The sequence below is a fragment of the Ruegeria atlantica genome (assembly GCF_001458195.1).
In the GTDB taxonomy this organism is placed as follows: Bacteria; Pseudomonadota; Alphaproteobacteria; order Rhodobacterales; family Rhodobacteraceae; genus Ruegeria; species Ruegeria atlantica.
Genome location: NZ_CYPU01000039.1, coordinates 283,582 through 340,482, shown reverse-complemented (window position 1 = coordinate 340,482; position 56,901 = coordinate 283,582). Strand labels below are relative to the sequence as shown.

The 56,901-nt window shown below is 57.8% G+C and carries 56 protein-coding genes (2 of these 56 cut by a window edge); 32 read left to right on the top strand and 24 right to left on the bottom strand.

Annotated features, from left to right (window positions below; all coding sequences use genetic code 11):
- The 3 genes in view from rocF to ocd are tightly spaced (at most 6 nt apart) and all read left to right on the top strand, a layout consistent with a single transcriptional unit that may run on beyond the window.
- On the top strand, positions 1–503 hold the 3' portion of the coding sequence (gene rocF, locus RUA4292_RS11575; RefSeq protein ID WP_058277711.1) for an arginase. 418 nt of this gene lie to the left of the window's left edge; 503 of the gene's 921 nt are visible here — the last part of the coding sequence; the start codon falls outside the window, past its left edge; its stop codon occupies positions 501–503.
- Positions 503–1,423 (top strand): citrulline utilization hydrolase CtlX, encoded by a 921-nt coding sequence (gene ctlX / locus RUA4292_RS11570; RefSeq protein WP_058277710.1) that lies wholly within the window; start codon positions 503–505, stop codon positions 1,421–1,423. Before rocF ends, ctlX begins: the two co-directional genes overlap by 1 nt.
- 6 nt (positions 1,424–1,429) lie before the next feature.
- On the top strand, positions 1,430–2,473 hold the full coding sequence (ocd, locus tag RUA4292_RS11565) for an ornithine cyclodeaminase (RefSeq protein WP_058277709.1): 1,044 nt from the start codon (positions 1,430–1,432) through the stop codon (positions 2,471–2,473).
- Positions 2,474–2,525: 52 nt separating this feature from the next.
- Here ocd and RUA4292_RS11560 read toward each other — a convergent pair whose 3' ends face one another.
- The 3 genes from RUA4292_RS11560 to dctP all read right to left on the bottom strand — a co-directional run bounded on the left by RUA4292_RS11560 (position 2,526) and on the right by dctP (position 5,642).
- On the bottom strand, positions 2,526–3,929 hold the full coding sequence (locus RUA4292_RS11560; protein WP_058277708.1) for a TRAP transporter large permease: 1,404 nt from the start codon (positions 3,927–3,929) through the stop codon (positions 2,526–2,528).
- A 3-nt stretch (positions 3,930–3,932) separates the two neighbouring features.
- Complete coding sequence (locus RUA4292_RS11555; protein WP_058277707.1) at positions 3,933–4,562, bottom strand: TRAP transporter small permease; 630 nt, start codon at positions 4,560–4,562, stop codon at positions 3,933–3,935.
- A gap of 63 nt (positions 4,563–4,625) precedes the next feature.
- Complete coding sequence (dctP, locus tag RUA4292_RS11550; protein WP_058273822.1) at positions 4,626–5,642, bottom strand: TRAP transporter substrate-binding protein DctP; 1,017 nt, start codon at positions 5,640–5,642, stop codon at positions 4,626–4,628.
- A gap of 427 nt (positions 5,643–6,069) precedes the next feature.
- On the opposite strand from dctP, the gene acs reads away from it, so the two are divergent.
- The 8 genes from acs (at position 6,070) to RUA4292_RS11510 (ending at position 15,488) form a co-directional block, all read left to right on the top strand.
- Positions 6,070–8,034 (top strand): acetate--CoA ligase, encoded by a 1,965-nt coding sequence (gene acs / locus RUA4292_RS11545; protein WP_058277706.1) that lies wholly within the window; start codon positions 6,070–6,072, stop codon positions 8,032–8,034.
- Between the two features lie 7 nt (positions 8,035–8,041).
- Entirely contained in the window at positions 8,042–8,725 is a 684-nt protein-coding gene (locus tag RUA4292_RS11540; protein WP_058277705.1) for an adenylate kinase, read from the top strand.
- A gap of 184 nt (positions 8,726–8,909) precedes the next feature.
- Positions 8,910–9,194, top strand: coding sequence for a DUF4212 domain-containing protein (locus RUA4292_RS11535; RefSeq protein ID WP_058274238.1), 285 nt, complete (start codon positions 8,910–8,912; stop codon positions 9,192–9,194).
- 5 nt (positions 9,195–9,199) lie between these two features.
- Positions 9,200–10,984, top strand: coding sequence for a sodium:solute symporter family protein (locus RUA4292_RS11530; RefSeq protein WP_058273825.1), 1,785 nt, complete (start codon positions 9,200–9,202; stop codon positions 10,982–10,984).
- A 111-nt stretch (positions 10,985–11,095) separates the two neighbouring features.
- The gene (locus tag RUA4292_RS11525) at positions 11,096–12,919 is read left to right on the top strand and encodes a DUF294 nucleotidyltransferase-like domain-containing protein (protein ID WP_058277704.1); all 1,824 of its coding nucleotides are present in this window, start codon (positions 11,096–11,098) and stop codon (positions 12,917–12,919) included.
- Between the two features lie 46 nt (positions 12,920–12,965).
- The gene (locus tag RUA4292_RS11520) at positions 12,966–13,484 is read left to right on the top strand and encodes a hypothetical protein (protein ID WP_058277703.1); all 519 of its coding nucleotides are present in this window, start codon (positions 12,966–12,968) and stop codon (positions 13,482–13,484) included.
- A 1-nt stretch (position 13,485) separates the two neighbouring features.
- Positions 13,486–14,898 (top strand): 3'-5' exonuclease, encoded by a 1,413-nt coding sequence (locus tag RUA4292_RS11515; RefSeq protein ID WP_058277702.1) that lies wholly within the window; start codon positions 13,486–13,488, stop codon positions 14,896–14,898.
- 89 nt (positions 14,899–14,987) lie between these two features.
- Entirely contained in the window at positions 14,988–15,488 is a 501-nt protein-coding gene (locus RUA4292_RS11510; RefSeq protein WP_058278169.1) for a flavin reductase family protein, read from the top strand.
- Between the two features lie 3 nt (positions 15,489–15,491).
- Here the strand turns inward: RUA4292_RS11510 and RUA4292_RS11505 are convergent, their stop codons facing one another.
- From RUA4292_RS11505 to RUA4292_RS11495, 3 genes are read right to left on the bottom strand one after another with little or no spacing between them, the layout of a single operon-like run.
- On the bottom strand, positions 15,492–15,971 hold the full coding sequence (locus RUA4292_RS11505) for a DUF6505 family protein (protein WP_058278168.1): 480 nt from the start codon (positions 15,969–15,971) through the stop codon (positions 15,492–15,494).
- Entirely contained in the window at positions 15,971–16,666 is a 696-nt protein-coding gene (locus tag RUA4292_RS11500) for a biotin/lipoate--protein ligase family protein (RefSeq protein WP_058277701.1), read from the bottom strand. The genes RUA4292_RS11505 and RUA4292_RS11500 overlap by 1 nt, the downstream gene beginning before the upstream one ends.
- A complete protein-coding gene (locus RUA4292_RS11495) occupies positions 16,663–17,724 on the bottom strand; it encodes an Mrp/NBP35 family ATP-binding protein (protein ID WP_058277700.1) in 1,062 nt (353 codons plus the stop codon). The genes RUA4292_RS11500 and RUA4292_RS11495 overlap by 4 nt, the downstream gene beginning before the upstream one ends.
- Positions 17,725–17,856: 132 nt before the next feature.
- On the opposite strand from RUA4292_RS11495, the gene RUA4292_RS11490 reads away from it, so the two are divergent.
- Positions 17,857–18,585 (top strand): c-type cytochrome, encoded by a 729-nt coding sequence (locus tag RUA4292_RS11490; RefSeq protein ID WP_058277699.1) that lies wholly within the window; start codon positions 17,857–17,859, stop codon positions 18,583–18,585.
- Here RUA4292_RS11490 and RUA4292_RS11485 read toward each other — a convergent pair.
- Positions 18,579–20,531 carry a 4Fe-4S binding protein gene (locus tag RUA4292_RS11485; protein WP_058277698.1) on the bottom strand — a complete coding sequence of 651 codons (1,953 nt, stop codon included), beginning with the start codon at positions 20,529–20,531 and terminating at the stop codon, positions 18,579–18,581. The two genes, RUA4292_RS11490 and RUA4292_RS11485, sit on opposite strands and share 7 nt — an antisense overlap.
- A gap of 263 nt (positions 20,532–20,794) precedes the next feature.
- Between RUA4292_RS11485 and RUA4292_RS11480 the strand changes: the two genes are divergently transcribed.
- From RUA4292_RS11480 to RUA4292_RS11440, 10 genes are all read left to right on the top strand, one after another.
- Positions 20,795–21,349, top strand: coding sequence for a DUF3305 domain-containing protein (locus RUA4292_RS11480; protein WP_082637104.1), 555 nt, complete (start codon positions 20,795–20,797; stop codon positions 21,347–21,349).
- Positions 21,346–21,930, top strand: a complete 585-nt coding sequence (locus tag RUA4292_RS11475; RefSeq protein WP_058277697.1) for a DUF3306 domain-containing protein — start codon at positions 21,346–21,348, stop codon at positions 21,928–21,930. Before RUA4292_RS11480 ends, RUA4292_RS11475 begins: the two co-directional genes overlap by 4 nt.
- A 4-nt stretch (positions 21,931–21,934) precedes the next feature.
- A complete protein-coding gene (locus RUA4292_RS11470; RefSeq protein WP_058277696.1) occupies positions 21,935–22,546 on the top strand; it encodes a TorD/DmsD family molecular chaperone in 612 nt (203 codons plus the stop codon).
- Between the two features lie 61 nt (positions 22,547–22,607).
- Positions 22,608–22,796, top strand: a complete 189-nt coding sequence (locus RUA4292_RS11465; RefSeq protein ID WP_058273834.1) for a ubiquinol-cytochrome c reductase iron-sulfur subunit N-terminal domain-containing protein — start codon at positions 22,608–22,610, stop codon at positions 22,794–22,796.
- A gap of 128 nt (positions 22,797–22,924) precedes the next feature.
- On the top strand, positions 22,925–25,819 hold the full coding sequence (locus tag RUA4292_RS11460) for a formate dehydrogenase subunit alpha (protein ID WP_058277695.1): 2,895 nt from the start codon (positions 22,925–22,927) through the stop codon (positions 25,817–25,819).
- Between the two features lie 11 nt (positions 25,820–25,830).
- The gene (gene fdh3B, locus RUA4292_RS11455; RefSeq protein WP_058273836.1) at positions 25,831–26,424 is read left to right on the top strand and encodes a formate dehydrogenase FDH3 subunit beta; all 594 of its coding nucleotides are present in this window, start codon (positions 25,831–25,833) and stop codon (positions 26,422–26,424) included.
- A 73-nt stretch (positions 26,425–26,497) separates the two neighbouring features.
- Positions 26,498–27,703: a formate dehydrogenase subunit gamma gene (locus RUA4292_RS11450; RefSeq protein ID WP_058277694.1), complete on the top strand. Its 1,206-nt coding sequence runs from the start codon at positions 26,498–26,500 to the stop codon at positions 27,701–27,703.
- A complete protein-coding gene (locus RUA4292_RS11445; RefSeq protein WP_058277693.1) occupies positions 27,704–28,966 on the top strand; it encodes a c-type cytochrome in 1,263 nt (420 codons plus the stop codon). It abuts the gene before it with no gap.
- Positions 28,967–28,979: 13 nt separating this feature from the next.
- Positions 28,980–29,105: a hypothetical protein gene (locus RUA4292_RS25460; RefSeq protein ID WP_267885451.1), complete on the top strand. Its 126-nt coding sequence runs from the start codon at positions 28,980–28,982 to the stop codon at positions 29,103–29,105.
- Complete coding sequence (locus RUA4292_RS11440) at positions 29,106–29,978, top strand: substrate-binding domain-containing protein (protein WP_058277692.1); 873 nt, start codon at positions 29,106–29,108, stop codon at positions 29,976–29,978.
- 4 nt (positions 29,979–29,982) lie between these two features.
- On the opposite strand, the gene RUA4292_RS11435 is transcribed toward RUA4292_RS11440, so the two are convergent.
- The 9 genes from RUA4292_RS11435 to RUA4292_RS11395 all read right to left on the bottom strand — a co-directional run bounded on the left by RUA4292_RS11435 (position 29,983) and on the right by RUA4292_RS11395 (position 38,874).
- Positions 29,983–30,798 (bottom strand): ABC transporter substrate-binding protein, encoded by an 816-nt coding sequence (locus RUA4292_RS11435; RefSeq protein ID WP_058277691.1) that lies wholly within the window; start codon positions 30,796–30,798, stop codon positions 29,983–29,985.
- Between the two features lie 20 nt (positions 30,799–30,818).
- On the bottom strand, positions 30,819–31,553 hold the full coding sequence (locus RUA4292_RS11430; RefSeq protein ID WP_058277690.1) for an ATP-binding cassette domain-containing protein: 735 nt from the start codon (positions 31,551–31,553) through the stop codon (positions 30,819–30,821).
- Positions 31,546–32,259 (bottom strand): ABC transporter permease, encoded by a 714-nt coding sequence (locus RUA4292_RS11425; protein ID WP_058277689.1) that lies wholly within the window; start codon positions 32,257–32,259, stop codon positions 31,546–31,548. The genes RUA4292_RS11430 and RUA4292_RS11425 overlap by 8 nt, the downstream gene beginning before the upstream one ends.
- Before the next feature lie 153 nt (positions 32,260–32,412).
- The gene (locus RUA4292_RS11420) at positions 32,413–33,402 is read right to left on the bottom strand and encodes an ABC transporter substrate-binding protein (protein ID WP_058274243.1); all 990 of its coding nucleotides are present in this window, start codon (positions 33,400–33,402) and stop codon (positions 32,413–32,415) included.
- 56 nt (positions 33,403–33,458) lie between these two features.
- A complete protein-coding gene (locus RUA4292_RS11415) occupies positions 33,459–34,304 on the bottom strand; it encodes an ABC transporter permease (protein WP_058277688.1) in 846 nt (281 codons plus the stop codon).
- Positions 34,301–35,230, bottom strand: coding sequence for an ABC transporter permease (locus RUA4292_RS11410; RefSeq protein ID WP_058277687.1), 930 nt, complete (start codon positions 35,228–35,230; stop codon positions 34,301–34,303). Before RUA4292_RS11410 ends, RUA4292_RS11415 begins: the two co-directional genes overlap by 4 nt.
- Positions 35,223–36,020: an ABC transporter ATP-binding protein gene (locus RUA4292_RS11405; RefSeq protein WP_058278167.1), complete on the bottom strand. Its 798-nt coding sequence runs from the start codon at positions 36,018–36,020 to the stop codon at positions 35,223–35,225. The genes RUA4292_RS11410 and RUA4292_RS11405 overlap by 8 nt, the downstream gene beginning before the upstream one ends.
- Before the next feature lie 55 nt (positions 36,021–36,075).
- On the bottom strand, positions 36,076–37,530 hold the full coding sequence (gene hydA / locus RUA4292_RS11400; RefSeq protein WP_058278166.1) for a dihydropyrimidinase: 1,455 nt from the start codon (positions 37,528–37,530) through the stop codon (positions 36,076–36,078).
- Positions 37,531–37,623: 93 nt separating this feature from the next.
- Complete coding sequence (locus tag RUA4292_RS11395) at positions 37,624–38,874, bottom strand: Zn-dependent hydrolase (RefSeq protein WP_058278165.1); 1,251 nt, start codon at positions 38,872–38,874, stop codon at positions 37,624–37,626.
- 171 nt (positions 38,875–39,045) lie between these two features.
- Here RUA4292_RS11395 and RUA4292_RS11390 point away from each other — a divergent pair, with 171 nt between their 5' ends.
- Positions 39,046–39,654, top strand: coding sequence for a TetR family transcriptional regulator C-terminal domain-containing protein (locus RUA4292_RS11390; protein ID WP_058277686.1), 609 nt, complete (start codon positions 39,046–39,048; stop codon positions 39,652–39,654).
- A gap of 30 nt (positions 39,655–39,684) precedes the next feature.
- On the opposite strand, the gene RUA4292_RS11385 is transcribed toward RUA4292_RS11390, so the two are convergent.
- The 3 genes from RUA4292_RS11385 to RUA4292_RS11375 all read right to left on the bottom strand — a co-directional run bounded on the left by RUA4292_RS11385 (position 39,685) and on the right by RUA4292_RS11375 (position 42,939).
- Entirely contained in the window at positions 39,685–41,115 is a 1,431-nt protein-coding gene (locus RUA4292_RS11385) for an NAD-dependent succinate-semialdehyde dehydrogenase (protein WP_058277685.1), read from the bottom strand.
- A gap of 103 nt (positions 41,116–41,218) precedes the next feature.
- Entirely contained in the window at positions 41,219–42,163 is a 945-nt protein-coding gene (locus RUA4292_RS11380; protein ID WP_058278164.1) for a LysR substrate-binding domain-containing protein, read from the bottom strand.
- Positions 42,164–42,165: 2 nt separating this feature from the next.
- A complete protein-coding gene (locus RUA4292_RS11375) occupies positions 42,166–42,939 on the bottom strand; it encodes an aspartate dehydrogenase (protein ID WP_058277684.1) in 774 nt (257 codons plus the stop codon).
- A 158-nt stretch (positions 42,940–43,097) separates the two neighbouring features.
- Between RUA4292_RS11375 and RUA4292_RS11370 the strand changes: the two genes are divergently transcribed.
- The 5 genes from RUA4292_RS11370 (at position 43,098) to RUA4292_RS11350 (ending at position 47,541) form a co-directional block, all read left to right on the top strand.
- Entirely contained in the window at positions 43,098–44,051 is a 954-nt protein-coding gene (locus RUA4292_RS11370; protein ID WP_058277683.1) for a dihydrodipicolinate synthase family protein, read from the top strand.
- A gap of 95 nt (positions 44,052–44,146) precedes the next feature.
- Complete coding sequence (locus RUA4292_RS11365) at positions 44,147–44,689, top strand: 3-hydroxyanthranilate 3,4-dioxygenase (RefSeq protein ID WP_058273852.1); 543 nt, start codon at positions 44,147–44,149, stop codon at positions 44,687–44,689.
- A 24-nt stretch (positions 44,690–44,713) separates the two neighbouring features.
- Entirely contained in the window at positions 44,714–45,688 is a 975-nt protein-coding gene (locus tag RUA4292_RS11360; RefSeq protein WP_058277682.1) for a TRAP transporter substrate-binding protein, read from the top strand.
- A gap of 159 nt (positions 45,689–45,847) precedes the next feature.
- Positions 45,848–46,285: a TRAP transporter small permease gene (locus RUA4292_RS11355; protein WP_233493425.1), complete on the top strand. Its 438-nt coding sequence runs from the start codon at positions 45,848–45,850 to the stop codon at positions 46,283–46,285.
- Entirely contained in the window at positions 46,282–47,541 is a 1,260-nt protein-coding gene (locus RUA4292_RS11350; protein WP_058277680.1) for a TRAP transporter large permease, read from the top strand. The genes RUA4292_RS11355 and RUA4292_RS11350 overlap by 4 nt, the downstream gene beginning before the upstream one ends.
- A gap of 103 nt (positions 47,542–47,644) precedes the next feature.
- On the opposite strand, the gene preA is transcribed toward RUA4292_RS11350, so the two are convergent.
- The 4 genes from preA to RUA4292_RS11330 all read right to left on the bottom strand — a co-directional run bounded on the left by preA (position 47,645) and on the right by RUA4292_RS11330 (position 51,977).
- Complete coding sequence (preA, locus tag RUA4292_RS11345; RefSeq protein ID WP_058277679.1) at positions 47,645–48,949, bottom strand: NAD-dependent dihydropyrimidine dehydrogenase subunit PreA; 1,305 nt, start codon at positions 48,947–48,949, stop codon at positions 47,645–47,647.
- A gap of 18 nt (positions 48,950–48,967) precedes the next feature.
- On the bottom strand, positions 48,968–49,804 hold the full coding sequence (locus tag RUA4292_RS11340) for a methyltransferase domain-containing protein (protein ID WP_058277678.1): 837 nt from the start codon (positions 49,802–49,804) through the stop codon (positions 48,968–48,970).
- A gap of 46 nt (positions 49,805–49,850) precedes the next feature.
- Positions 49,851–51,185 (bottom strand): NAD(P)-dependent oxidoreductase, encoded by a 1,335-nt coding sequence (locus tag RUA4292_RS11335; RefSeq protein WP_058277677.1) that lies wholly within the window; start codon positions 51,183–51,185, stop codon positions 49,851–49,853.
- 159 nt (positions 51,186–51,344) lie between these two features.
- Positions 51,345–51,977: a cupin domain-containing protein gene (locus tag RUA4292_RS11330; RefSeq protein WP_058277676.1), complete on the bottom strand. Its 633-nt coding sequence runs from the start codon at positions 51,975–51,977 to the stop codon at positions 51,345–51,347.
- Between the two features lie 167 nt (positions 51,978–52,144).
- Here RUA4292_RS11330 and RUA4292_RS11325 point away from each other — a divergent pair, with 167 nt between their 5' ends.
- The 3 genes from RUA4292_RS11325 (at position 52,145) to RUA4292_RS11315 (ending at position 55,219) form a co-directional block, all read left to right on the top strand.
- Positions 52,145–53,140 carry a GT-B fold glycosyltransferase domain-containing protein gene (locus tag RUA4292_RS11325; protein WP_058278163.1) on the top strand — a complete coding sequence of 332 codons (996 nt, stop codon included), beginning with the start codon at positions 52,145–52,147 and terminating at the stop codon, positions 53,138–53,140.
- Positions 53,141–53,212: 72 nt separating this feature from the next.
- A complete protein-coding gene (locus RUA4292_RS11320; protein ID WP_058277675.1) occupies positions 53,213–54,505 on the top strand; it encodes an O-acetylhomoserine aminocarboxypropyltransferase/cysteine synthase family protein in 1,293 nt (430 codons plus the stop codon).
- A 3-nt stretch (positions 54,506–54,508) separates the two neighbouring features.
- On the top strand, positions 54,509–55,219 hold the full coding sequence (locus tag RUA4292_RS11315; RefSeq protein ID WP_058277674.1) for a GNAT family N-acetyltransferase: 711 nt from the start codon (positions 54,509–54,511) through the stop codon (positions 55,217–55,219).
- Between the two features lie 2 nt (positions 55,220–55,221).
- Here RUA4292_RS11315 and RUA4292_RS11310 read toward each other — a convergent pair whose 3' ends face one another.
- Positions 55,222–55,917, bottom strand: coding sequence for an SIMPL domain-containing protein (locus RUA4292_RS11310; protein WP_233493424.1), 696 nt, complete (start codon positions 55,915–55,917; stop codon positions 55,222–55,224).
- A gap of 164 nt (positions 55,918–56,081) precedes the next feature.
- Between RUA4292_RS11310 and RUA4292_RS11305 the strand changes: the two genes are divergently transcribed.
- A protein-coding gene (locus RUA4292_RS11305) for a ribonuclease E domain-containing protein (RefSeq protein WP_058277672.1) crosses the window boundary here: on the top strand, positions 56,082–56,901 show its 5' end (the start). It continues 1,337 nt past the right edge of the window; only the first 820 of its 2,157 coding nucleotides appear in the window; the start codon lies at positions 56,082–56,084; the stop codon falls past the right edge of the window.

Below are 56,901 nucleotides of genomic sequence, written 5' to 3'. Positions count from 1 at the left end.
TGCACGGCACACCGGTTGCCTATTTCACCGGGCAACCCGGGTTTGACGCCTTTCCTCCGCTGGCTGCCCCGGTCCCAACGGACCGAGTGGGTATGATCGGCCTGCGATCCGTGGACCCGGCTGAACGTGCACGATTGGAACAGGATCAGGCCATGCTGGCAGACATGCGCAGCATTGATGAACATGGCATCAAGGCGCCGTTGATCGCGCTCCTCGACCGAGTACGCGCAGCAAACGGTATCCTGCACGTCTCGCTGGACGTCGACTTTCTGGACCCTTCAATTGCGCCCGCTGTTGGCACCACTGTTCCTGGAGGCGCGACCGAACGCGAAGCCCATCTGGTGATGGAACTGCTGCACGAAAGCGGTCTGGTCTGCTCACTGGACCTGGTCGAACTGAACCCGTTTCTGGATGAGCGTGGACGAACCGCAAAACTGATGGTCGATTTGGCTGCCTCCTTGCTGGGCCGCCGCATCTTCGACCGTCCGACCCGGAGCTTCTGATGAATTCCCTTCAATCTCCTTCCGCAGTCGTCATGGTGCGCCCGCATGAGTTTATCTCGAACCCGGAAACCAGCAATGACAATGCGTTTCAGACGCTGGCACACCGGTCCGCCGAGGCAACTTCAGCAGCCGCGCGCGATGAACATGATCGCGCGGTAGAGCAACTGCGTGAAGCCGGTGTCACGGTTCATGTCTTTGACGATCACGGCCACCTGAACACGCCTGACAGTGTCTTTCCCAACAACTGGTTCTCGACACATCCCGGCGGACATGTGGCGATCTACCCGATGTTTGTTCCATCGCGTCGGAGCGAACGCCGCACCGATGTTATCGAGTTGTTGAAACAGGAAGACCGCGTTCAGGACGTAATCGACTATTCGGGACTAGAGCAGGACAATCTTGCGCTTGAAGGCACTGGCGCAATGGTTCTCGACCACGTCGGACGCATTGCCTACACGGTCAAGTCCAACCGCGCCGACCCCGTTCTATTGGAGCGGTTCTGTACCAACTTCAACTACGAACCCATCGCGTTCGAAGCCCGGGACGCCGAAGGCAGAGATGTCTATCACACCAATGTCCTGATGGGGATCGGCACACATTATGCACTGATCTGCCTCGACATGATTGCCGACCCGGAACGCCGTGCGACAGTCAAGGCGCGACTGGAGGAATCCGGTCGTACCGTCATCGACCTGTCGCATGACCAGATCGCAAATTTTGCCGGAAACACCATTGAGCTCAGTGGCCGCGACGGCCTTGTTCTGGCGCTTTCCAGCCGCGCCAAAGCTGCGCTTAAGCCCGCACAGATCGACATCATCGAAGACAGCGCGGCTTTGCTGCCATTGTCGGTTCCAACCATTGAAACAGCCGGAGGATCAGTACGTTGCATGATCGCCGGTATCCACCTTTCCCGCCGATAGGAGACCATGATGCAACCTTCTGACAAGGCGCTTGTGCCCTTTGTATCCGTCGACAACATGATGCGGCTGGTGCACCATATTGGGCTTGAAAAGATGATCACTCAAATCGCGGCTCAGATTGAATCCGACTTCAAACGCTGGGAAAGCTTTGACAAGACCCCTCGCATTCCGGCGCATTCTCCCCATGGCGTAATCGAACTGATGCCAACCTCGGATGGTGAGGCATATGGGTTTAAATACGTCAACGGGCACCCCAAGAACACGTCCGAGGGCCTGCAGACCGTGACAGCCTTTGGCCTTCTGGCCGACGTCTATACCGGCTACCCTACGCTTTTGACCGAAATGACGATGTTGACCGCCCTTCGCACGGCGGCAACCTCGGCCCTTGTCGGCAGCCATCTGGCACCAAAGTCATCGCGCGTCATGGCGATGATTGGGAATGGCGCTCAGTCCGAGTTCCAATGCCTGGCGTTCAAGGCCATGTGCGGGATCGACACTGTGCGCCTTTACGATACAGATCATGCGGCCACCGAAAAATGCGCGGCAAACCTTAAAAATTCCGGGCTGACGGTCGTGCTTTGCAAAACACCCGAGGACGCCATCGAAGGCGCTCAGATCATTACGACCTGCACCGCAGATAAGAAAAACGCAACGATCCTGACCGACAACATGGTTGGACCGGGCGTCCACATCAATGCAATTGGCGGTGATTGCCCCGGCAAGACCGAACTACACCGCGATATTCTGCTGCGCTCGGACATCTTCGTCGAATACCCGGAACAAACACGCATCGAGGGCGAGATTCAGGCCTTGGCCGAGGATCACCCAGTGACCGAATTGTGGCAGGTCATGACCGGCCAGGCCAAGGGCCGACGCGACGACCGACAGATCACTCTTTTTGATAGCGTTGGCTTCGCGATCGAGGATTTCTCGGCCTTGTGCTACGTCCAGTCCGCCATCAAAGGCACTGATTTCTTTGAACCTTTGGACATGTTGGCAGATCCGGATGATCCGCGGGATCTGTATGGAATGCTGATGCGGGCGAGCTGAAGAACCCGCACTTCACGTCGACTAGCCCCCGGTTCACCACCGGGGGCTTTTTCTATCCGGCCAGCGACGGCAGGTAGAGTACGATACCGGGAAACGCCACGAGCAGCGCGATCGTCACGCCATCGGCGATGAAGAACGGGGTTACGCCTTTGAACACGTCCTGAACGCTCAGATCCGGACGCACGCCTGCAACCACGAAACAATTTAGGCCAATAGGAGGCGTGATCAGGCAAAACTCGGCCATTTTCACCACCAGAATACCAAACCAGATCGCACACATCGGACCTGACATGCCAAAGGCGCTTTCGGCGGCACTGACCGTCTCCCCTCCGTTTAGGGCCATGACCGCCGGATAGACGACCGGTAATGTCAGCAACAGCATCCCGATGGCATCCATGAACATGCCTAAGACCGCATAGGCGAGCAGGATACAGATCAGTATCAGCATCGGTGACATTTCCAACGAAGTGATCCAGTCCGAAAACGCGCCTGGAAGATCCGCAAACCCCAGAAACCGTACGTAGATCAGCACCCCCCAGATGATCGTGAAGATCATGGCCGTCAGTTTGGCGGTTTCCAGCAGCGCCGATTTCAGCTCGGGCCACCGCATTCCGTGGAAAAGGGCGAAACAGAAGACGATGAAGGCACCGATTGCTCCGCCTTCGGTTGGAGTGCCCCAGGCCTTTTCTCCAAACGGGTTATAGACAAAGCAAATGATGATCAGGATTACAGCGACAATCGGAAAGGCGCCCGGCAGCGACGCAAAACGCTGCTTCCAGGTGAAGCCTGTTACCGGTGGACCAACGTTTTTGAACACAACCGCGATGCCGACGATCAGCAGACCGTACACAACGGCCGAAAATGCACCGGGGATAAACCCGGCAAGCAGCAGTTTGCCCACATCCTGTTCCACGATGATCGCATAGATCACAAGGATCGCGGATGGCGGGATAAGGGATGCAAGTGTACCGCCCGCTGCGACCACTCCGGCTGCGAATTGCTTGTTGTAACCGACTTTCAGCATCTCGGGGATAGCGATCCGGGCGAAAACTGCCGAGGTCGCCACCGACGCGCCAGAAACGGCCGCGAACCCGGCTGTGGCGAACACAGTCGAAACCGCGAGCCCTCCGGGCACCCACGCAACCCAACGTTTAGCGGCCTCGAACAACGCGCGCGTCAGGCCCGCATAATAGGCCAGATAACCGATCAGGATAAAGGTGGGGATCAGGCTGAGCGTATGGGCCGCAACCTTGGAATGGGGCACCTGCCCCGCCGTCTTGACCGCGACGGTTAATGCTTTGCCGAAGCGATCCGGATCGTATCCGAACTTGGCCCAGAAAATCCAAACCAACCCAAACAGCCCCGCAAGCCCCGCCGCGAAGGCCACGCGCATTCCGGTCACAACCAAAACCAGCAGGCCACCCGTGACCCACAGGCCAATCTCTATCGAGTCCATGCGCTAGTCCTGCCCTTCGAATTGTTCGGCTTCGGCAGCGGCCTGAGCAGCCGCATCCTGTATCAGTGGAACGGCTACGGGGCTTTCGGCCCCTAAGATCAGCGCGCGACCATATCCCCAAACCTGAAGTAACAGCCGTAGGCAAAGCACCGAGAACGCCACAGGTGCCAGCAGTTTGGCCGGCCAAAGCGGGATACCGATGTCGATTGAACTGTCCCGGCTCCACATCGGCGCGCCAAAGTCGAACGAGCGGTCAAAATGGGACCAACTGCCCCAGACCAAGGCCAGCATCAGCACCAGCATCAGAAGAACCGAAATAAGCTCGAACAGCCACAGCGCCCGGCCGTGCAGGCGTGAGATGACAATGTCCATCCGTATATGACCGCCATCGCGCTGAACATATGAAATGCCCAGAAAAGCAATCAGCGGCATCGCCTGTTCGATCCAGTCGACATATCCCGGCAAAGGTGCGTTAATCGCATTGCGTCCGCTGACCGAGACCACCGCCAGAACCATAAGACTGAACACGGTAAGGCCGCTGATCAGAGCCAGAAACCGCTCTAACCTCAACAACTTACGGTCCAAAGAACTCAGGAGGCTGTTGTCGTCAAGCACCGTGGCCTGTCCTGCCATTGCGGTGTTCCCCTGTATTTTTATTGGTGTCCGGATGCCCCGATGGGCATCCGGATTATGTGCTTAGTTACCGCTGCGTTGCTGTTCCAGCGTGGACTGGACCAGATCATACAGGTCCTGCGCAGGAATACCCTGAGCGGACATATCCTCAATCCACTGTGCCCGGATGGGATCGGCAGCTTTGGTGCGGAACTCTGCGATTACCGCATCATCGATCTGTACCTTTGCGACGCCCTTTTCGTCCAAAACACTGTCCCACTGATCCAGCAGCGATCCATAATTGGCCAGATAGTGATCAATCGCTTCGTCGATCGAACTGTCCAGTGCTTCGCGATGCTCAGCTGGCAGTGCCTCATAGGCATCGATATTGACCACAACCGGGCAATTCACAGTGCCAGGGTTCAGGTTGGCCGTCCACCAATCCGCTTCGTTGATCGTGCCAAAAGACAGGTGCGCGTGCTGAGCAAAGGCAACCGTGTCAACGACACCGGACTCCATTGCGTTAAAGGCCTCGGTTGCAGGAACCGAAGTCGGCACACCACCTACCGCCTCGAATGCCTTGCCCAGACCACCTGTGGCGCGGACACGCATGCCTTCGAACTCGGCAAGTTCGTCACGCGGGTCGCCGGTTCCGACGATGTTGTACTGCGGCATGGGCGAGGTCATGATGATACGCGCATTCCACTGCGCCATCTCATCCTTAACGGCAGGGTGATCGTAAACCGCGTGGCTGACAGCAACTTCCTCATCCAGGTTGTTCACGCCTAGGAACGGCAGTTCCAGAACGGTGATCGCGCGGTTTTTGTCGCGATGATATCCGGCACAGAACTGCGCCATCTCAAACGCACCAATTTCGATTCCATCCAGGTTTTCGCGCGGCTTGGACAGGCCGCCATAGCTGACATTGATGGTGAAATCGCCGTTTGTCTTTTCGCTGACCAACTCAGACAGTTTCTCAACATGCTCGGTGAACGCACGACGTTTGCCCCAGACCGAAGCATTCCATTCAGTTGCGGCTGCCTCGGACACGAACGCAACACACAAGGCGGCCACAGCAGAGCCGCTCAAAATCTTTTTCATACTGATTTCTCCCTTTGCTGCACCCCCTTACCGAGGCGCTTGCGGTCAAAGCTAGCGCCAACATCGGAATGTGCCAACCCCCGGTCAGCATTCATGGCCAGCAAGGAACGGTACCGTTGAGCGCTAACAACCGAAAGGTGAGTCTCAGGTGCAATTTAGTTGCAATCGGGCGGCTTATTTCCTCACAAATTTTCATTACATCCAAGGCTATGTAAAAAAACCACTATTCCCAATGACAGCCTCTTTCTTTACAAAATCACTCCGAGTCAAAAAAATAATTTACAAACTAATCGTGATAAATCGGTAATTTATTCCCTTGTTTTCAGCTCTCCGTATTATTGCGCATAAGGAGGAAACAGATCGACATCGCCAGTTCAGCAGGCAAAATCGGTCTGATTCAATATGATCCAGAGGGAGGAGCCTCAGAATGACAACCGCTGCCCAGGCAGAAGCCAATACCTTTCCGCCGTCCGCCGAAACCGTGGCCCGCACGCATGTTAACGCTGAAAAATACACTGAGATGTATGCGGCTTCGATCAACGATCCCGTCGCGTTCTGGGACGAACAAGGCAAGCGGATCGACTGGATCAAGCCCTACACACAGGTCAAAGACGTAAACTATGATTTCGGCTCGGTCGGAATCAACTGGTACGCAGACGGCACGCTGAACGTTTCGGCCAACTGTTTGGACCGTCACCTGAAAACCCGCGGCGATCAGACGGCGATCATCTGGGAGCCGGATGATCCAAAAGACGAAGCGCAGCACATCACCTATGCTGAGTTGCACCGCCGGACCTGCCGGATGGCAAACATTCTGGAATCGCTGGGCGTGCGTAAGGGCGACCGCGTTGTGATTTATATGCCGATGATCCCCGAGGCCGCCTATGCCATGCTGGCCTGCGCGCGCATTGGCGCGATCCATTCGATCGTCTTTGCAGGCTTCTCACCAGACGCTTTGGCGGCGCGCGTCAATGGCTGCGACGCAAAGGTTGTCATCACCGCCGACGAGGCCCCGCGAGGCGGCCGCAAGACTGCGCTGAAATCCAATGCGGATGCTGCTCTTCTGCACTGCAAAGACACAGTGAAATGCCTGGTGGTCAAGCGCACCGGTGGTCAGACCACATGGATCGACGGCCGCGACTATGATTACAACGAAATGGCGCTTGAGGCCGATGACTACTGCGCCCCTGCTGAGATGAGCGCCGAAGACCCGCTGTTCATCCTCTACACCTCCGGCTCGACCGGACAACCCAAGGGTGTGGTACATACCACTGGCGGCTATCTGGTTTTCGCATCGCTGACCCATGAGATCACCTTCGACTACCACGAGGGCGATGTGTATTGGTGCACGGCTGACGTGGGCTGGGTCACCGGCCACAGCTATATCGTCTATGGCCCGCTGGCCAACGGCGCAACTACACTGATGTTCGAAGGCGTTCCGACCTACCCCGACGCAGGCCGTTTCTGGGAGGTGTGCGCCAAGCACAAGGTCAACCAGTTCTACACCGCACCAACCGCAATCCGCGCGTTGATGGGACAAGGCAACGAGTGGGTCGAGAAGCATGATCTGAGCGACCTCAAACTACTGGGCACCGTGGGCGAACCGATCAACCCTGAAGCCTGGAACTGGTACAATGAGGTCGTCGGTAAAGGAAATTGCCCCATCGTTGACACGTGGTGGCAGACCGAGACCGGCGGTCACCTGATGACACCCCTGCCCGGTGCACACGCGATGAAGCCTGGTGCCGCGATGAAGCCTTTCTTTGGCATTCAGCCCGTGGTTCTGGACCCGCAATCAGGCATCGAGATCAACGGCAACGGCGTCGAAGGTGTTCTGTGTATCAAGGACAGCTGGCCCGGCCAAATGCGCACCGTCTGGGGTGATCATGAACGGTTCGAAAAGACCTATTTCTCGGACTACAAAGGTTACTACTTTACCGGTGACGGTTGTCGTCGTGATGAGGATGGAGATTACTGGATTACCGGTCGTGTGGATGACGTGATCAACGTCTCGGGCCACCGAATGGGGACCGCCGAGGTCGAAAGCGCGCTTGTCGCGCATGCCGCCGTCGCCGAGGCCGCTGTGGTCGGATACCCCCATGAGATCAAGGGGCAAGGCATCTATTGCTATGTCACTCTGATGAATGACCGTGAGCCGTCGGATGAATTACTGAAAGAGCTGCGCACCTGGGTCCGGACCGAGATCGGCCCGATTGCATCGCCTGACGTAATCCAGTGGGCGCCCGGCCTGCCCAAGACCCGCTCGGGCAAAATCATGCGCCGTATCCTGCGCAAGATCGCCGAGAACGACTTTGGCGCATTGGGCGACACTTCGACATTGGCTGATCCGTCGGTGGTCGAAGACCTGATCGAAAACCGTGCGAACAAGTGAGGATGTGATGGACGCTGCCACGATCACCACACCCGCTGTTCTGATCCTTCTCGGCCCTCCGGGTGCCGGGAAGGGAACACAGGCCCGTATGCTCGAGGATAAGTTCGGGTTGGTTCAACTCAGCACCGGCGACCTGCTACGCGCCGCTGTCGCAGCGGAAACCGATGCTGGGAAAGCCGCAAAGGCCGTGATGGAAGCTGGTGATCTGGTCAGCGACGACATCGTCATTGCCATCCTTCGTGATCGCCTAGCTGAGCCGGACTGCGCCAAGGGCGTCATTCTGGACGGCTTTCCGCGCACCACGGTTCAGGCCGTGGCGTTGGATGGGCTACTTTCGGAAACCGGGCAGAAGATCAACGCCGCCATCAGTCTTGAAGTCGAAGATGGCGAAATGGTTATCCGCATCTCGGGCCGCTACACCTGTGCCGGATGTGGCGAAGGGTTCCATGACACGTTCAAAATCCCAGCCATTAAAGGCAAATGCGACAAATGCGGCAGCACGGAATTCAAGCGCCGCGCTGATGATAATGCCGAAACCGTCGCCTCACGTCTGGCGGCCTATCATGCGCAAACCGCGCCGCTGATTACCTATTACCAAGACCACGGTGTTCTCAAAGGTCTGAACGCCATGGGCAATATCGACGACATCGCAGGCAATCTGGAAAGGATCGTCAGCGACGCCATGAACTAAGGGAAGACGGCCCGCCCTGAATAAGGGTTTAATTCCTAAAGGAAAACTTCAAAGTACCCGCCTTGGCGGATCGGAGAAGTTTTGCCCGATGCCGTCCGGCATTCGGCAAATCGAAAAGCGGCCCCGCGCGTTGGAGGTTTAAGACAACGGGTCGCCCATGGAAGAAGCGAAGGAGGAACCCGCAATGGCGGATCAATCAACAAACTCCGCGCAGACTGCCGAGGCCGACAAAGGCTATTGGCAGGCGAACCTGCGTCTCATCTACATCAGCCTCGTGATCTGGGCGCTGGTGTCTTTTGGATTCGGCATTCTGCTGCGTCCGCTGCTGTCTGGCATCGCCGTTGGCGGCACCGATCTGGGCTTTTGGTTCGCTCAGCAAGGATCGATCCTGGTCTTTCTGGTGCTGATCTTCAACTACGCCTGGCGCATGAACAAGTTGGACGCCGAATACGGCGTGGATGAGGAGTAAGCGGAATGGACCAGTTTACCATCAACTTGCTCTTTGTCGGCGCGTCTTTTGCGCTGTACATCGGCATCGCGATCTGGGCCCGCGCGGGTTCCACATCAGAATTCTACGCCGCCGGTCGCGGCATTCACCCGGTCACCAACGGCATGGCAACAGCGGCAGACTGGATGTCTGCGGCCTCGTTCATTTCGATGGCAGGCCTGATCGCCTTTACCGGCTATGACAATTCGACCTTCCTGATGGGTTGGACCGGTGGTTACGTGCTTCTGGCACTGCTGCTTGCGCCCTATCTGCGTAAGTTTGGCAAATACACTGTATCGGAATTCATCGGCGACCGTTTCTACAGCCAGACCGCGCGTATCGTTGCGGTGATCTGTTTGATCGTTGCATCGGTGACTTACGTGATTGGTCAGATGACCGGTGTGGGCGTGGCCTTTGGCCGCTTCCTCGAGGTATCGAACACCTCCGGTCTGCTGATCGGCGCCTGTGTCGTGTTTGCTTACGCGGTGTTCGGTGGGATGAAAGGCGTGACCTACACTCAGGTCGCTCAGTACTGCGTACTGATCACCGCCTACACTATCCCGGCGATCTTCATCTCGCTGCAGCTAACGGGTACGCCGGTTCCGGCGCTGGGTCTGTTCAGCGACACCGCAAGCGGTGAGCCTCTGCTGACCAAGCTGGATGCGATCGTGACCGAGCTGGGCTTTAACGAATACACAGCTCATCACTCGAACACGCTGAACATGGTTCTTTTCACACTGTCGCTGATGATCGGCACCGCCGGTCTGCCCCACGTGATCATGCGCTTCTTCACCGTGCCGAAAGTGTCTGACGCCCGCTGGTCCGCTGGCTGGACGCTGGTCTTCATCGCTCTGCTGTATCTAACCGCCCCTGCGGTTGGCGCAATGGCGCGTCTGAACATCACCGACATGATGTGGCCCAACGGTGGCATCGAAGGTGGCGCTGTCTCGGTCGAGGATATCGACAATGATCCGCGCTATGACTGGATGCAGACGTGGCAGAAAACCGGTCTGTTGGACTGGGAAGACAAGAACGGCGACGGCAAGATCCAGTACTACAACGACAAGAACGCCGACATGCAGGCACTTGCGGAAGAAAAAGGCTGGGTTGGAAACGAGCTGACCAAGTTCAACCGCGACATCCTGGTTCTGGCCAACCCCGAGATTGCCAACCTGCCGGGTTGGGTGATCGGTCTGGTCGCTGCCGGTGGTCTTGCGGCTGCTCTGTCGACCGCTGCGGGTCTGTTGCTGGCGATCTCGTCGGCGGTATCCCACGACCTTGTCAAAGGTGCGATCAACCCGCAAATCTCTGAAAAAGGAGAACTGCTGGCCGCTCGTATCGCAATGGCTGTGGCCATCGTCGTTGCAACCTATTTGGGTCTGAACCCACCGGGCTTTGCGGCGCAAACCGTGGCCCTGGCGTTTGGTCTGGCGGCTGCCTCGATCTTCCCGGCGCTGATGATGGGGATCTTCTCGACCCGTATCAACAACACCGGTGCTGTCGCAGGTATGCTGGCTGGTCTGACCGTAACTCTGGTCTACATCTTCCTGCACAAGGGCTGGCTGTTCATTCCGGGCACCAACTCGTTCACTGATGCTGATCCGCTTCTGGGTCCGATCAAGTCGACCTCGTTCGGCGCCATCGGTGCAATGATCAACTTTGGCGTCGCTTACGTCGTCGCCGGAATGACCAAAGAGACTCCGCCGGAGATCGTTGAATTGGTCGAAAGCGTCCGCATTCCCCGTGGCGCTGGCGCAGCTCAGAACAAGTGAGCATGATGCGGCATATGGTTAACTTCCATGTGCCGCGTCTTTCGACCGACTGTTCCCGCCCGGCACTCCACCGGGCGGGATTTTTCAAAACCGGAATCACAGGACTGTACGATGCCCCTGTCTCATGACGAAATCACCCGGTTCCTGAAATCCGTCCACCCCTATGATGCCCTGCCCCTAGAAACACTGGATCAGATCGCCAATCAGGTCGAGGTTTGGGAAGTCGAGGAAGACTTTCCCGTGTACGAACTTGGGCGCACCCTGCCCGGCGTTTTCGTGATCTATGAAGGGCACGTTGAAATCACCGATGAGAATGACGCCGTGGTATCTCATCTTGGTCTGCGCAATTCGTTTGGTGAGCGTGGGCTACTGAAAGACGGGAAAGCCGCAACCAAGGCGCGCGCGCATACGCCATCCGTTTTGCTGGTTCTGCCGCCAGATCTGGTGCGCGAGTTGATCGATGGGCATGACGTCGTTTCGAAATTCTTCAACCGGACCCGTTCGAACCGGTCCGGCCCGCAAAGCCTGGCCACCAGCGCGATTGACGTTCTTATGGCGCATAACCCTGCAACCTGCCCACCGGATACATCAGTTCAAGAAGCCGCCCGGATCATGCGTGACAAGCACATTTCATCCTTGTGCGTCACCGAAGCGGATAACCTGCTGGGCATCGCCACCTTGCGCGACATCTCGGGCAAATACGTGGCCAATGGCATGCCCGCAGAGACGCCGGTGTCAGCGATCATGACAGCGAACCCAATCACCCTGTCGCCATCTGACATTGGATCGGACGTTCTGCACGTGATGATGGAACGCGGGATCGGTCATATCCCGATCAGCGAAGGTGGACGTTTGGTCGGCATCGTAACGCAAACGGACCTAACCCATTATCAGGCGGTGAATTCGGCAGAGCTTGTCCGCCGTATTGCCCAAGCGGACTCAGCGGATCAAATGGCGGTGGTAACGGCTGAAATCCCGCAACTTCTGGTGCAACTGGTGGCTGCCGGAAACCGGCACGAGATCGTGACGCGGCTGATAACGGACATTGCAGACACGGCAACCCGCCGGTTGTTGGCCTTGGCCGAGGACAAGCTGGGCCCAGCACCCGTTCCCTATCTGTGGTTGGCCTGTGGGTCGCAAGGGCGGCAAGAACAAACCGGAGTATCCGATCAGGACAACTGTCTGATGCTGGACAACAGCGTGACCGATACCGATATGAAGTACTTCGCCGAGCTTGCCACGTACGTGTCGGATGGCCTGGACACCTGCGGATATTTCTATTGCCCGGGCGACATGATGGCGACCAACCCACGATGGTGTCAGCCTGTCCGCGTTTGGCGCGACTACTTCAACGGGTGGATCGCCAAACCGAACCCCGAGGCGCAAATGCTGGCCTCAGTCATGTTCGACCTGCGCCCTATCGGAGGGGCCTTTCACTTGTTCGACGATCTGCAGGCCGAGACACTGACAGCGGCCAACGCAAACTCGATCTTTGTGGCGCACATGATCTCGAACTCGCTTAAGCACACGCCTCCGTTGGGTCTGTTGCGCGGGTTTGCGACCATCCGGTCTGGTGAACATCGCAACACGCTGGACCTCAAACATAACGGTGTGGTCCCAGTCGTTGACCTTGCGCGGATCTACAGCCTTCAGGGCCAGTTGACCGAAGCCAATACTCGGGCGCGTTTGAAAGCAGCCGCATCTGGCGGCATCCTCAGCCCCTCGGGCGCGCGGGATTTGCTGGATGCGTATGATCTGATCGCAGAAACCCGCCTTGAGCATCAGGTCAGGCTTGTGAAGGGTGATCAAAAGCCGGACAATTTCCTGCCGCCCTCAGACCTGTCAGATTTTGAACGAAGTCATCTTCGGGATGCGTTCGTTGTGGTAAAAACCATGCAATCGGCAGTAGGTCACGGCAAGGGAATGCTGGGCTAAACCGGCAATAACTATTGGCGACTACGCAAGACATACGGAGAGTCACATGTTTCTGGAACTGATTGGCACCATATTTGCAGGCTTTGCCTTTGCCGGCATCGTAATGGTTCTGAACAAAGTGACGGGTGGCCGCCTGCCCCGCTGGATGACGCCCGTTGCGGCTGGTCTGGGTATGATCGGCATGACGATTACCAGTGAATATTCCTGGTACGACCGCACACGCGATACCCTTCCCGAAGGTATGACCGTCATTCAAGAGGTTGAAAGCCGCGCCTTCTATCGCCCCTGGACCTATGCTGTGCCCTTCGTAGACCGCTTTGCCGCCATTGATGCCGGTTCTGTTCGCACCAATGAACAGGTTCCCGAACAACGGTTGGTAGAACTGTATCTCTTTGGTCGCTGGGCTCCGGTCTCAAAATTGCCGGTCGTGGTCAACTGCAAAGAGTTCAGCCGCGCCAATCTTGCGGATGGGGCAGAATTCGCGGATGACGGCCGGCTACTGAACGCCGACTGGATCGACGTCACCGCCAGTGACCCAATCGTCGAGGCAACCTGCGGAGTGTGACATGCTGAACCGGTTAAGCCTGCGTCTGCGCATTTTCCTGTTCTTCTGCCTGTTGGCCTTTGGCGCTCTGACTGTCAGCTCGCTGGCACTGTGGATCAGCTATCGGCGCGTTGCTGATCCTGATCTGCTTGATTCCTTCATCTTTGCCGAAATCCTGATGGGTTTTGGGTTTCTGGCTTTGACTGCGGCGGTTTGGTTATTGTTCGACGACAATGTTGCAAAGCCAATCGAACGGATATCCGCCCAACTTAGGGCCCGCGCGCATGCCGGGGTCAGCACCGAATTGGACACACAGGCCGCGCGATATTTGGGTGATCTGGCACCAGCCGCGGCCGGACTAGCCGACCAATTGTCCGGTAAAGCCATGGACGTAGCGCAGGCCGTGGCCGAAGAGACGGCACATCTGGCGGCAGAAAAATACCGTCTAACGGCCTTACTGACCGAAATTCCAGTTGCGATGCTGTTGGCGAGCCCAACACACAAGATCGTTTTGTACGATGGTCAGGCGGCCGAGGTTCTGGCACAGGTTGCGCATCCCCGGCTGAATGCCTCGTTGTTTGAATACCTGCAATCTGATCCGCTGGAGGAAGCTCATGCCAAACTGGTGAAGACCGGGCTTGAGGTCGCCTGCACGCTAACCAGCGTCGATGGTACGCAGAGTTACCGCGCGCGCATAAAGCCCCTTGGCGGCGCACCCGGATACATGCTGATCTTCGAGGACAGTGCCGCGAACATCGCACCCGAAGCCGCACGGCCTTTGGTATATGACTTCGACTTGCTGAACACGTCGACGGACGAAGCCTTCGAAAATCTAGCTCTGCAGGATTTGTGTTTCGTCGTGTTTGACACCGAAACCACCGGACTGCTGCCCCACAAGGATGAAATCGTTCAGATCGGAGCAGTACGGGTTGTCAACGGGCGCATCGTGGACGGAGAGCAGCTGGACATGCTGGTTGATCCTGGCATCCCGATCCCTCCGGCCTCAACCAAGGTGCATAAGATCAGTGATCGCATGGTTCAGGGTGCGCCGGGCATCGCCGAAGCCGGGCGCGCGCTGCATCAGTTTGCCCGCGATGCAGTGATCGTGGCCCATAACGCGCCATTCGACATGGCGTTTCTGCGGCGGCATGCAAACCGCATGGAAGTCGATTGGGATCACCCCATTCTGGATACGGTTCTGTTGTCTGCCGTGCTGTTCGGGGCAAGTGATAAACACACGCTGGATGCTCTGTGTGAACGGTTGGAAATCACCATCCCCGAACAACTGCGCCATACCGCCCTGGGTGATGCGGTTGCTACCGCCGAAGCGCTGGTCAGAATGCTACCAATGCTGCAGGCGCGCGGCATGACAACCTTTGGCCTGGTCGTTGAGGCAACGCGCCAACATGGTCGTCTGTTGGAGGATCTGAACTAGTTTGGAAAATGCGCAAACCTGGCGCAGCTTTTCATGGACAAACCCTGCGTGTCGTGGCACCTGAGGCACGGCCACGGGATCAGCACGCAATGACGGAAAAACAATTCACTCCAACCCCGGATCAAAGCACCGCTTTTCGCGAAGCGTTGGGGTGTTTCGGAACCGGTGTGACGGTGATCACCACGAACACCGATCAGGGCCCTCGGGCCATTACGGTCAATTCATTCGCGTCGGTATCCCTGGACCCGCCACTTGTTTTGTGGTGCTTGGCCAAAGACTCCAACCGGTTCGACGATTTCAACACCAGCCGACATTATTCGATCCACGTGATGGGACAGGATCAACAGGAACAGGCCTTGCGCTTTGCGCGCGACGGCAAGGATTTTTCGCACGCGGAATGGGCCCACGACCCAGCGCGCCGGCCCCAATTATCCGGTTGTCTGGCGCGGTTCGATTGTCAGGTGCACGCCCAACACGATGCGGGGGATCACCTGATCATTGTTGGTGAGGTTCAAAAGGTCATGTACCGCACCGGCAAAGGTTTGATCTTTAAGCGCGGTCAATTTGGCGGCTTTGCGGATCTGATCTGACGGTTATTCGTCCAACGACCCATGTACGGCCAGAGCCTCTAGCTGAGTCTCTTGCGGCGTGATCACACGGAAAGCCTCACGCACTCCGGCGTCTGACAGCTCACGCGAGACGGTCAGCAGCGTGTTTGGGTTATGCTCATCACACAGCTCGGACATGTGGGCGATCTCGGCCCGTGCGACGTCCATGGCTGCCTCGACCGACGGTGCCCCGTAAAGCTGCACAAAGTGTTCGGCAAGGCTCTGCGCGATCTGATCCAGCTCGGCCTGTTCCACCTGCGTGACCGCGACGAATGTCACCCGCCCAAAGGTTTCCACGCCCAACCAGCCATTCGCAAAAGCCTGACGCGCCTTGCCTTCAAGATCGCCTTCGCCCCAATTTGAGAACTCGAATCCACCCGAAATGCACCATTCCCCGGTTCGCGCCGGGGAGTGAAACACATTCATGTCGCTTTCGTCGAAATGGATTGCGCGCGCTAGTTTCATCATCCGTTCTCCAACAATTCTGTCAGCGGGCGAAGCTGTGTATCTGAACCTTGCCGGATCAGCATGCCGAACCGTTCATCCGTTCCCAGAAACACACCCGCTTCACCGAAGGGCTCTCCCACTCCGCGCAGCAGGCCTATCCATTCTCCGTGCACAGGCGCGTTGCCGTCCTCTTGCCAGCGATTCAGCCATGTCATCATGTGCCGCGACCAGCTTTCGACAAGCTGCGTTGCCGAGACATCCGCGCAGCCCTCGTCGTAAAGTGCGGTGACATCCGGGTTTTCGCCCGGTGCCTGACTGGTTTGCAGCAGCGCCAAATCCCAACCGACGATCAGCCAATCCGGTTCTGCTTCTGGATCTGCATCCGAAGCTGCCACACGGAACATTCCGCATTGGGCCCCATTCACACAGATCAGCCCGTCCCAGCCCAGATGAACCGCGACCTCAGGCGGAGCTAGCGCGCCCAGCGCGTTCTGGAACCCAACAGCGCAAAGCGGCACCATTGCCATCGCATCGCGCAAGACAACCTCGGGGGCAAAAACGATGGCCACACGCAGGCGATCGGCCTGAATGTTATAAACCACGGTACCGGCATCACAGCCCAGCGCAGCCATGGCCTGCGCGCGCTCGAACGGGTCTTCCCCACCCTGCACCGGGTGGCCCGTCAGCAAAGGGGGAAAGACCGGCTCGTTCATGCGTTGCCCTTGGCAATCATGCCGCGCGCAATTTGGCGAAACGCTTCGGCTTGCGGACTGTCGGGCTTGCTGACCACGATCGGTGCACCGCCATCAGCGGCAACGCGGATATCCAGATGCAGCGGGATCTCACCCAGCAAAGGAACGCCCAGCGCCTCGGCTTCGGACTTAACGCCGCCATGGCCGAACACATGTTCTTCATGGCCGCAGTTCGAGCAGATATGCGTCGACATATTCTCAATCATCCCAAGGATGGGCGTCTTGAGCTGGTTGAACATGTCGATCCCCTTGCGGGCATCGATCAGAGCCACGTCCTGAGGGGTCGAGACAACAATGGCGCCGTCCACGTTGAACTTCTGGCTCAGCGTCAGCTGCACATCGCCCGTGCCCGGTGGCAGGTCGACGATTAGCACATCCAGCGCGCCCCATTGCACCTGACCCATCATCTGTTGCAACGCGCCCATCAGCATCGGACCACGCCAGACGACGGCCTGCCCTTCATTGGTCATCAGGCCCATCGACATCATGGTGACGCCGTGGTTGCGCAATGGCAGGATCGTTTTGCCGTCAGGACTGGCCGGACGGCCCGAAACACCCAGCATCCGCGGCTGCGACGGCCCATAAACATCCGCATCCAGCAGACCAACGCGTCGCCCTTCAGCCGCCAAGGCACAAGCCAGGTTGGCGGAAACCGTGGACTTGCCAACGCCACCCTTACCAGAAGCCACAGCAATAATCCTGTCCACACCCGGCACGGCCTGCGGTCCGGTCTGCGAAGGTTTCGGCTTAGGCTTCAGATCCGGCGGTGCTTTTTCGGAATGTGCGGTCAGCATGGCGGAAACTGTCGAAACACCATCGACCAGTTTCGCGGCCTGTTCGGCAGCGGCGCGGACGGGCTCCATACGCTCAGCCTGCTTGGGGTCGATCTCCAGCACAAAGCGCACGGTGTCGCCTTCGACGTTCAGCGCGCGAACAACTCCAGAGCTGACGATGTCCTGTCCGGAGACGGGGTCGGTAATCTTTCTCAGGTTTGCAAGAACTGCGTCACGAACACTCATGCGTCATTCTCCTTTTGGAACCCGCTGGCTAGGGCTCTGCGTATCGACAAGCTGTGGTTGCCGTTCATTGCAAGTGTCTCCGTCTCATTCAGTTCATTTGACGCATTTGGTGCCGTGCCGTTAGGCTGTGGCATGCGCTTTGTCCTCTTGTGCCTGAGCCTGACGCTCGCTGCCACCCCCTCTTGGTCGCAAGAGGCGATTGGTCTTGCCGCGCCGGACGAGGTTGCTGACTCTGGTCTGCTGCAACATATCCTTCCTCGCTTTTCTCTCAAGACCGGGATCCGGGTTATTGCAGATGATGCCGGCGTTTTGGTGCTGGAAACCGCCCCTCCGGGTGATCCTGTGTTCGCGCGCGACGGTGTGATCTATCACCTTCGGATCGAAGAGGACGCCAAACATGAGCGGTTCCGCGACTGGCTGCTGTCCGATATCGGAAAACGGACGGTTGAAAGCTATGCGCCAGAGCAAGGCGCGCCCTTCTCGGCCAGTTTCGATATCGCGGCCGTGGAAACCGAAACAGTGATCGACGGCGATACGCTGCGCGGCGAGGAATTGTCGATGACCCATTGCGGCCGGTGCCATGTGATAGGGCCCAAGAACCGGATGAATGGTCTGGGTTCGACCCCCTCTTTCGCGGTGCTGCGCGCCATGCCAGACTGGTCAGAACGGTTCGAGGCGTTCTTCGCCCTCAACCCGCACCCCTCGTTCACACAAATCGACGGGCTGACACCTCCGTTTGATCCACAGCGTCCATCGCCCATATACCCGGTCGAAATGACGCTGGACGATCTGGAAGCCATCCTTGCCTTTGTCTCGGTCATTACCGCAGCGGACTTAGGTGCACCATTACAGCTTCAGTGATCCTTTCGTTTTGAGAAATAATCCTCGGTCGTAACGACACGAGGTTTCGGGTTAGACTTGAACGGGTTGTCCTCTTGCTGGAACTGTGCGTTCACGCGGCAATTGTCACACATCTGGATCATCCGCGCCTTGTCCGAGGAGGCAAACATCGGATGTGTACCCGCAAGCTTTTCCATGATCCGTTCCACGGTGGACTTAACTCCGAACAGTGCCCCACATTCTACACAAGCAAAGGGCTCCTCTTCATTCAGCACCTGTTGAGACAGGGCTGCATCGCTCAGGTCAAGCTGCGGGACAAGAGCAATCGCATCCTCCGGGCAGATGCCTTTGCACAACCCGCATTGCAGACAAGCATCCTGCTGGAAGTTCAATTGCGGCTTGTCCGGGTTATCGATCAAAGCACCCGACGGGCACAGCGACACACAGCTGAGGCACAAGGTGCAGGCATCCGTGTTGACAGCGATCGCCCCATAGGGCGCGTTTTCCGCCAAGGGCAGCGGCGCTTCAGCGTTGGGGTTCAGTGCCTGCGCAGCCAAACGGGCGATCTGGCGGCGGTTGCCCAATGGCAATACCGGGTCGGCCAAAGGCTGAGGGACATCTTGGGCATAAAGGACATCAGACAGCGCATCCGGGTCGGCCTCATCCAACAACCCCAGGGCATTCGCCCCCGCTATTGCCTGCGCCAAGGCCAGTTCACGGTCCAACGCATCGCGCTCGGTCGTTGGGGATAGCAAGACGTCCACACGCGCGAAACCATGCGCCAAAGCAGCCAGCATCTCGGCATGGCCAAAGCCTGAAATCACACTCAGCTCAAGTGGGATCACATCGGCAGGCAAGCCACGTCCAAAACGGGCGGCCAGTCGGATCATCTCGGCCCCGTTGGCATTATGCACCAGCAAGCGTGGCGCAACTCCGCCAGCTCGCCGATAGGTGCGCGCTAAAATATGCATCCGCGACAGCAACGCGGATATCGGCGGATCCTCGTAGGTGATTGCTGTTGAGGGGCAAACTGCGGCGCATTCCCCACAGCCAGCGCAGATCATCGGGTCGATCTCGACATGCTCACCGGAAGGTTTGATCGCTCCGGTCGGGCAGATATCCAGACAGTTCGTGCAAGCGACTTGTTCGGCCCGTGAATGGGCACACAGCGTTTCTTCCATCCGCACATAAAGTGGCTTTTCGAAGGTGCCGACCAATTGGACCGCCTCAAACGCCAGCCGTTCGACGGACAATGGATCTTTGGGATCAGCCCGCAGATAGCCTTCGCGCTTGGCCGGGGCCTGAATCAAGGGTGTGTCGCCGGTCAGGTCCAGAACGATGTCACAGCCCGATTGTGCCCTGTCACGTGCCTCTGTCCACATAAAAGCTCCGCGACCGCCGGGCTCAAGCTGCTGAAACGCCTCAAGCCGCATAGTAAACCCACCCAACGCACCGTTCAGCGATTTGATGCGCCCCCGCACGACGTCGAACGAGCGCGACATAGGCTCGGCCTCATCCGTGACCAGTACCGTAACCGCCAGTGTAACGGCCAGTTTTTCAGCAAGTGCAAATGCAACCTCGCCGGGACCGATGATCAGGCATGTGCCTTCGCTATAGACGTCTACGCTGGGCGTCACCGGCTGCGGCAACAAGGCCTCGGCGGCCAGGGCGGCCATCTTGGGGGCCGCATCTGCGCCCTCATCAGACCACCCGGCCCTGTCACGAAGATCAACAAAGCCCGGGGCGTCCACATTCAGTTCTTCGGCCAGGGCCTGAAACACTTCCTGCTCTTGCCCGCAGGCAATGATGGTGCCCGCCTGTTGTATCCCCGCGGCCGCCGCTTCCAACTCTCGCGTGCAAAGCGCTGTGAAAACCTTGGAACAATCCATCTCGCAGGCCGTACCGATCTTGTCGGAATTCAGAGGTTGAGACCCGGCGCAGTCGCATAAAAGTAGTTTAGTGCCCATGATCCTCCCCCGGATACTTCTCCACCTCTTCGCATCGCAGGCTGTATCCCCGTTGCTGGAATGTAAACCCTTTGGGACAGCGGGCCATTTGGCCACGGAAACCCCTTTCTTTACAATAAACAAAGGCGTCCGTTTGTGGGGATCACTATTTTGCTACCAGCCATTACGACTAAGGTCGTACGACGCGGGCTTGGCACCTGAGCGCTTTGTGTACCATAGTGGACCTATGGGAAGGCATGGGAGAGCCTTCCGGGGAGGAGCCAGTGGCCAAGGCCGCAAGCCAGATTGAAATGCCAATCGGCGTCGTCGTGCGCAAAACACCCGGTGTAACCCGCTGGGCGAAATGGAATTGGCGCGCCATTGCCGTGTTGCCCGGTGCCGGACCTGCGGACTGGCACGAAATGCGACGTGAAGGCGAAGCCATTGAGTACCACGCAGCGACCCTGCCCCTGACGCTTTGGGCGGACGAAACCGAGGCCTATATGGTGAACCTATCGGACGGCCAGCCGTCGATCTACCTTGTCCTTCGTGATGCGCTGGATGGCGAAAGGCCGATGGATGCGGTGCTGGTAACGGCGTCGCCCTTCGAAGGTCAGGACTATGCCGATACCGGTGAAGAGATCGTTGAGAAAATTCCGATGACAGATGGGTTGATCGCCTGGGTGCGCGACTTCGCTCTGGAACATCATAACGACGAAGTCTTCGTGAAACGCCGTCGGGACAAAAAGCGGATCGATTTGGTCGAGGACGGCAAGGGCGACGCACGCATTCGGCAAGAGTCAGACGTGTACCGCGCCCCGCGGAGGATCGTGCAGTGACCCAAGCCCGCGATTTCTGGTCCCGCCGCAAAGCGGCAGTACAGGCGGAAGCCGAGGCCGAGGTCATCGCGGTTGAAGAACAGAGCATTGCTGCCCAACACGCCGAACTGGAAGATAAATCCGATGCGGAGATTCTAAATGAACTCAACTTGCCCGACCCTGACGAATTGCAGGCGGGCGATGACGTCTCGGGCTTTATGGCCAAGGCGGTGCCTGACCGTCTGCGCCGTCGTGCCTTGCGACGGCTGTGGCGGCTGAACCCGGTATTGGCCAATGTCGATGGCCTTGTGGACTACGGCGAGGATTATACTGACGCTGCCTGCGTGATCGAAAACATTCAGACAGCGTATCAAGTTGGCAAAGGTATGCTTGCACATGTCGAGGCGCTGGCGGCTGAGGCCGAAGACAGCGAAGCGGACGAGGCATCTGAACGTGATGAGCCACAGGAAGAATCCGTGGCACCCTCAGAACCCGCGCCAGAGCCTATTGTGATCGTTAAGCCTGAAGTAACACCGGGCGCGTCAGAGGATGCAGAGGTCACCCCTGCCCCACGCCGCATGAAATTTGAATTCGAAGGATAACCTTATGACCGCAAGTGAAGCGCAACAGATGAATGTCTCGGCAGAGGATCGTATGCGCGCGGATTTCTACAACTTTCTGGGGCTGCTTCTGTCTGCGCCGCCCGATCAGATGCTGCTGGATCAAGTATCCGGCCTGACTGGCGATGAGACCGATCTTGGACAGGCTATTCAGTCCATGGCCCGCGTCGCCAAAGTGACCAAGCCCGCCGCAGCGGAACGCGAATTCAACGCGCTGTTCATCGGGTTGGGACGCGGCGAGCTGCTGCCCTACGCCAGTTTCTACCTCACTGGATTCCTGAATGAGAAGCCGCTGGCGCAACTACGCAACGACATGGCAATGCGTGGCATTACCCGAGCCCGGAATGTCTTTGAACCGGAAGACAACATCGCGTCATTGATGGAGATGATGGCGGGCATGATCGTTGGTCGCTTCGGCGCAGCTGCATCTTTGGAAGACCAAAGGGCATTCTGGAACAAACATATCGGCCCTTGGGCCATGCATTTTTATTCGGATTTGGAAGGCGCCGAAAACTCGGTTCTCTATGCCTCGATCGGCACAGCCGGTCGGGTCTTCATGGAGATCGAGCGCGAAGCCTTCCGAATGACGGCAGCGTGAACCGCTGTCACTCGCCAGCGCCCCAAGGGGTGCTAACTCGCAAATGGGAGAGGAGAAACCCATGAGCAAGACCAAGGAAGAAGGCGCAACGCGCCGCGACTTCCTCAAACTGGCTGGAACCGCAGCGCCCGCTGCCGTTGCCGCCGCCAGCCTGAGCGGAAAAGCCGAGGCAGCCGAGCTGCCTACGGATGAGAACCGCATTCAGGATACCGCGCACACGCGCGCGTACTTGAAAAGCGCACGCTTCTAGCGCGACGACAGCGCCCGGTTCTAACCCGGACGAAGTCACACCCGACTGACGGTTGCGATTGGCCCTGACGTCGGCACCAGCAGTACCAAGCCAGCCGTGGCTCACACGGCGCGCAAGGGAGGAAAGAAATGCTTAGGAAAAAGACCAACGGGGTTGCGAGACGCCCCCAGCGGACAAGTATCCTGTCCCAGGTCGGCGAGAAAACCGTCGATCGCCGCGCATTCCTGCGTGGCTCGGGCCTGACGATCGGCGGCCTTGCCGCGATCAGCGCCACGGGTGGAACCGTGACGCCAGCCAGTGCCCAGACAGCGGCCAATCAGGCCGTGGAAAACATCAAGTCCATATGCACCCACTGCTCGGTCGGCTGTACCGTCGTCGCCGAAGTGCAGAACGGCGTTTGGATCGGGCAAGAGCCCGGTTGGGATAGCCCGTTCAATCTGGGTGGACATTGCGCCAAGGGGGCCGCAGTTCGCGAGCACGCCCATGGCGAGCGTCGCCTCAAGTATCCGATGAAGAAGGAAGGCGGAGAGTGGAAGCGCATCAGCTGGGAAGAGGCGATCAACGAGATCGGCGACGGCATGATGAGCATCCGCGAAGAATCCGGGCCGGACAGCGTGTACTGGCTGGGCTCGGCCAAGCATAACAACGAACAGGCCTATCTGTTCCGCAAGTTCGCCGCCTATTGGGGCACGAACAACGTGGACCATCAGGCGCGTATCTGCCACTCAACCACGGTTGCGGGTGTTGCGAACACATGGGGCTACGGCGCCATGACCAATTCGTACAACGACATCCATAACTCTCGGGCCATCTTCATCATCGGCGGCAACCCGGCCGAGGCGCACCCTGTCTCGCTGTTGCATGTTCTGCGCGCGAAAGAGCAGAACAACGCACCGCTGATTGTCTGCGACCCGCGCTTTACGCGCACCGCGGCCCATGCGGATGAATATGTCCGCTTCCGCCCCGGCACAGACGTTGCTTTGGTCTGGGGTATTCTGTGGCACATCTTCGACAACGGATGGGAGGACAAAGAGTTCATCCGCACCCGTGTCTGGGGCATGGATCAGATCCGTGAAGAGGTTGCCAAGTGGAACCCGGATGAGGTCGAGCGCGTCACCGGCACCCCCGGTTCGCAGCTGCGCCGCGTTGCGCGCACCATGGCCAACAACCGTCCTGGTACGGTGATCTGGTGTATGGGTGGTACGCAGCACACAAACGGCAATAACAACACCCGCGCCTACTGCGTGCTCCAGCTTGCGCTTGGCAACATGGGCACCTCGGGTGGTGGCACCAACATCTTCCGCGGCCATGACAACGTGCAAGGCGCGACGGACCTTGGTGTTCTGTCCCACACCCTGCCCGGCTATTATGGCCTGTCAAAAGGTGCATGGGGTCACTGGGCCCGTGTCTGGGGTGAAGAACCCGAATGGCTCGCTGGCCAGTTTGCCACGATCAAAGACAAGGAAGGCAAGGACAAACCGCTTCAGAACGAACGCGGCATCCCGGTCTCCCGCTGGATCGATGGTGTTCTGGAAGACCCGGCAAACATGGATCAGGACAACAACGTCCGTGCCATGGTGCTGTGGGGCCACGCGCCCAACTCGCAGACCCGGATGACGGAAATGAAGACGGCGATGGAGAAGCTGGACATGCTGGTCGTGATCGACCCGTATCCCACCGTCTCGGCCGTTCTGCATGATCGCACTGATGGCGTCTACCTGTTGCCCGCCTGTACGCAGTTCGAAACCCGCGGCTCGGTCACGGCATCGAACCGCTCGCTGCAGTGGCGTGACAAGGTTGTGGAACCGCTGTTCGAAAGTCTGCCGGACGAGGTCATCATGGCCAAGTTCGCCAACAAGTTTGGATGGGCAGATCGGCTATTCCGCAATATCGAGATGGAAGATCCCGAAACCCCGAATGTTGAAAGCATCACGCGTGAGTTCAACTCGGGCCTCTGGACCATCGGATATACTGGTCAGTCACCGGAACGTCTGAAAAGCCACATGGCCAACCAGCACACGTTCGACAGAACCACGCTGCAGGCCATTGGTGGACCCAACGACGGCGAGTATTACGGTCTACCCTGGCCTTGCTGGGGAACGGCTGAGATGGGTCATACGGGGACACCAAACCTCTATGACATGTCCAAACCGGTGGCCGAAGGCGGCCTGACCTTCCGCGCCCGCTTTGGCGTGGAACGCGACGGCGATAACCTACTGGCCGAAGGGGTCTATAGCGTTGGATCGGAAATTCAGGATGGCTACCCTGAATTCACGATGCAGATGCTGATGGACCTTGGCTGGGATGGCGATCTGACAGCCGAGGAACGCGCGGCCATCGATGCCGTTGCGGGACCAGAGACCAACTGGAAGACCGACCTATCCGGCGGCATCCAGCGGGTCGCGATCGAGCATGGCTGTGCGCCCTTCGGGAACGCCAAGGCTCGCGCGGTCGTCTGGACCTTCCCGGATCCGATCCCAATCCACCGTGAGCCGCTATATACGCCGCGTCGCGATCTGGTAGAGGATTATCCGACCTACGAAGACCGTCAGGCCTATCGCCTACCCACGCTTTATGCATCGATCCAAAAGAACGACTTTTCAAAGGATTATCCGATAATCCTGACGTCTGGTCGTCTGGTTGAGTATGAGGGCGGCGGTGATGAGTCACGGTCAAACCCGTGGCTGGCTGAGCTGCAACAGGACATGTTCGTCGAGATCAATCCGCGCGATGCCAACAATCTGGGCATTCGTGACGGGGCACAGGTCTGGGTCGAAGGTCCCGAGGGCGGCAAGGTCAAGGTGATGGCGATGCTGACCAACAGGGTCGGCGCCGGCGTGGCCTTCATGCCGTTCCACTTTGGCGGCCATTTCCAGGGCGAAGACCAGCGGCACAAATACCCCGCCGGTGCAGACCCCTATGTCTTGGGTGAAAGTACCAACACCGCCCAAACCTATGGCTATGATTCAGTGACCCAGATGCAAGAGACCAAGTGTACTCTCTGCAAGATCTCGGCAGCGTAAGGAGAACGATAATGGCTAGAGCAAAGTTTCTCTGCGACGCTGAACGCTGCATCGAGTGCAACGCCTGCGTAACCGCGTGTAAAAACGAGCACGAGGTGCCCTGGGGCATCAACCGCCGCAGGGTGGTGACGATCAATGACGGCAACCCGGGCGAACGCTCGATCTCGGTGGCCTGTATGCATTGCTCGGATGCGCCGTGCATGGCGGTGTGCCCGGTCGACTGCTTCTATCAGAACGAAGAAGGCGTCGTCCTGCACTCCAAGGACCTGTGCATCGGTTGCGGCTATTGTTTCTATGCGTGCCCCTTCGGCGCGCCACAATACCCACAGGCTGGCAACTTCGGATCACGTGGCAAGATGGACAAATGTACCTTCTGCGCCGGTGGTCCCGAAGAAAACAACTCGACCGCAGAGTTCGCAAAGTATGGTCGCAACCGGATCGCCGAAGGCAAACTGCCCATCTGCGCCGAGATGTGTTCCACCAAGGCCCTGCTCGCCGGTGACGGCGATGTGGTCTCGGCCATCTACCGCGAGCGCGTCGTCGCGCGCGGATTTGGATCGGGCGCATGGGGTTGGGGCACCGCCTACGACCAGAAGGACGGGTAAACCCGCCTTCATGAACCAAACAGACGACCCGCATCCGTGGGTCGTCTGAACAGGGATTTTGACCGAGGTTCAGATGTTCCGCTTGCTCGCCATATTGCTGCTGACATTTTCGATGGCCCAAACCGCCATCGCCCAATCAAGTGAAACTGAAGCCGCCGCACCAGCCGACAGGACGGCGACTGGTGGTGCGACTACGCTTGAGGATATAATGGCGCGCCAGCGCGGCGAAAAGGTGGATGACAGCTATCGCTCGGACAATACCGGCCAAAGTAACGCCGAAGGCCTGCTTGGCCAGTTGGGCACGCGCGGAATTGCCTCGGACAGCGATGTCTATCGCGCACTTCGCTACGGCTCGGCAGATGTGACCGTGTCATCTCATGGACCGGCCGCAACTGTACTGATCCAGGACGGCGGCATGTGGTGGCTAAATTTTCGCACCGGACCTTTGCGTGAATACGGATCTTACATCATCGGCGGTATGCTTGTTCTGTTGCTGCTGTTTTTCCTGGTCCGCGGAAAGATCAGGATTGATGGTGAAAAGACCGGGCGGAAGATTCTGCGTTTCAACGGGATCGAGCGGTTCGGGCACTGGTTGTTTGCCGGGTCCTTCCTAATACTAGGCGTCACCGGCCTGTTAACTTTGTACGGTCGTGATTTCCTGATCCCAGTTTTCGGCAAAGAGGGGTTCGCGACGATCGCTCAGGGCTGCAAATGGCTGCACAACAACCTGGCTTGGGCCTTTATGCTTGGGCTGATCATCGTGACAGTGAACTGGATTTCTCACAACATCCCGAACCGCACTGACCTGAAATGGCTCGCTGCTGGTGGGGGGTTATTCACCAAAGGCAGCCACCCACCCGCCAAGAAATTCAACGCAGGGCAAAAGATCATATTCTGGCTTTGCATTCTGCTGGGCGTCTCGATTAGCCTGTCCGGTCTGTCTTTGCTGTTCCCATTCGAAATGCCACTGTTTGCCAAGACCTTTTCGATCGCGAAGTCGACCGGTATTCCACAGATGCTTGGGCTGAACCTGCCCGTGCAGATGTCTCCGCAGGAAGAGATGCAATACGCCCAGATCTGGCACGTCATGGTCGCCTATGCGTTCATCGCGATCATCCTGGCCCACATCTATCTGGGCTCGGTCGGCATGGAAGGTGCGTTTGACGCTATGGGAACCGGAGAGGTGGAAGAGCAATGGGCGCGCGAGCATCACTCGCTGTGGCTGGAAGAGGTGCAGGCAAAAGAGGCCAGCGAAGGAGCGGCCTCGCCCGCCGAATAAATGCGCAAGCTGGTTCTGGCACTGGTGCTGCTGCCCCTGCCCGCGATGGCCGAGTTCTTCACTCTCAAAGGCCACGGCGGGCCCATCATGGGGATCGCCACCGCGCCAGACGGCCGGATCGCAACAGCAAGTTTTGACAACTCGGTTGGCATATGGACCGGGCAATCGCCGAAATGGCTGGAAGGCCACGAGGCCGCAGTCAATTCCGTCGTATTCAACGGTACCGCGATCTATTCGGCTGGGGATGATTTTACCCTGCGCAAATGGCCCGGCGGTCAAGTTGTTGGTCAGCACAAAGGCAAGATTGTAGGCGTCGCCGCGTCGAAAACCCATGTGGCAACGGCCAGTTGGGATGGGACCATCGGGCTGTGGCCGGTCGATGGCTCGGCGCCGTCGATGCTCGGGCCGACTGGAAGCGGTGTGAATGCCGTCGAATTCTCTGCAGACGGTTCGGAACTGTATTCCGCAGGTATCGATGGTTCACTGCGCATATGGGACGTTGCCAGCGGACAGGAAACGAACCGGTTCGTGGAACACGGATTTGGCATCAATGAACTGGCACTTAACGAACAGGACAACTGGATTGCGTACGGCGCGGTTGATGGCGTCACCCGCATCCTCGACCTGACAACCGGCGACGAGCGTGATTTCACTTTGGAACGCCGACCAATCCTTGCATTGGCGCTCAGCCCGGATCGCAGCATGCTGGCCGTCGGAGATGGCGAAGGCTATGTCATGGTGATCGACACGCTCGAATGGCGCATCGCGCAGGATTTCAGGGCCACCTTACGCGGCCCGGTCTGGGCGCTGGCCTTTTCGCCTGATGGGCAGAACCTACACGCGGGCGGCATTGACGAAGCCATGTATAGCTGGCCAGTCGCCTCGCTTGGCGACCAGGAACAGATGGCCGCGACAGAACCCAGCTTTCTCAAAAACCCTGAGGAAATGGAGAACGGAGAACGCCAGTTTGCCCGCAAATGCTCGATCTGCCACAGCCTTACACCGGATGATCAACGCCGCGCGGGTCCGTCGCTGCATGGTGTGTTCGGGCGCAAGGCGGGTACGCTTACCGGATATTTTTATTCGGACACGCTGCAAGACTCTGATATCATTTGGAATGAAGAAACGATAAACGCTCTGTTTGACGAAGGGCCGGACCACTACATTCCGGGGTCGAAGATGCCGATGCAGCGGATCACCGAACCCAGGGACAGGGACGACCTTATCGCCTTTCTACGCCGCGCCACGGCACCGGAAAACTGAGCTGGAGGAGACTATGAAAGCCTTTCTTGCCGCTGTCGCTGCCATGGTGGTGATCACAGTCGCTGCGCCCTTTGCACTGCAACAGATCGGTTCCAGTGCTGCGGATTCCGGCACCAGCTCGGCTGTGCGTCTCGACTGAATGTCCGAATATCTGACCACCAAGGAACTGGCCGATCTGCTGCGCATTGGCGAGCGTAAGGCCTATGATCTTGCCTCATCGGGTGAGGTGCCTTGCGTGCGTGCCATGGGCAAACTGCTGTTCCCGCGGGCCGAAGTGATCGCCTGGCTCAACGCATCACGATCCGGCCCGGAAGTGGCCGAACCGCCCCTGCCCCCAATTGTCGCTGGCAGTCACGATCCGCTGCTGGACTGGGCGCTGCGCGAAAGTGGTTCGGGGTTGGCGACCTATTATGATGGCTCATTCGATGGGCTGACCCGCCTGAAAGACCGGAACGCGCAGGCGGCAGCGCTGCACATTCATGAGGATGGCGGGTTCAACACCCAGACCCTGAAAGACGCTTTGGGTGAGGCTCCGGTTGTTCTGTTCGAAGTCGCGCAGCGCCAGCGTGGTTTGCTGCTGGCACCGGGCGCATCGGAAATTCAGGGTTTTGCGCAGCTAAAAGGCCGACGTGTCATCCTGCGTCAGGACAGCGCGGCCAGCCAACGGTTGTTCGACACACAGCTTGAGGCCCACGAAATAACCCGCAACGATCTGGAAACCCTGCCCACCTGCGCCCGCACAGAAGAAGAGTTGGCCATTGCCCTGCATGACAACAAGGCCGAGGTCGGGTTCGGACTAGGCGCATTGGCTGGGCTGTACGATCTGGGATTTGTTCCCACGCATACCGAACGCCTGGACCTGGCGATTTGGCGTCGGGCCTATTTCGATGACCCGATGCTGAAATTGCTCAGCTTTGTGCAGTCCGACCGGTTCCTGACCCGCGCCGATGAGTTTGGTGGGTATGACCTGTCCGGTCTGGGAACGATCCACCACAATGGCGCCAGCGGGTGATCCCCTATTTCGCGTTCGGAAAGAACAGCTGCTGACCATTCAACTCAAAGGCCTCGATGGCCGCCTGCCCGTCCGGGCCGATTAGCCAATCAACAAACCGCTGCCCTGCCGCCGCCCTTACACCCGCGTGTTTTTCGGGGTTCACCAGAATAACGCCGTACTGGTTGAACAAGCGCGAGTCACCTTCGACCAACACTTCAAGGTTTCCACGGTTGCCGAAGGACTCCCACGTCGCACGATCCGTCAGGGTATAAGCATCCATGCCACTGGCCACGTTCAACGTCGCGCCCATACCTGAACCGGTTTCCCTGTACCACGTACCCGATTCCGCAGCCGGATCTACTCCGGCGTCGTTCCAGTGGCGCATTTCGGCCTTATGGGTTCCGCTGTCGTCCCCGCGTGATGCAAAGGGAACTTCGGCCTCAGATACCGCAGTCAAAGCGGCCACGATATCTGAGCCGCCCTTCACCTTGGCCGGGTCTGATTTGGGACCGACAAGAACGAAGTCATTATACATCACGTCAAATCGTTCAACGCCCCAGCCGTCTTCGACAAACTGCTCCTCGTCGGCCTTTGCATGGACCAACAGAACGTCACCATCCCCATTGATTGCGTTACGGATCGCCTGCCCGGTGCCCACAGCAACAACGCGCACGTCGATCCCGGTTTCCGCCTCGAACCAAGGAAGGATGTAATCCAACAGTCCCGAATTTTGGGTCGAGGTCGTTGATTGCACCACAATAAATGGTTCTTCGGCCAAGGCCGGACCTGAAAACAAGCCAATTGAAACCAATGCTGCCCGAATGAAATTCCGGATCATTCTAAACTCCAGATTTTTTGTTATGTCACCAATCCGCCTGAAAGATATCTGCGCGAGGCATCACTTTTGGGATCGTCCAATACCTGACGCGCATCGCCATGTTCAACCACATGACCGCCCTGCATCATGACGACATCCGATGCCAGCCGGCGCGCCTGACCGATGTCATGGGTCACCATGACAATGCGCACCCCCCCTTCTGATGCGCGCAGGATCATCCGTTCAATCACCTGAGTGGCGCCGGGGTCCAGCGCGCTGGTCGGTTCGTCCAGAAACAAGGTATCCGGGTCCAGCGCCAGCGCGCGCAGGATGGCCAGCCGCTGCGCCTCACCTCCCGACAGCGATCTGGCCGCTTGCCGTGCTTTGCCTTCAAGCCCGCCTTGGGCCAGCAAATCAGCAATACGCGTCTTGCGAGCAACGCGCTGCAGGCCCTGCCGTTTCAGGACAAAATCCAGATTGGCTGCAACGGACCGGCGCAGCAAGACGGGTTGCTGAAACACCATCGCCTGCCGGGCCTTGTGATCAGCATTCAAAGGAACTCCATCTTGCTCCACGCTCCCTTTGTCCGGCGCAATCAGTCCATGCAGGCACCGCAGCAACAGGCTTTTGCCCGCGCCGTTCGGTCCAAGGATTAAGGTCGGCCCCGGCCCGCTCAATGTCAGGTGCGGAACGTCCAGCAATGCGGTGCCATTACGCGCAATCTGCAATCCATTAACGGTGATGCGCCGCGCCATTTCCGAGACCAGATCACGCATGACGCAACCCCTCTCTCTCAGCCCGCAGGCTAAGCGTGCTGACCATGGCGTTCACCGCTATGGCAATACCGATCAGGATCGCGCCGAGCGCCAAGGCCAGCGCAAGATTTCCCTTGGACGTTTCCAGCGCGATGGTCGTCGTCATCACCCGCGTCACGTGATTGATGTTTCCGCCAACGATTATGACCGCCCCAACTTCGGCAATGGCGCGGCCAAATCCGGCCAGCAAGGCCGTGACCAACGCCAAACGCGCATCCCAAAGAAGTACTGGCACAGACGCCAGCCGCGACACGCCCAAGGATCGGAGCTGTTCCGAGTATTCCTCGGCCAGCATCTCGACGACCTGCCGCGTCAACGCAGCGACGATGGGCGTCACCAAAACAACCTGCGCGATGATCATCGCGGTCGGTGTGTAGAGCAGTTCAAGCACACCTAAAGGCCCGGATCGTGACAACATCAGATAAACCAGCAAGCCTACGACCACCGGCGGGAACCCCATCAGCGCGTTCATAAGAATGATCAAAACCCGCCGCCCCGGAAAGCGTGCAACGGCCAGCGCAGCGCCAACAGGCATGCCAATCAGTGCAGAAATCAGGACGGCAAAAACGGAAACTTTCAGGGAAAGCAGCACAATCGCCCAAAGCTCTGGATCCCCATTCAAGATCAGAGTGAACGCTGTATTGAATTCTGATGCAAATCCCTGCATTTTCTTCGGACTATCGCCAGTTTCGTATGAAATGCGCTGTTATTCATAGAATTCTACGCCATTTCGATCTCAAGTACAGACACATTTCCGACATAAGAAACAGGAAACGCGGCCCCGTTTGGGACCGCGCCTTTTCAGTCAGTGCGAAGCGGATCAGTTCAGAGCCGCATCCGTGATCTGGTGCGTCCAAGCGCCGTCTGGCTGCTTGGTGATCACAGGATCGGAACCGCCCGCCAACAGGGTGGCAACGGTGCGCTCAAAATCGGCAGGGTCCAGCGAACCGTTCGAACCTGACGTCAGCTTGGCGATCTCGCCCATCATGCGTTTCTGATGCTCTTCGGTTTGGGCGCCGGTCTCATCGTTTTCCAGCACGATATCGGCTGCCTCATCCGGGTGTTCCTCGGCGTATTTCCAACCCTTCATCGAGGCGCGAACGAAGCGTTCCATCTTGTCGACAAACGCTGCGTCCCCAAGGTTCTCTTCCAGAACATACAGGCCGTCCTCCAATGTCGCGACACCCTGATCTTCGTACTTAAAGGTCACCAGCTCATCCGGGTTGACGCCGGAATCGATGACCTGCCAATATTCGTTATAGGTCATGGTGCTGATGCAATCGGCCTGACGCTGCAGCAGCGGGTCGACGTTGAAGCCTTGCTTCAGAACCTCTACACCGCTTTCGCTTTTGCCACCCGTGTCGATGCCCAGTTGGCTCATCCAGCTCATGAATGGGAATTCGTTGCCAAAAAACCAAACGCCCAGCGTGCGGTTCTTAAGGTCTTCGGGTGCCGCGATCCCGGCATCTTTCCAGCAGGTCAGCATCATACCCGAGCTTTTGAACGGCTGCGCGATATTGACCAGAGGCAAACCCTTTTCGCGTGCAGCCAGCGCGGCGGGCATCCATTCGACGGTCACGTCAGCGCCGCCACCTGCGATCACCTGCGTCGGTGCAATGTCTGGTCCGCCGGGCAGAATAGTGACGTCCAGCCCCTCTTCCTCGTAGAACCCCTTGTCCTTGGCAACATAGTAGCCCGCGAACTGAGCCTGCGTGACCCACTTCAGTTGCAATGTCACCTCATCCGCAGCGAAAGCCGAACTGGCGGCCAGACTAAAGGCGGCTATCGCCCCGCTGAGTAGCTTATTCATCTTCATATCTCCTAGTTGCTGTTGGTGCCCCTTTTGGGGTCTGTTGAATTATTGTTTTATCCACGTTGCGACGGGTGCCAGAAGGTCACCGCCTTTTCGATCATTGCGACAAGACCATAAAATGCGGTTCCGGCCAAAGCGGCCACCACAATCTCGGCCCAGACCATATCCAGCGATAATTGCCCGACGCTGGTGGATATCCGAAAGCCCATGCCTAGCGTGGGCGAGCCAAAGAACTCTGCCACGATAGCGCCGATCAACGCCAGGGTGGTAGAAATCTTTAAGCCGTTGAAGATAAAGGGCATCGCAGCGGGCAATCGCAGCTTCAAGAAGCTCTGCCAATAGGTGGCCGCATAGGTCTCCATCAGGTCACGCTGCATGGCTGTAGCCTCGCGCAGACCAGCCACGGTGTTGACCAGCATTGGGAAGAACACCATCACCACGACAACGGCAGCTTTGGAGTGCCAGTCGAACCCGAACCACATCACCAGGATGGGTGCGGTCCCGACAATTGGCAGCGCTGCGACAAAGTTCCCAACGGGCAGCAACCCAAGTCGGAGGAAATCCCAGCGATCCACCGCAATTGCCATCAGGAATGCGGCGAAGCACCCAATGATGTACCCGCTGAACGCGCCTTTGATGATGGTCTGAACGAAGTCCTCCCACAGGATCGGCAGGCTATTGGCAAAGCGCACCGCAATTACGGATGGCGCCGGCAGTATGACCAAAGACACGTCTAGCCCTCTGACCAGCAGCTCCCAAATGACAATGATCGTTACGCCAAATATGAACGGAGCCAGAAATCGCACCATGCGCGTGTCGGCATATGGCCCACTGGCCAGACGGCTGTTCAGCCACCAACCCAGGACCCAAACGACGATTGCAAACAGCACTAGTATCATTGCGCCATCCCCATTCTTTTCAGGACCTTCCGTTCTACAAGCCCCAACAACCCGACCAGGCAAGCCGCCAGAATGGCCGCTGCAAACAAGGCAGACCAGATCTGCACGGTTTGTCCATAGTAGCTGCCTGCCAGTAGACGCGCACCCAAACCGGCCACCGCCCCTGTTGGCAATTCACCAACGATGGCACCGACCAGCGAAGCCGCAATGCCGATCTTCAGCGACGTAAACAGATATGGCATCGATGCGGGCAAGCGCAGCTTCCAGAACCCCTGAGACCGGCTGGCGCTGTAAGTGCGCAGCAGGTCCAGTTGCATTGCATCCGGGCTACGAAGCCCTTTGACCATACCGACAACCACAGGGAAGAAACTCAAATAGGCCGAGATTACCGCCTTGGGGATGATCCCCTGAATGCCCACCGAGTACAGCACCACGATAATCATTGGCGCCAAAGCGATGATGGGAATCGTCTGGCTGACGATGGCCCATGGCATCACCGACAGGTCCATGACGCGGCTGTGCACGATCCCGACAGCCAGCAGAATGCCCAATCCAGTACCGATCACAAAGCCCAGCATCGTTGCGCTTAGCGTGACCCAGCCATGATAGATAAGTGACCGTTTCGAGGTGATTTTTTTCTGTACAGTGGTCTCCCACATCTCGACGGCGACCTGATGCGGCGCCGGCAGGCGGGGCCGGTCCTGCTCCCACGTGGCGGGGATGGCAAAGCTGTTATTCAACACCAGTCCGAATTCGGACATATCCCGACGATCTTTAGCCGAAGGTGGCTGAACTTCGGCGCCTGCACGCTCCTGTTCCGTCAAAACACCTTTGATGTTCATTGGAATGCAGGCCGCATACCAAAAGACGACGATCACCGCGAGAACGGTCAGAACTGCCCAGAAAGCTTTGAACCCATCATTCATCGTCCGCATGCCCCGCCCGTAGACCCTCGCGTACACGATGAGCCACTTCGATGAACTCAGGCGTGTCGCGGATGTCCAATGGACGTTCCTTCGGCAGCGGACTGTCGATCACATCCGTTATCCGCCCCGGTCGCGGGCTCATCACCACGATTTTGGTGCTCAGATACACTGCCTCGGGGATCGAGTGCGTGACGAAACCGATGGTTTTTTCTGTGCGCGCCCATAGCGCCAAAAGCTGTTCGTTCAGGTGATCGCGCACGATTTCGTCCAGCGCCCCAAAAGGTTCGTCCATTAGCAGGATATCAGCGTCAAATGCCAGCGCACGCGCAATGCTGGCGCGTTGCTGCATACCGCCGGACAGTTGCCACGGAAATTTGCCGCCAAACCCTTCAAGATCAACAAGTTCAAGAACGTTTCTCACACGTTCATCTTGCTCAGTGGCCGAATACCCCATGATCTCAAGCGGTAGCTTGATGTTCTTAGCGATGGTGCGCCAGGGATACAGGCCCGCCGCTTGAAACACATAGCCATAGGCCCGGTTCCGCCGCGCCTCATCCGGGGTCATGCCATTGACCGTCAGGGTTCCTCCGGTCGGTGTTTCAAGCGCAGCGATACATCGCAAAAAGGTGGTTTTCCCGCAGCCTGAGGGACCGATGAAGCTGACGAAGTCACCCTTGTCGACCGTCAGATTTACGTCTTTCAGCGCGTGAATTGGCCCGTCATTGGTTTGGAAGGTCAGATCCAGCTGCCTTGCCTCGATAACGGGCTGGGTAGTGCTTTCAGTATTCATTCCATAGCCTTGAAAAGATTTGATTTTGGGCCGCATGAATTGCGGCCCGCACGCATCATACGCCCGTCGCCGGGATGCCCGTCCGTTCAACCGGCCGAGGCGCGGTCAGCTCTTTCCAGGTGCTTAGCGCTTTGTTCACAGTGGTATTGGCCTCACGTGCAACAAAATCGCCGTGGCCTTCCTGCGTGCGGATTTCCCCATCATGCACAGCCACATGCCCTCGCGTAAGGGTAAAGCGCGGCAGGCCTTTAACCTCTTTGCCCTCGAATACATTGTAGTCGATCGAGGATTGCTGCGCATCGGCACTGATCGTCTTGGACTTTTCAGGATCCCAAACCACCAGATCCGCATCAGCGCCAACCAGAACGGCTCCTTTTTTCGGGTAACAATTCAATATCTTGGCGATATTCGTTGAAGTCACCGCGACGAATTCGTTCGGTGTCAAACGCCCGGTGTTTACCCCATGAGTCCACAGCATCGGCATCCGATCTTCAAGCCCGCCGGTGCCATTGGGAATCTTGGTAAAGTCGCCCACACCATAGCGCTTTTGTTCGGTGGTAAAGGCACAATGGTCTGTTGCCACAACGCTCAACGATCCCGATTGCAGACCGTTCCACAAGCTGTCCTGGTGCTGCTTGTTCCGGAACGGAGGGCTCATAACCCGACGTGCCGCATGATCCCAATCTTGGTTGAAGTACTCGCTCTCATCCAACGTCAGGTGTTGGATAAGGGGTTCGCCCCAGACCCGCTTGCCCTGCAATTTGGCCCGCCGGATCGCCTCATGCGCATCCTCGCAGGACGTATGCACCACATAAAGCGGCACGCCCGCCATGTCAGCTATCATGATGGCGCGGTTTGTCGCCTCGCCCTCAACCTGCGGCGGGCGGGAATAGGCGTGCGCCTCGGGGCCATTGTTCCCCTCGGCCAGCAGCTTAGCACTGAGTTCAGCCACCACATCACCGTTCTCGGCGTGAACCATCGCGATGCCGCCCAGTTCGGACAGACGCTTGAACGAGGCGAACAGTTCGTCATCATTCACCATCAGAGCGCCCTTATAGGCCATGAAATGCTTGAACGTGTTGATCCCCCGCGTTTCAATCACCGTTTTGATGTCATCGAACACCTGCTCGCCCCACCAGGTCACGGCCATGTGGAATGAGTAGTCACAGTTGGCACGGGTGGATTTGTTGTCCCAACGCTTCAACGCGTCCAACAGGCTTTCACCCGGGTTCGGCAGCGCGAAATCAACGACCATCGTGGTTCCACCCGCCAGCGCAGCCCGCGTACCGCTTTCGAAATCATCGCTGGAGTAGGTGCCCATAAACGGCATCTCCAGGTGGGTATGCGGATCAATCCCACCCGGCATGACGTAACATCCCGTGGCGTCCAATTCTTTGTCACCCTTCAGATCCATCCCGATCTCTGTGATGACGCCATCTTCGACCAAAACGTCCGCCTTGTAGGACAGGTCGGCGGTCACAACGGTTCCGTTTTTGATAACAGTGCTCATTTTCATCTCCCTGACGCGGTCTGCGCCGCTTGCTTGATCTGGCCAAATATATCCCGGGGGAGTCGCCCGTTGGGCGACGGGGGCGGCGCCCCCTTATTCCACAATCTCAGCCGTCTCGACGACCGCATGAAACAGAACATCCGCCCCGGCTGCGGCCCAGTCTTTGCTGATCTCTTCCGCCTCGTTGTGGCTCAACCCGTCAACGCAAGGGCACATGACCATGGCCGTCGGGGCCACCCGGTTGATCCAACAGGCATCGTGCCCCGCCCCTGAGATGATATCGGTGTGCGAATATCCCAGCCGCTCTGCTGCGCCCCGTACAGCCGCGACACAGCTGTCATCGAACTTCACTGGATCAAACCCACCAACTTTCTCGAATTCGATCTGCAGGCCCATCTCTTCCACGATATCTTCGGCCGCAACGCGCAAACGGTTTTCCATATCTGTGATGACCGCCAAATCCGGCGAGCGGAAATCGACCGTGAACACCGCCTTGCCAGGAATCACGTTGCGAGAATTCGGGAACACGTCAATATGCCCTACAGCGCCGACGGCATGGGGCGCATGAGACCACGCGATCTCATCCACTTTCTCAAGAATACGCCCCATCGCCAGACCCGCGTTTTTGCGCATCGGCATTGGAGTAGATCCAGTATGTGCGTCTTTGCCTGTCACGGTGATCTGCGTCCAGCTCAGCCCCTGCCCGTGCGTCACAACGCCGATATCCTTGCCCTCGGCCTCAAGGATCGGCCCCTGTTCGATGTGCAACTCAAAGAAGGCGTGCATTTTGCGGGCACCAACCTCTTCGTCTCCCCGCCAGCCAATGCGCTTTAGCTCATCGCCGAATGTCTTGCCCTCGGCATCTTCGCGATCATAGGCCCAGTCCTGCGTGTGCATCCCGGCAAACACGCCCGAAGACAGCATCGCCGGCGCATAGCGCGTGCCCTCTTCGTTGGTCCAGTTGGTCGCGACGATCGGATGTTTGGTCTTGATGCCCAAATCATTGAGCGTTCGGATAATCTCCAGCCCACCCAATACACCCAACACGCCGTCATACTTGCCGCCGGTTGGTTGGGTATCCAAATGTGAGCCAACATAGACCGGTAGTGCGTTGGGGTCAGTGCCCTCGCGATGAGCGAACATGTTGCCCATCTGATCTAAACCCATGGTGCAACCGGCGTCTTCGCACCACTTTTGAAACAAGGCGCGCCCTTCTGCGTCTTCATCCGTCAGGGTTTGGCGGTTGTTGCCACCCGCAACGCCGGGGCCGATCTTGGCCATCTCCATCAGGCTGTCCCAAAGTCTGTCGCCATTGATCCTGAGGTTTTGCGCCGGAGCTGCCATCTTGTTCTTCCCTGTTGCTTGCGATTTGGCTCGCTTTTGGTGTCTTGATTTGACCATCTGGTCAAACTCACGCTATCACGGGTTCGACATCAGTCAAGAAATTGCATGGTGCCGCCGGAAAATTCGGCATATTTGGTGCCCGCTTGGCGGAAAAAGAGACAGTCAGGAAACATGCCCAAAGACCGCGCCCCGACCCGAATTCAGAAAAAGAACCGCGCCGCGATTCTCGAAGCCGCACTGAACGTGTTTTCGGCGCATGGTTTTCGTGGGGCGACGGTCGATCAAATCGCCACCGAGGCCGGGCTGAGCAAACCGAACCTGTTGTATTATTTCCCGTCGAAAGAGGCGATCCACACAGCCCTGCTGTCGGGCCTGCTAGAGATCTGGCTGGCCCCACTGCATGATCTGGACGCGGATGGTGATCCGATGGAAGAAATCCTGGCCTATATCCGCCGCAAGCTGGAAATGAGCCGAGACCTACCGCGCGAAAGCCGCTTGTTTGCGAACGAGCTGGTTCAGGGCGCTCCGCGTATTCACGAATCTCTGTCGCATGACCTCAAATCTCTGGTGGATGAGAAAACGGCAATACTGACGCAGTGGATGGATCAGGGCAAAATCGCGCGCCTGCACCCCCATCACCTGATCTTTTCAATCTGGGCGCTGACACAGCACTACGCCGACTTCGACGTTCAGGTCCGCGCAATTCTGGGCGACGAAGACCCATTTGAAGGGGCCGAGCCGTTTATCGACACGCTCTACCGGAAACTTCTGACGCCGTAATCGGCGCGACTTTATCTGACGCGCCTTTGCTCAGGTGATGTCGGCGGAATGCCATACGTTTTTTACGATCATGTAGTTGTCCAGCCCCTCGGTGCCGCCTTCGCGACCATATCCGCTGGATTTCACGCCGCCAAAGGGTGTTTCAGGCATGGATGCCTCAAGCGTGTTGATAGACAGGTTGCCGACCTCGACCTCGTCAATCAATCGATCAATATAGTCTGCGCGATTTGTAAATGCATAACCGGCCAGCCCATAGGGCACCGAGTTTGCCTTGCCGATTGCGTCATCCAGTGAGGACACTGGATTGATCACAGCCACCGGACCAAAAGGTTCCTCCTGCATGATCCGGGCGTTGTCGGGCACGTTCAGCAGGACGGTGGGCTGAAAAAAATACCCTTTGTCGCCATGTTTAGCCCCACCCGTGGCAACCGTCGCACCCTTTTCACGGGCGTCTTTCACCAATTCGGTCAGTGCAGGCGCCCGCCGGTCATTTGCCAAAGGCCCCATTTCCACATTTTGGTCCATTCCGTTTCCGACAATAGTTGCCGCAGCGCGTTCAACGAAAGTTGTGGCGTAATCGTCAAAGATGTTCTCATGCGCAAAAAACCTTGTAGGCGATGTGCACACCTGCCCGGCATTGCGCATTTTTCGAACTGCGCTTGAGATCCCGGCCGCTTTCACATCTGTGTCTTCGCAGACAATTACTGGCGCGTGGCCACCAAGTTCCATCAGCACCGAAGTCATATGTTCTGAGGCCAAGGTAGTCAGATGCCGCCCCACAGCGGTTGAGCCGGTGAAAGCCACGAGCCTGACCGGATCCTGCGGGATGAGGTGGCCTGAGATTTCTGCCGGCTCTCCGAACACCAGGTTCAGGACGCCAGCAGGAAGACCCGCATCTTCAAAGGCTTTTGCAATGTGCATTGCTCCCGCGGGTGTTTCTTCTGCCGCCTTCAGGATGATCGAGCAGCCCGAAGCCAACGCGCCAGCGATTTTGCGCGCTGGTTGGCTCATCGGGAAATTCCAGGGTGAAAAGGCTGCGACGACACCGATTGGCTGGTGATGAACGGAAAACTTGTGACCCGGAGCCGCAGGGATGACCCGCCCATAGGTCCGCATCGCCTCGCCCGCGTCCCATTCAAAGAACTCTGCCCCTCGGATAACCTCAAGCCTGGCCTGATTCAGCGGCTTGCCGTGTTCCATGGTGATGGCATGGGCAATCTGTTCCTGACGTTCCCGCATCAGCGCGGCAGCGCGCAAGATTGTGTCGGAACGTTCGCGCGGTGAGGTGCGACTCCATACGCGAAACCCTCGGACTGCGGCCTCCAGAGCGTCATCCAGATCCTGCTTCGACGCGCAGGGAAGCCGCCCGATTTCGCCCTCTGTCGCGGGATTCACGACCGGTATGTCCCGGTTGGCTGTGCGCCACTTGCCCGCGATGAACAGCTTAAGCTCAGGATACATGAAACCGGTGCCTCCGACTTTGACTATTTCAAATCACGCAATGGCTGGCATTACTTCAAGTAAATTGGGTGGATACTGATATCAATTTGACGAATACCTGACCTCATTTCTGTTTCACCGCCTGATGCAGCGCCGATTTAAAGGCCCGGCCAGCGGGGGAAAGATCATCATCCGCCCGGAATGAGACACCAATCGGCCCCTGCCCAAATGGGACATCCCAATCCAATGGCAACAGGTAGCCGTAGGCGATGTCCTGCGACACGACCTCGGCCGGCATAAGCCCGATCAGATCGCGCGACTGCAGCAAAGCACGATTGGTCAGGTAGGACACGGATTCGATCGTTACGGGCGGAACGTATTGCTGCTGGCCAACAAAGAAATGATCCAGCTGACGCCGCAATGTGGTTTCCAGCGGCGGGACGATCCAGCCAAAGGGTTTGGTCTGAGCGAAGGAAACATCCGGGCGCCCCGCAAGAGGATGCTGATTGCCGACAATCGCCAGAATACGGTCTTCAAACAGCTTTTCCTGCCTGATCTTGTCACGGTGCCTATGAGAGGGAAGCCGCCCGACTACCATGTCGATTTCGCCCGAAAGCAACCTCGGCATCAGGACTTCGTTCGTGCCCTCGTTGATCTTGATCGCCACATTCGGGCGGTCAGCCAAAAGGATTTCAATGGCCGCCGGCAGCAGGCTGGTTGAGGCCGCCAACAAAGTGCCCACCACCACGCGGCCTGCATTGCCTTCGTTCAGGTCATCCAGTTCCTGCGCAGCGTTCGAGACCTGGGCAAAGATTAGTTTGCCGTGACGTATCAAAGTTTCTCCGAACACGGTCGGAATCACACCCCGATTGGTCCGGCTAAACAGCTTGACCTCAAAATCCAGTTCCAGATCCTGAATCATCTTGGTTGCGGCCGGTTGCGAGATGCCCAGCTCGCGTGCGGCGTTCTGGATGTTACCGTGGGCTCCCACCGCTACCAGCAAACGCAGTTGGCGTAGCTTCAGCCGGGTCAGGGCGCGGTCGACGATACGTGAATGACGTTCCACCATGGTCATATCACAATTGGCTTTGAAAGCTGCTCGAGCTTGGCCACCACACTCATCGCGGCCAAGGCCGAGCTGCGTGGATTGTCCGGCAGGGAATTGCCGCTTATCCGGAAATGGAACTGCCCGAATTCCCCTTCGGCCTCGACTTCATGAATGTTTTGCGCAATCGACGGATCAGCGATGAGTTTAACCTGCGTCTCATCAAATCCAATCCCAGCCAAGGCTACGGCTGCCGCAACGTTTGCGTTTTTGGGATAGGCCAACGCCGCCTCTCGGGCGGTCCCAGTGAAGTGCGTTTCAACCTGTGTCAGCCCCTCAAGATCCAGCCTGTCCGCTGCGGCAGAGCCTTTCCAACCTAGCGGCGGCTTGCGCCCGACATAGATAACCTTGTCTAATTTGCCGGTCGCCGCAGCGCTCAGGCAATCAAGGGCACCGATTGCGCCGCTGGCCAGGTGCAGTTTCGCCTGCCCCACGCTGGCCGCGCTTTCCATCTCGTCTGCAATCGTTTGATCCGCCAATGCACCGACGGACACCGTGATCATGTCCGTACCCTGCCCCAGAACCTGAGGGCCATTGGCCGCCAGTGCCTGATGGCCAGCGCATTCGATCACTAGGTCCGCCTCTGCGATGAGCTCTGGCACCGAACCCACAAACAGGTTCAGGTTTTGTGAAATGCTGCCTGGTCGCACCAGAACCGCATGTACCATATGGCCTCGCGCCTGAACCGCGCCCATGACATGCTGCGCAATCGCGCCTTTACCGATCAATCCTATTTTCATGTGGCAAACCTAAACCAGCGCCAAAGAATTCTAAATTGGTATTCTTTGGGTATTCTAAATTCAGATACCCAATTCCCGGCTTTCGCATTGGATCAAGTGGGGTGATCAGGCTTTGATGGCGACGCCAGAATTGCGCGTTAATCGGAAGGCCCGTTAAAATGAACTACTCCAAGCGCGACGCCAAAGCCTATGCGCGCGAGAACATGACCGGCATCTGGGCCGCAGCCCTGAACCCCTTCAACGATGATTTGTCACTGGATGAGGCCGGGCTGCGGTCAAACATTCGCCACTGGATTGACGATCTGGATATCCAGGGACTGTTCGTGGCAGGCAAGCAGGGCGAGTTCTTTTCGATGAGCCTTGATGAGCGCAAGCGCAACTTTGAGATTGCGGTTGACGAATGCGCGGGCAAAGCCGGTGTGATTGTCTCGGTCTCGGATCAGAACATGGACACGGCGCTGGAACTGGCCCGCCATGCGCAGAATTGTGGGGCCGATTACATCGTCTTGCATGCCCCTGTTTTAAGCTTTGTCCAGGATCGTGCAGAGGTTTTGTACCAGTACTACAAGCGGTTCTGCGATGAGCTGGACATCGGGATCGCGATGTGGAGCCACCCGGACAGCGGATACCTGATGCAGCCCGAAGAATGCGCACGGATTGCTGATTTGCCTAACATCGTGGCCATCAAGTACTCCGTCCCGCGTGAGATGTATGTGAAACTGACGCATATGGTGGGCGACAAAATTCATGTCTCGACATCGGCTGAACATGAATGGCTGGACAATATTCTGGAACTGGATTGGAAACTGTATCTGTGTTCGTCGCCGCCTTACCAGTTACAGACCAAGAATGATCAGCGCATGAACGAATACACGCGGCTGGCTTTTGCCGGCAAAGCAGATGAGGCGCGCGAGGTGTTTGACAGCCTGAACCCGGTGCGGGACGCGATGAAGCGAACCAAACCTGCAGGCAAACCCACCGCTTTTGGAAAATACTGGCAAGAGCTGCTGGGACAGGTCGGAGGGCAGGTGCGGGCCCCAATGCTGGAACTGACCGAGGCGGAAAAAGAGATCATCCGCAAAGGGTTCGCGGAATGCGGCCTGAAGCCATAGCCACATCGATATAAGCAAATCGGATATCTAGATGCGGATAATTTCTTTGCGGTTATGAAAAAACCGGCCAAACTTCTACTAACAGGGAGTGGGACATGTCGAAGTTAAGTGCATTCAACTTTCAGAAATGGATCGACGAACACCGTCACCTGCTGAAGCCGCCGGTCGGCAATCAACAGGTGTGGGAGGATGCCGACCTGATGGTCACCGTCGTCGGCGGGCCGAACAAGCGAACCGACTATCACGACGATCCAGTTGAAGAGTTCTTCTATCAGCTAGAAGGCGACATGGTGCTGAAGCTGTATGACGGAGAGGAATTCTATGACGTTCCGATCCGCGAAGGTGAGATCTTCTTGCTGCCGCCGCATGTGCGCCATTCACCACAAAGACCGCAGGAAGGCTCAATCGGATTGGTGATCGAACCCAAACGGCAAACAGGCGAGCTGGACGCGATCGAATGGTATTGCTTTGAATGCGGCACCCGCGTTCATCGGGCCGAGATGCAATTGCAGTCTATCGTCAAGGACTTGCCGCCGGTCTACGAAAAATTCTATTCATCAGAAGAAGACCGAACATGCCCGAACTGCCAGACCGTGCATCCGGGAAAAGAGCCGCCAGAGGGCTGGGTCACACTCTGAGATGAACAAACAACAGGGAAGAACATGAAACATTTTGCTAAGATCGCCGCTTCGGCTGCAGCGCTTGCTGTGACATCGCTAGCTGCCCATGCAGATGAATTCCGTCTGGGCCTGATCACGCCGCCTCCGCATATCTGGACCAAGGCGGCCGAGTCCTTTGGGGCCGAGCTGAACGAAGCCAGCGGTGGTGCCCATACCGTATCTGTTTTCCCTGCCCGTCAGTTGGGCAACGAGGCAGAGATGCTGCAACAATTGCAGACTGGCGCGCTGGACATGGCATTCATGACCGTGGCCGAAGTGTCGAACCGCGCACCTGAGCTGGGTGCGTTTTATGCGCCGTATCTCGCGGATGATATCGGCCATGCGGGGCGCATCCTGCGCTCGGACACTGCCAAATCGATGCTGGAACCTCTGCCAGGCCAAGTGGGCGTAGTCGGCGTTGGTTACGGCATGGCCGGACTGCGCCAGATCGTCAGCCGGGGTGATGTGTCTTCAGCCGACGACCTGTCCGGTCTGAAATTGCGGATCACTCCGTTCACGCCGATTTTGGATTTCTACAACGCGGTCGGAGCTGCACCAACACCCATGCCGCTGCCTGCTGTCTATGACGCGCTGGCCAATGGGCAGGTCGACGCCATTGATATGGATGCAGAACTGATCTGGGTGCTGAAATACTATGATCACGCCGACACTATTGTTCAGTCCGATCACATGATGTTCCCGATGGTCGGGCTGGTCTCGGCCAAGGTCTGGGCCGGGTTGTCCGAGGAAGACCGCGCAATGATCGGTGAATTGATGGCAAAACACGTCGACAGCACCATCGACGCCTATGTTGCCAACGAAGCGAAGTGGCTGGAACAAATAGAAGGCACCGGCAAGGCCTACAAAAAAGTTGATGCCTCATTCTTTGGCGATGCGATTGAGGAATGGAACGGCATCTGGTCTGAAAAGACCTCGTCCCTTGACGCGCTGCGCGAGACTGCGGCAGAAACCAAATAAAGTTGAACGTTTCAAGGAAAGGGCGCAGGTCAATCCTGCGCCCTTTTTCATAGGGGATCGGCGATGTTATACCGGCTGTCTGCAGCGTGGGCGTGGGTTGAGTTATGGTGTGCCGCAGCACTGGCCGTTTGCGTCACCTTGTTGATTTTGTTGAATGTCGTGACCAGAACCGCTGGCAACGCCCTGTTCTGGGTGGATGAACTGGCGATCTATGCCATGGTTTGGATGACATTCCTTGGCGCGTCAGCCGCGTTGCACCACCGAAACTCAGTCTCAATCACGATCCTTGTCGATCTGGTTCCGCCTCATATCCGGGCAATCATTCAAAAGGCGGTCGACATCGTTGTCTTCGCTTTTGCAATCGCGATGCTGTGGTTCTGCTGGCGTTGGTTTCTGCCACTGGAAATCGCACGTACAGGGTTCGATGCCATTGCTTTTCAAGGCAGTACTTTCAACTTCATCTATGCCGAACCGACCTCAACCCTCGGGCTTCCGAAGTTTTTGTTTTGGCTCGTGATGTGGCTGTTTGCCTTGGGGGCAACGCTACATTCAACGATGCATCTTCTGACGCGTCCCGGACAAGGGTCACCGGTATGAGCCCGATTGTCTTTCTAGCCACCCTGCTGTTGTCGGTGCCCGTTGCCATCGTGTTGGCGATCACCGCAATCTGGTACATCTGGGAAAGCGGGAACACGGTTCTGTACGACAGTTTCGCGCAGAAAATGTTTGGCGGGTTGGAAAATTACGGCCTGCTGGCAATCCCGCTGTTCATGCTGACCGGAGAGCTGATGAATGAAGGTGGCATGACACGCCGCCTGGTCGCTTTGGCGCGTGTATTCGTGGGCGGATTCCGGGGCGGGCTCGCCTATATCAACCTGCTGGCGAACATGTTCATGGCCGCCATCATCGGCTCGGCGACCGCACAGATCGCTGTGATGTCCCGCGCCATGGTCCCCGCGATGGAGGAAGAGGGTTATAGCAAGGGCTTCGCCGCTGCCACGACAGCAGCCGGGGGCCTGTTGGCACCGGTCATCCCGCCGTCAATGATGTTCGTTATCTTTGGCGTTTTGGCGCAGATTCCCATAGGCGACATGTTCATCGCCGGGATCATACCCGGCCTGCTGCTGGCAGGGGCCTTTGCTTTGGTGATCACGCTTGTCGGTTGGTTTCAGCAATTCCCAAAGGGCGTCTGGATGTCCCGCCGCGATGCCATGCAAGCCCTGATCGCCGCCCTTCCTGCCATGCTGATCCCGGTTTCGATCATCGGCGGTATTCTGTTCGGCATCGCCACGCCAACGGAATCCGCAGCCATCGCTTCGCTGATCGCATTTCTGGTCGGATGGCTCATTTACGGAGAGCTAAAGCCGCAACATCTGGGCGAGATGTTCAAGCGAACAGCCGCAAATGCATCGATGATCCTGTTCATGATCGCGGCGGCCAGCGTTTTTGGTTGGGTCATCATCTACGAAGAAATACCGCAGCAGCTGGCGGGGCTTATCACGTCGATCACATCCAATCCGTTCATGTTTCTGCTGATCGTAAATGCCGCGCTTCTTTTGGTGGGGATGGTGATCGATGGTATTGCCGCCATCATCCTGATCACTCCCATTTTGTTACCGATTGCCACTGGATCCTACGACATCAGCCCCTACCAGTTCGGAGTTGTCGTATGCCTGAACCTTGTTCTTGGCCTGCTTACGCCACCCGTCGGAATTGGCCTCTATATCGCCTCATCCATGAGCGGCACGACCCCCGGAGCAATTCTGAAATCACTTTGGCCATTTCTGATTGCGGTGGCCGCCGTCTTGATCCTGCTAAGCTATGTCCCAAGCCTGTCGACCTACTTGATCTAGCATAACAGTTGCCGTCACGCGGCTTTGAATGCCCCGTATGGGCCGGTCTGCATCTGGTAAGAGGCCCGCGCTTTCGGACCCCTTTATGTTGTCAGTAACCGATTTACTCGGCAGCTTTGGCCATTGGATTGTTTGGATGCGTCGTCCAGTTGGCATAATCGCGCTGAACTTCCAAACCGGTCCGCGGATCGACCTCTCCGGCGGTCATTGGCACCATTGAGATGCAGCCGTCGACCGGGCAAACATCCACGCACAGGTTACAGGCGACGCATTCGTCATCCATGACCTCGAACACCCGGTCATCGGACATGGAAATCGCCTGATGGCTGGTGTCTTCGCACGCGGCATAGCATCGACCGCATTTGATGCACTCGTCCTGATCGATCTTGGCCTTGGCCACGTAGTTCAGGTTCAAGTATTGCCAATCGGTCACGTTTGGAACCGCACGACCGACAATCTCGGACACGTTTGTGTACCCTTTTTCATCCATCCACTTGGACAGACCTGCGGTCAGTTCGTCGATGATCTTAAAGCCGTAGGTCATAGCAGCTGTGCACACCTGAACGTTACCACAGCCCAGCGAAATGAACTCTGCCGCATCGCGCCATGTGGTCACGCCCCCGATGCCGGAAATCGGCAGGCCATGGGTGGCTTCGGCGCGCGCGATCTCGGACACCATCGACAGGGCAATTGGCTTCACCGCCGGGCCACAATACCCGCCGTGGCTGCCTTTTCCATCAATCGACGGTTCCGGGCTGAACGTGTCCAGATCGACGCTGGTGATTGAATTGATCGTGTTGATCAGTGACACTGCATCCGCGCCGCCGTTTTTTGCCGCCTCAGCAGGCTTCCGAACATCGGTGATGTTTGGCGTCAGCTTCACGATCACGGGTCGGTCATAGTATTTCTTACACCAGCGGGTGACCATCTCGATATATTCCGGCACCTGTCCTACCGCTGCGCCCATTCCGCGTTCGCTCATCCCGTGCGGGCAGCCAAAGTTCAGTTCGATCCCATCCGCGCCGGTTTCTTCGACACGCGGCAGGATGGCTTTCCAGGCCTCTTCCTCGCAGGGCACCATGATCGACGCGATCAGCGCGCGATCCGGGTAGTCGGCCTTGACCCGCGCCATTTCCTCGAGGTTCACCTCAAGCGGTCGGTCCGTGATCAGTTCGATGTTGTTCAGACCCAACAAGCGACGGTCCGCGCCATAGATCGCGCCGTAGCGCGGCCCGTTTACGTTAACAACCGGCGGCCCTTCGGACCCGAGCGTTTTCCAGACGACTCCACCCCATCCGGCCTCGAAAGCGCGGCGCACGTTGTATTCCTTGTCCGTCGGCGGCGCCGAGGCCAGCCAGTAAGGATTGGGGCTGGAAATGCCCAGAAAGTTTGTTGTCAGATCGGCCATGGCTTCTCCCTTCCCGGCTCAGCCGGTTTTCTTGAATATCATTTCGGTCGGGCGAATACGCCCGGCCTTGAGGTTCGCGACGTAGTTTTGAAACTTTTCGGGCGCCGTCTCGCCCATCATCAGGTGGATGCCCAAGGGGGCTGGTCCGCTTTCAGCGATGCGCGCGAAGACTTCCTCGAAAAACTTCAGTGCGAACTCTGTGCGGTCGGTCTCGGCGGCCAGTTCCAGACCGGCGGCACCCGCGGCGTCCTTGTAGACCTGCGGCGCATGTACAAACGAGGTTTCGGACACCGTTGACCATGGCAGCGGGAAGGACAGCGGTTCGTCCACATCCCCGCCCATCACATCGAACAGGGCAAATGTCCCGCCCGTGGCCAGCGCGCGCGAAACTTCTACGAACAGCCCGGCCTTATCTTCGATGTTCATGCCCACATGCAACATGACGGCAAGGTCAAACCCTGCATCAGGCACCGGCATGTCCAAAGCACTTCCGACGTGAAAACTGGCCTTGTCGGAATGCCCGACCAGATCGCTGAGGGCGGTAGCTGTTTCAACGAATTCTGGCGTCAGGTCGACCCCGGTCACGGTCGAGTCATAGCGATCCACGATGTACCGCGACGTCCCACCGATGCCGCAGCCAACATCCAGCACACGGGTCGCGTGGGTCGGTGACAATTGCGCAAACAGGCTGTCTGTGGCCAGAACACCGCCGGTGTGGAACTCATCCCCCGCCTTCAGATCGGCCACAGTGGCCGCGTCCGGGTCAACCCCACTGGCCTCAAGCGCCGCGCGAACGCGGTCAGTCAAGGCTCCGGTGGTATAGTGTTGGGCAACGGCTTGTTCGATCTGGGACATGGGAATACCTCAGCAGCGAAAGGAATGGGGTGAATACCCCACCCTATCACGAAACCAGAGTTGCGTGGATGTCCATCGCGGCATCACGGCCCTCGGCCACTGCGGTCACGGTCAGGTCTTCGCCTCCCGCCGCACAGTCGCCCCCAGCCCAGACACCCGCCATTGAGGTCCGTCCAGCCCCGTTCACAGCGATCTTATTGCCGTCCAGTTCCAGACCTTCCGGCGCGCCGTCCAGCTTTTGGCCAATGGCCTTGAGTACCTGATCTGCAGGCAAGCGGATCATTTCCCCGGTGCCGGTCAGTTGCCCATCGTGGCTGGCAGTATACTCCAACTCGATCTCGACCGCGGCCCCGTTTCCATGGATGGCCACAGGTTGCACATTGGTCATGATCTTGACGCCGTGCGAGGCTGCGAGGTCCTGTTCGTACCGGCTGGCCCCCATTGCGTCGCGTCCACGGCGATAGGCAATGGTGACATGTTCGGCACCCAACAGTTTCGACTTCACCGCAGCGTCCACTGCAGTCATGCCGCCGCCGATGACGACCACGTTGCGACCCACGGGCAAATCAACCAGATCAGAGGCCTGACGCACGTCCGAAATGAAATCCACTGCGAAGCGAACACCATCTTTTTCCACCCCGTCGGCGCGCAAGGCATTCACCCCGGCAAGACCAATAGACAGAAACACTGCATCATAGTTCTCGGCTAGCCCTTTCAGCGAGACGCCCTCGCCCAGAACTGAACCGGTCTCAATCGAGATTCCGCCGATTTTCAGCAGCCAGTCGACTTCGGCCTGAGCAAAATCGTTGGTCGATTTATACGCTGCGATCCCGTATTCGTTCAGCCCACCCGGTTTGGGGCGGCTTTCGTGGATCACCACGTCATGCCCAAACATGGCCAGCCGGTGCGCACAGGCCAAACCCGCAGGCCCTGCCCCGATTACGGCAACCGTTTTGCCGGTTGGTGCGGCCCGTTGGAACGGATGACTTCCCCCAACCATCACACTGTCTGTTGCATAGCGCTGAAGACGACCGATTTCGACCGGTGAACCTTCGGCGGTTTCGCGCACGCAGACTTCTTCGCACAGCGTTTCAGTCGGGCAAACGCGGGCGCACATGCCGCCCAGAATGTTCTGCGCCAAAATGGTCTCACCCGCTGCTTCGGGCTGACCAGCCTGAATCTGGCGCATGAACAGCGGAATGTCGATGTCTGTCGGACAGGCTGTGACGCATGGTGCGTCGTAACAAAAATAGCACCGATCCGCTGCCACGGCGGCCTCATGAGGGGCCAGTGGCGGATGCAAATCCGTGAAATTCGAGGTCAGCTCATCGCTGGACAGCCGCCCGGAGACAATGCCGGGGGCAATCTGGCCCTGTGCCATCACTCTACTCCCTGTAGATATGTTTGTTGTGGCCTCAGCTTGCCACAAAGTAATTTTTTATCAAATGGTAAAATTTGCCAATTGGTCAAAAAATGAAAAAACCGGACCAATCGACCCGGTTTTCCTTTGTTTCTGCCTGTTTTTCTTGCAGCGAACGTATCAGACCATCTGAGCCAAATGCCCTGTTTTCGTCCAAACACGCGCTCCCGAAGCACCCGCCACGGCGGTAGATCGCGCGCCCGGAGGCAACCTCAGCCAGTCCCAGGTCGTGAAATCCTCGTCAGATTCCCTCAGCGAGCCATCGATCACAAACAGCTCCATTCCGTGCGACGCGTCCAGATCCAACGCCTCGCCCGCCGCAAGATTGAACACGCGGACATCTTCATGCGCGTCTTTGAACAGTTGAGTATTCCCCTGACCATTGATCGAGCGGCGTACCTCTGTCCGATCATCCGGGTCAAACTGATGCAGCTTCACCAAGATCGTCGCCCCCTCTTTAGCCGAAGGTGTATGCGACGAGGTCGGAGGGTTTCTCACATAACTGCCGACCGGGAAATCTCCGGTTTCGTCCTGAAAAACGCCGTCCAGAACCAGATACTCTTCGCCCCCGTCATGTGTGTGGGCCGAAAACGCGCTGCCCGGAGCAAAACGTACGATTGTCGTTGCGCGGGCAACCTCCTCGCCGATGCGATCCAGCATCTTGCGTTCGACACCGGCGGCGGGGGACGCGATCCATTCATTCTGGTCGAAATGAACTGCAACACGTTTGGTGAAATCTGCGTTGATCCTCATGGGGGCACTCCTGAACGGGGACGTGTCCCTAACATGGGATTGCGTCGACATTTTTCAAATTGCACGCATCGCATCTGGTTTTGACGGGCGCGCCTGCATACTGTACGTCCGACAAGAAACCCGAGCAGCGCCGGACCACGGCACCCACAAGTACTGAAAGTCACCGGATGCAGGCCAGCGCCCCGAAATTCAACATCGTTATCATCGGGCAAAACAACCGTCTGCAATACGAAGCCCTTTTGTTTGCCGCCTCGCTGCGGCACAGCAGCCCTGATTTTTCCGGTCGACTGTTCGTGGCTGTTCCACAACCCGGTCCACGCTGGCCGCAGGACCCTACCATCCAGAACGAGGATCTGCTGAAAGCACTCCGTCAGCTGGATGCGGAGATCTTGCCGTTCGAAAACAAAATATTCGGCGCCAGCTACCCTTATGGCAACAAGATCGAAGCTTTGCTGGCCATGCCCGAGGGTGAGCCCTTTGTGTTTTTCGACAGTGACACACTGATCACCGGCGATCTGATCAGCGTCCCCTTCGACTTTGACCGCCCCGGCGCATCGCTAAGGGTCGAAGGAACCTGGCCCAAACCAACCTTGTATGGTCCTGGACTGGATGGGATCTGGAAGGCGCTTTATCAAAGGTTCGGACTGGATTTCGACAGCTCGCTGGATACCAGCCAACCTGTGGATTACTGGCGGCGCTATCTGTACTTCAATGCCGGGTTTTTCTTTCATTCCTGCCCTCACACCTTCGGAAAGCGCTTTCTGGACTATGCCCGCACGATCCGCGACGGCGAAATCTCCGAGATGGCTGGACAGAATTTTGACCCATGGCTGGATCAGGCTGCACTGCCGCTAGTGATCCATTCGTTCGACGGCGGTCGCGATGCCCTGCCTGCGGGCCTTCTGGACGGATCGGTCAGCTGCCATTACCGCCTGTTCCCCCTACTCTACGCCCGTGAAAGCGATCACGCTGTCGAGGTGCTGGAAACCGTGGTTGCGCCAAACCGGGTCAAGAAAGTCCTCAAGGGGTACGACCCGATCAAGAAGCTGGTGCTGCAACGGAAGGGTCACAAAATCAGGGACATGTTCGACCGCGAGAACCTTCCCAAACGCGAGCAGGTTATTCGCAACACGATACGCAAGAATGGTCTTTGGATGCGCTGACAGGAATGTTGTCTGCGCGCGCCCAATCGCCTAGAGATTCAGCAACGCACTTTCCAACAGGAGATTTCCAAGATGTCTGACGGCCCCACCTACGGTTTTGATACGCTTCAAATTCACGCGGGCGCGCGGCCCGATCCCGCAACTGGCGCGCGTCAGACACCGATTTATCAGACGACAGCCTATGTGTTTCGCGACGCGGATCACGCAGCCGCCCTGTTCAACCTGCAAGAGGTTGGTTTCATTTATTCCCGCCTGACCAACCCCACCGTGGCCGTTCTGCAGGAACGTGTCGCCACGCTGGAAGGCGGCGTCGGTGCCGTGTGCTGCTCATCAGGCCACGCGGCACAGATCATGGCGCTATTCCCGCTAATGGGCCCCGGTTGCAACGTAGTCGCCTCGACCCGTCTGTATGGCGGTACGGTCACTCAGTTCAGCCAGACCATCAAACGCTTTGGCTGGTCCGCCAAGTTTGTCGACACCGACGATCTGGACGCCGTCAAAGACGCTATCGACGAAAACACCCGTGCGGTGTTCTGCGAATCCATTGCCAACCCCGGCGGCTATGTCACTGACATCCGCGCGCTGGCGGATGTGTCCGATGCCGCGGGCATTCCGCTGATCGTCGACAACACCTCGGCCACGCCTTACCTGTGCCGCCCGATCGAACACGGCGCGACGCTGGTCGTGCACTCGACCACCAAATACCTGACCGGCAACGGCACTGTCACCGGCGGCTGCATCGTGGATTCGGGCAAATTCGACTGGTCGGCAAATGACAAGTTCCCCTCGCTCAGCGAACCGGAGCAGGCGTATCACGGGCTTAAATTCCATGAGACGTTCGGCCCGCTGGCCTTCACTTTCCACGGGATTGCCATTGGCCTGCGTGATCTGGGCATGACCATGAACCCGCAGGCGGCACACTATACGCTGATGGGGATCGAGACCCTGTCTTTGCGGATGGAGCGTCACGTCGAAAACGCTCAAAAGATCGCCGCATGGCTCGAGGCAGATGACCGCGTGGAATACGTCACTTATGCCGGGCTGCCGTCTTCGCCCTACAGTGACAGGGTCAAAGCGCACTACAAGAAGGGCGCAGGTGCCCTGTTCACCTTCGCGGTCAAAGGCGGCTATGACGCCTGCATCAAACTGGTCAACGCGCTTGAGATTTTCAGCCACGTGGCCAACCTGGGTGATGCACGGTCGCTAATCATTCACTCGGCCTCGACCACGCACCGGCAGCTGACCCCGGAACAGCAAGAGGCCGCAGGCGCTGGCCCCGGCGTTGTGCGGGTGTCCATTGGTATCGAAGACGCAGATGACCTGATCGCCGATCTCGATCAGGCGCTGTCCAAAGCGTCGGCCTGATCCATGGGCGGGCACAACACCAATGATCTGGGCCAACCCATCGGATTGCCGGTAACGGGCGATTTCCCTCGCCCAACACCACCTTACACGCCGATGGAAGGCCGATATTGTTCCGTTGTCCCGCTTGATGTGAATAGGCATGCGCCCGGGTTATTCCGGGCGTTTGCCAACGACACGGATGGCCACAACTGGACGTACCTTCCCTATGGGCCGTTCGACGGCGAGCGCGAGTTTGAGGATTGGACCCGTGAGACCTGCATGGATTCCGATCCGATGTTCCACACGGTACTGGACAGCAACGATACGCCGGTGGGTATGGCTTCATTCCTGCGGATTGACCCGGCGGCGGGTGCGATCGAGGTGGGACACATCCACTTCTCACCCTTGTTGCAGCGTAGCCCGCAATCGACCGAGACTATGTTCCTGATGATGCAGCGCGTGTTCGATGAGTTGGGCTATCGCCGTTACGAATGGAAGTGCGACGCGCTGAACGCGCCGTCCTGTCGCGCGGCCGAGCGTTTGGGCTTTACCTTTGAAGGTATTTTCCGACAGGCCACCCATTACAAAGGTCGCAACCGGGATACGGCGTGGTATTCCATCCTCGACAGCGAATGGCCCCGCATCCGCAGCGCCTTTGAGGATTGGCTATCGCCGGACAATTTCGACCAGACGGGCCACCAAAAGCAACCTTTGAAGGCCCGTGCAAGCGTCTGAGGTTACTCAGAGATTTCGAATTCCATGGTGACGGTGACCGAAACGGACACCTCGCCACCTGCGACCGGTACACCACCTGCATCCGCAGCGCTGAATTCCCGCATCATGGCGACGGGGCGCGCGCCACCGACCTGTTCGCTGATCTCTTGAACTGGTCCGAGTGTCACGTTAGCCGCCTGTGCCAACTGCTCGGCCTTGGCGGTCGCTTCGGCCACAGCGTTGGCCCGCGCCTGCGCTTGCAGCGGTTTTGGGTCCTGCACGCCAAAGCTCAACCCACCAAAATCATTGGCTCCGTCCTGGATGACTGCATCCATGATTGTGCCAAGCTGTGTCAGGTCACGCACACGCATAACCACTCGGTTCGAGGCGACAAATCCCGAAATTTCGGGTCGATCTCCGCTGGCGCTGTTCCGATTGTTCCAAACCGGTGACAAAGACACATCGCGGGTCTGCACATCACGCGTTTCGATGCCAAGCTCCTGCAACCGGCTCAGGACCTGAGACACCGATTCCGAAGTGGCCTTCATCGCGTTTGAGGCCTGCGCGTCTTCATTGGTCACGCCCAGAGTAATAGTCGCCATATCAGGCGCGGCCTGCACGGTTCCCGCCGCGTCAACGGTGATGCGACGTTCTTCAGCATGGGTCATGCCCGCAACTGACATCGTCAGAACTGCAGCTAGAAAAGCGATTTTATTCAAGGTCTTCCCTCCAATTTTCTTTCTTCCAACATGGGGTGGCGGGGGTCTGCCGAACAAGGGGAAAGACCGGCTTTTTCTTTCCCTCGGCGGGATCCTGCTTTAATGTCACTCTGCGGACGAATGATCGTTTGCACAGATGCTGACAACTATGGTTTTTCCGGATTATGAAACCCGCCTTTGCGCTGTCTTTTTCTTCGACCGGAATATCCTTGCACCACCATTCGGATGGTGACTGGTTCTGCATAGGCGAGATTGCTCTGGATGCGCCCGACCTGAATACGCAGATCATCGCATTGCGGGATCAGGGCTTTGCCCTTGAAAACGACCTGAACTGCAGGCTGGTGATACCAGCGGATCAGGTGCGGTTTTTGTCCGTATCAACAGAGGGCCTAAGCCCCGAGGAAAGCGCTGAAAAAGTGCGAGCGGAACTGACCGAGGCAACTCCCTATGCGCTGGATGAGCTCGCCTTTGATACCGCAATCGCCGGTCCGACAACCCATATTGCTGCTGTCGCCAGGCAAACCCTAGATGAGGCCCGGACATTTGCCGCCGAGCACGGGTTTGTTCCGGTGCAGTATTCAACCCCGATCGCGGGTCAGGAATACCCGTCTGAACCTCGGTTCGAGATCGATGCCCCAGACACGGTCATTGCTGCGGCACCGCTCGAGGTTGAAGATTCTACCAAAACTGATGAAGGACCTATCGCAAATACGATTGCAGATTCCGAGACCCCGACAGAGTTTCCTTCAGCCCCCGACACGACCGGCGCAGTAGAAACGGTTGAGGTAGAAGAACCCGTAAAAGAAAATGAAGCTGCTGCCGATCGGATGATCGCTGAAACCGAGGACCAAACGGAGTTTCCTTCCGCGCCCGATGCGACCGCAGCAGAGGAACCCGCTGAGGGTGAAGAACCTGGCCAAGAAGATGATGGCCCTACCATTCACGCGATCGCTGATACTGAGACCCCGACGGAGTTTCGTTCAG

Coding starts and splice junctions, on each gene's coding strand:
- RUA4292_RS11485 (WP_058277698.1), bottom strand. CDS start 20,531: ATGGGCACTAAACTACTTTTATGCGACTGCGCCGGGTCTCAACCTCTG.
- RUA4292_RS11395 (WP_058278165.1), bottom strand. CDS start 38,874: ATGGCAGCTCCGGCGCAAAACCTCAGGATCAATGGCGACAGACTTTGG.
- RUA4292_RS11465 (WP_058273834.1), top strand. CDS start 22,608: ATGAGCAAGACCAAGGAAGAAGGCGCAACGCGCCGCGACTTCCTCAAA.
- RUA4292_RS11515 (WP_058277702.1), top strand. CDS start 13,486: ATGCTGAACCGGTTAAGCCTGCGTCTGCGCATTTTCCTGTTCTTCTGC.
- RUA4292_RS11435 (WP_058277691.1), bottom strand. CDS start 30,798: ATGATCCGGAATTTCATTCGGGCAGCATTGGTTTCAATTGGCTTGTTT.
- RUA4292_RS11380 (WP_058278164.1), bottom strand. CDS start 42,163: ATGGTGGAACGTCATTCACGTATCGTCGACCGCGCCCTGACCCGGCTG.
- RUA4292_RS11405 (WP_058278167.1), bottom strand. CDS start 36,020: ATGAATACTGAAAGCACTACCCAGCCCGTTATCGAGGCAAGGCAGCTG.
- RUA4292_RS11490 (WP_058277699.1), top strand. CDS start 17,857: ATGCGCTTTGTCCTCTTGTGCCTGAGCCTGACGCTCGCTGCCACCCCC.
- RUA4292_RS11495 (WP_058277700.1), bottom strand. CDS start 17,724: ATGAGTGTTCGTGACGCAGTTCTTGCAAACCTGAGAAAGATTACCGAC.
- RUA4292_RS11530 (WP_058273825.1), top strand. CDS start 9,200: ATGGACCAGTTTACCATCAACTTGCTCTTTGTCGGCGCGTCTTTTGCG.
- RUA4292_RS11320 (WP_058277675.1), top strand. CDS start 53,213: ATGTCTGACGGCCCCACCTACGGTTTTGATACGCTTCAAATTCACGCG.
- RUA4292_RS11535 (WP_058274238.1), top strand. CDS start 8,910: ATGGCGGATCAATCAACAAACTCCGCGCAGACTGCCGAGGCCGACAAA.
- RUA4292_RS11470 (WP_058277696.1), top strand. CDS start 21,935: ATGACCGCAAGTGAAGCGCAACAGATGAATGTCTCGGCAGAGGATCGT.
- RUA4292_RS11430 (WP_058277690.1), bottom strand. CDS start 31,553: ATGCGTGATCTGGTCTCGGAAATGGCGCGGCGCATCACCGTTAATGGA.
- RUA4292_RS11525 (WP_058277704.1), top strand. CDS start 11,096: ATGCCCCTGTCTCATGACGAAATCACCCGGTTCCTGAAATCCGTCCAC.
- preA (WP_058277679.1), bottom strand. CDS start 48,949: ATGGCCGATCTGACAACAAACTTTCTGGGCATTTCCAGCCCCAATCCT.
- RUA4292_RS11555 (WP_058277707.1), bottom strand. CDS start 4,562: ATGGCAGGACAGGCCACGGTGCTTGACGACAACAGCCTCCTGAGTTCT.
- RUA4292_RS11365 (WP_058273852.1), top strand. CDS start 44,147: ATGTCGAAGTTAAGTGCATTCAACTTTCAGAAATGGATCGACGAACAC.
- RUA4292_RS11540 (WP_058277705.1), top strand. CDS start 8,042: ATGGACGCTGCCACGATCACCACACCCGCTGTTCTGATCCTTCTCGGC.
- RUA4292_RS11450 (WP_058277694.1), top strand. CDS start 26,498: ATGTTCCGCTTGCTCGCCATATTGCTGCTGACATTTTCGATGGCCCAA.
- RUA4292_RS11500 (WP_058277701.1), bottom strand. CDS start 16,666: ATGAACGAGCCGGTCTTTCCCCCTTTGCTGACGGGCCACCCGGTGCAG.
- RUA4292_RS11410 (WP_058277687.1), bottom strand. CDS start 35,230: ATGAATGATGGGTTCAAAGCTTTCTGGGCAGTTCTGACCGTTCTCGCG.
- RUA4292_RS11350 (WP_058277680.1), top strand. CDS start 46,282: ATGAGCCCGATTGTCTTTCTAGCCACCCTGCTGTTGTCGGTGCCCGTT.
- RUA4292_RS11340 (WP_058277678.1), bottom strand. CDS start 49,804: ATGTCCCAGATCGAACAAGCCGTTGCCCAACACTATACCACCGGAGCC.
- ctlX (WP_058277710.1), top strand. CDS start 503: ATGAATTCCCTTCAATCTCCTTCCGCAGTCGTCATGGTGCGCCCGCAT.
- RUA4292_RS11325 (WP_058278163.1), top strand. CDS start 52,145: ATGCAGGCCAGCGCCCCGAAATTCAACATCGTTATCATCGGGCAAAAC.
- RUA4292_RS11370 (WP_058277683.1), top strand. CDS start 43,098: ATGAACTACTCCAAGCGCGACGCCAAAGCCTATGCGCGCGAGAACATG.
- RUA4292_RS11510 (WP_058278169.1), top strand. CDS start 14,988: ATGACGGAAAAACAATTCACTCCAACCCCGGATCAAAGCACCGCTTTT.
- RUA4292_RS11360 (WP_058277682.1), top strand. CDS start 44,714: ATGAAACATTTTGCTAAGATCGCCGCTTCGGCTGCAGCGCTTGCTGTG.
- RUA4292_RS11505 (WP_058278168.1), bottom strand. CDS start 15,971: ATGAAACTAGCGCGCGCAATCCATTTCGACGAAAGCGACATGAATGTG.
- dctP (WP_058273822.1), bottom strand. CDS start 5,642: ATGAAAAAGATTTTGAGCGGCTCTGCTGTGGCCGCCTTGTGTGTTGCG.
- RUA4292_RS25460 (WP_267885451.1), top strand. CDS start 28,980: ATGAAAGCCTTTCTTGCCGCTGTCGCTGCCATGGTGGTGATCACAGTC.
- RUA4292_RS11375 (WP_058277684.1), bottom strand. CDS start 42,939: ATGAAAATAGGATTGATCGGTAAAGGCGCGATTGCGCAGCATGTCATG.
- RUA4292_RS11330 (WP_058277676.1), bottom strand. CDS start 51,977: ATGAGGATCAACGCAGATTTCACCAAACGTGTTGCAGTTCATTTCGAC.
- RUA4292_RS11335 (WP_058277677.1), bottom strand. CDS start 51,185: ATGGCACAGGGCCAGATTGCCCCCGGCATTGTCTCCGGGCGGCTGTCC.
- RUA4292_RS11520 (WP_058277703.1), top strand. CDS start 12,966: ATGTTTCTGGAACTGATTGGCACCATATTTGCAGGCTTTGCCTTTGCC.
- RUA4292_RS11445 (WP_058277693.1), top strand. CDS start 27,704: ATGCGCAAGCTGGTTCTGGCACTGGTGCTGCTGCCCCTGCCCGCGATG.
- RUA4292_RS11440 (WP_058277692.1), top strand. CDS start 29,106: ATGTCCGAATATCTGACCACCAAGGAACTGGCCGATCTGCTGCGCATT.
- acs (WP_058277706.1), top strand. CDS start 6,070: ATGACAACCGCTGCCCAGGCAGAAGCCAATACCTTTCCGCCGTCCGCC.
- RUA4292_RS11315 (WP_058277674.1), top strand. CDS start 54,509: ATGGGCGGGCACAACACCAATGATCTGGGCCAACCCATCGGATTGCCG.
- RUA4292_RS11385 (WP_058277685.1), bottom strand. CDS start 41,115: ATGTATCCTGAGCTTAAGCTGTTCATCGCGGGCAAGTGGCGCACAGCC.
- RUA4292_RS11425 (WP_058277689.1), bottom strand. CDS start 32,259: ATGCAGGGATTTGCATCAGAATTCAATACAGCGTTCACTCTGATCTTG.
- fdh3B (WP_058273836.1), top strand. CDS start 25,831: ATGGCTAGAGCAAAGTTTCTCTGCGACGCTGAACGCTGCATCGAGTGC.
- RUA4292_RS11415 (WP_058277688.1), bottom strand. CDS start 34,304: ATGATACTAGTGCTGTTTGCAATCGTCGTTTGGGTCCTGGGTTGGTGG.
- RUA4292_RS11460 (WP_058277695.1), top strand. CDS start 22,925: ATGCTTAGGAAAAAGACCAACGGGGTTGCGAGACGCCCCCAGCGGACA.
- RUA4292_RS11420 (WP_058274243.1), bottom strand. CDS start 33,402: ATGAATAAGCTACTCAGCGGGGCGATAGCCGCCTTTAGTCTGGCCGCC.
- RUA4292_RS11390 (WP_058277686.1), top strand. CDS start 39,046: ATGCCCAAAGACCGCGCCCCGACCCGAATTCAGAAAAAGAACCGCGCC.
- hydA (WP_058278166.1), bottom strand. CDS start 37,530: ATGAGCACTGTTATCAAAAACGGAACCGTTGTGACCGCCGACCTGTCC.
- ocd (WP_058277709.1), top strand. CDS start 1,430: ATGATGCAACCTTCTGACAAGGCGCTTGTGCCCTTTGTATCCGTCGAC.
- RUA4292_RS11560 (WP_058277708.1), bottom strand. CDS start 3,929: ATGGACTCGATAGAGATTGGCCTGTGGGTCACGGGTGGCCTGCTGGTT.